The 42,697-nt window shown below is 67.2% G+C and carries 38 protein-coding genes and 1 pseudogene; 15 read left to right on the plus strand and 24 right to left on the minus strand.

What is annotated here, in order from left to right; all coding sequences use genetic code 11:
- From A5706_RS09240 to eccA (A5706_RS09250), 3 genes and pseudogenes are all read left to right on the plus strand, one after another.
- Positions 1 to 242, plus strand: a pseudogene (locus A5706_RS09240) (type VII secretion-associated serine protease); the annotation flags it as partial.
- On the plus strand, positions 239 to 1,819 hold the full coding sequence (eccE, locus tag A5706_RS09245; RefSeq protein WP_068129315.1) for a type VII secretion protein EccE: 1,581 nt from the start codon (positions 239 to 241) through the stop codon (positions 1,817 to 1,819). The pseudogene A5706_RS09240 and the gene eccE (A5706_RS09245), both read left to right, overlap by 4 nt.
- 17 nt (positions 1,820 to 1,836) lie before the next feature.
- Positions 1,837 to 3,675: a type VII secretion AAA-ATPase EccA gene (gene eccA / locus A5706_RS09250; RefSeq protein WP_068129317.1), complete on the plus strand. Its 1,839-nt coding sequence runs from the start codon at positions 1,837 to 1,839 to the stop codon at positions 3,673 to 3,675.
- Positions 3,676 to 3,690: 15 nt separating this feature from the next.
- Here the strand turns inward: eccA (A5706_RS09250) and A5706_RS09255 are convergent, their stop codons facing one another.
- On the minus strand, positions 3,691 to 4,041 hold the full coding sequence (locus A5706_RS09255) for a WhiB family transcriptional regulator (RefSeq protein WP_068129388.1): 351 nt from the start codon (positions 4,039 to 4,041) through the stop codon (positions 3,691 to 3,693).
- A gap of 424 nt (positions 4,042 to 4,465) precedes the next feature.
- Here A5706_RS09255 and mycP point away from each other — a divergent pair, with 424 nt between their 5' ends.
- The 6 genes from mycP to A5706_RS09285 are packed head-to-tail and all read left to right on the plus strand — an operon-like array spanning position 4,466 to position 11,014.
- On the plus strand, positions 4,466 to 5,779 hold the full coding sequence (mycP, locus tag A5706_RS09260; RefSeq protein ID WP_369831835.1) for a type VII secretion-associated serine protease mycosin: 1,314 nt from the start codon (positions 4,466 to 4,468) through the stop codon (positions 5,777 to 5,779).
- On the plus strand, positions 5,780 to 7,183 hold the full coding sequence (gene eccE / locus A5706_RS09265; RefSeq protein WP_068129322.1) for a type VII secretion protein EccE: 1,404 nt from the start codon (positions 5,780 to 5,782) through the stop codon (positions 7,181 to 7,183).
- 50 nt (positions 7,184 to 7,233) lie between these two features.
- The gene (locus A5706_RS09270) at positions 7,234 to 7,590 is read left to right on the plus strand and encodes a YbaB/EbfC family nucleoid-associated protein (RefSeq protein ID WP_068129324.1); all 357 of its coding nucleotides are present in this window, start codon (positions 7,234 to 7,236) and stop codon (positions 7,588 to 7,590) included.
- Between the two features lie 7 nt (positions 7,591 to 7,597).
- Entirely contained in the window at positions 7,598 to 8,383 is a 786-nt protein-coding gene (locus A5706_RS09275) for a sulfotransferase (RefSeq protein ID WP_068129328.1), read from the plus strand.
- A 20-nt stretch (positions 8,384 to 8,403) separates the two neighbouring features.
- Positions 8,404 to 9,411 carry a glycosyltransferase family 9 protein gene (locus A5706_RS09280; protein ID WP_197517795.1) on the plus strand — a complete coding sequence of 336 codons (1,008 nt, stop codon included), beginning with the start codon at positions 8,404 to 8,406 and terminating at the stop codon, positions 9,409 to 9,411.
- Positions 9,404 to 11,014 carry a DUF4254 domain-containing protein gene (locus A5706_RS09285; protein WP_068129330.1) on the plus strand — a complete coding sequence of 537 codons (1,611 nt, stop codon included), beginning with the start codon at positions 9,404 to 9,406 and terminating at the stop codon, positions 11,012 to 11,014. The genes A5706_RS09280 and A5706_RS09285 overlap by 8 nt, the downstream gene beginning before the upstream one ends.
- A gap of 6 nt (positions 11,015 to 11,020) precedes the next feature.
- On the opposite strand, the gene A5706_RS09290 is transcribed toward A5706_RS09285, so the two are convergent.
- On the minus strand, positions 11,021 to 11,794 hold the full coding sequence (locus A5706_RS09290) for a hypothetical protein (protein ID WP_156767031.1): 774 nt from the start codon (positions 11,792 to 11,794) through the stop codon (positions 11,021 to 11,023).
- Positions 11,795 to 11,847: 53 nt separating this feature from the next.
- Between A5706_RS09290 and A5706_RS09295 the strand changes: the two genes are divergently transcribed.
- The 3 genes from A5706_RS09295 to A5706_RS09305 all read left to right on the plus strand — a co-directional run bounded on the left by A5706_RS09295 (position 11,848) and on the right by A5706_RS09305 (position 16,675).
- Positions 11,848 to 12,576, plus strand: a complete 729-nt coding sequence (locus A5706_RS09295; protein WP_068129334.1) for an FkbM family methyltransferase — start codon at positions 11,848 to 11,850, stop codon at positions 12,574 to 12,576.
- Between the two features lie 285 nt (positions 12,577 to 12,861).
- Positions 12,862 to 14,388, plus strand: coding sequence for a hypothetical protein (locus A5706_RS09300; protein ID WP_068129336.1), 1,527 nt, complete (start codon positions 12,862 to 12,864; stop codon positions 14,386 to 14,388).
- Positions 14,389 to 14,476: 88 nt separating this feature from the next.
- Entirely contained in the window at positions 14,477 to 16,675 is a 2,199-nt protein-coding gene (locus A5706_RS09305; RefSeq protein WP_068129338.1) for a hypothetical protein, read from the plus strand.
- Between the two features lie 10 nt (positions 16,676 to 16,685).
- Here A5706_RS09305 and A5706_RS09310 read toward each other — a convergent pair whose 3' ends face one another.
- The 5 genes from A5706_RS09310 to A5706_RS09330 all read right to left on the minus strand — a co-directional run bounded on the left by A5706_RS09310 (position 16,686) and on the right by A5706_RS09330 (position 21,373).
- Entirely contained in the window at positions 16,686 to 17,048 is a 363-nt protein-coding gene (locus A5706_RS09310) for a YbaB/EbfC family nucleoid-associated protein (RefSeq protein ID WP_068129341.1), read from the minus strand.
- Between the two features lie 9 nt (positions 17,049 to 17,057).
- On the minus strand, positions 17,058 to 17,783 hold the full coding sequence (locus A5706_RS09315) for a hypothetical protein (protein ID WP_156767032.1): 726 nt from the start codon (positions 17,781 to 17,783) through the stop codon (positions 17,058 to 17,060).
- A gap of 75 nt (positions 17,784 to 17,858) precedes the next feature.
- Positions 17,859 to 18,173 (minus strand): type VII secretion target, encoded by a 315-nt coding sequence (locus A5706_RS09320; protein ID WP_068129344.1) that lies wholly within the window; start codon positions 18,171 to 18,173, stop codon positions 17,859 to 17,861.
- A gap of 67 nt (positions 18,174 to 18,240) precedes the next feature.
- Positions 18,241 to 19,566 carry an EspA/EspE family type VII secretion system effector gene (locus A5706_RS09325; RefSeq protein WP_156767033.1) on the minus strand — a complete coding sequence of 442 codons (1,326 nt, stop codon included), beginning with the start codon at positions 19,564 to 19,566 and terminating at the stop codon, positions 18,241 to 18,243.
- Between the two features lie 334 nt (positions 19,567 to 19,900).
- Positions 19,901 to 21,373, minus strand: coding sequence for a hypothetical protein (locus A5706_RS09330; protein WP_156767034.1), 1,473 nt, complete (start codon positions 21,371 to 21,373; stop codon positions 19,901 to 19,903).
- Positions 21,374 to 21,442: 69 nt separating this feature from the next.
- On the opposite strand from A5706_RS09330, the gene A5706_RS09335 reads away from it, so the two are divergent.
- The gene (locus A5706_RS09335) at positions 21,443 to 22,021 is read left to right on the plus strand and encodes a TetR/AcrR family transcriptional regulator (protein ID WP_082964268.1); all 579 of its coding nucleotides are present in this window, start codon (positions 21,443 to 21,445) and stop codon (positions 22,019 to 22,021) included.
- Between the two features lie 4 nt (positions 22,022 to 22,025).
- On the opposite strand, the gene A5706_RS09340 is transcribed toward A5706_RS09335, so the two are convergent.
- The 14 genes from A5706_RS09340 to A5706_RS09405 form a co-directional block, all read right to left on the minus strand.
- Positions 22,026 to 22,748 (minus strand): hypothetical protein, encoded by a 723-nt coding sequence (locus A5706_RS09340; protein WP_068129352.1) that lies wholly within the window; start codon positions 22,746 to 22,748, stop codon positions 22,026 to 22,028.
- A 27-nt stretch (positions 22,749 to 22,775) separates the two neighbouring features.
- Positions 22,776 to 24,317 carry a type VII secretion integral membrane protein EccD gene (eccD, locus tag A5706_RS09345; RefSeq protein ID WP_068129354.1) on the minus strand — a complete coding sequence of 514 codons (1,542 nt, stop codon included), beginning with the start codon at positions 24,315 to 24,317 and terminating at the stop codon, positions 22,776 to 22,778.
- Positions 24,314 to 25,909 carry a MinD/ParA family protein gene (locus A5706_RS09350; protein WP_068129356.1) on the minus strand — a complete coding sequence of 532 codons (1,596 nt, stop codon included), beginning with the start codon at positions 25,907 to 25,909 and terminating at the stop codon, positions 24,314 to 24,316. Before A5706_RS09350 ends, eccD begins: the two co-directional genes overlap by 4 nt.
- 104 nt (positions 25,910 to 26,013) lie before the next feature.
- Positions 26,014 to 26,301: a WXG100 family type VII secretion target gene (locus A5706_RS09355; protein ID WP_068129358.1), complete on the minus strand. Its 288-nt coding sequence runs from the start codon at positions 26,299 to 26,301 to the stop codon at positions 26,014 to 26,016.
- Positions 26,302 to 26,345: 44 nt separating this feature from the next.
- Positions 26,346 to 26,648, minus strand: coding sequence for a WXG100 family type VII secretion target (locus A5706_RS09360; protein WP_068129360.1), 303 nt, complete (start codon positions 26,646 to 26,648; stop codon positions 26,346 to 26,348).
- 89 nt (positions 26,649 to 26,737) lie between these two features.
- The gene (locus tag A5706_RS09365; protein ID WP_068129361.1) at positions 26,738 to 27,952 is read right to left on the minus strand and encodes a PPE family protein; all 1,215 of its coding nucleotides are present in this window, start codon (positions 27,950 to 27,952) and stop codon (positions 26,738 to 26,740) included.
- Positions 27,953 to 28,233: 281 nt separating this feature from the next.
- Positions 28,234 to 30,006, minus strand: coding sequence for a type VII secretion protein EccCb (gene eccCb, locus A5706_RS09370; protein WP_068129364.1), 1,773 nt, complete (start codon positions 30,004 to 30,006; stop codon positions 28,234 to 28,236).
- Positions 30,007 to 30,079: 73 nt separating this feature from the next.
- Positions 30,080 to 32,323: a type VII secretion protein EccCa gene (eccCa, locus tag A5706_RS09375; protein ID WP_068129366.1), complete on the minus strand. Its 2,244-nt coding sequence runs from the start codon at positions 32,321 to 32,323 to the stop codon at positions 30,080 to 30,082.
- Complete coding sequence (gene eccB, locus A5706_RS09380) at positions 32,323 to 33,765, minus strand: type VII secretion protein EccB (RefSeq protein ID WP_068129368.1); 1,443 nt, start codon at positions 33,763 to 33,765, stop codon at positions 32,323 to 32,325. Before eccB ends, eccCa begins: the two co-directional genes overlap by 1 nt.
- Before the next feature lie 3 nt (positions 33,766 to 33,768).
- Positions 33,769 to 35,490, minus strand: a complete 1,722-nt coding sequence (gene eccA / locus A5706_RS09385; protein ID WP_068129370.1) for a type VII secretion AAA-ATPase EccA — start codon at positions 35,488 to 35,490, stop codon at positions 33,769 to 33,771.
- Positions 35,483 to 36,094, minus strand: coding sequence for a hypothetical protein (locus tag A5706_RS09390; RefSeq protein ID WP_082964269.1), 612 nt, complete (start codon positions 36,092 to 36,094; stop codon positions 35,483 to 35,485). Before A5706_RS09390 ends, eccA (A5706_RS09385) begins: the two co-directional genes overlap by 8 nt.
- Positions 36,095 to 36,123: 29 nt before the next feature.
- Complete coding sequence (locus tag A5706_RS09395; protein ID WP_068129372.1) at positions 36,124 to 36,975, minus strand: ESX secretion-associated protein EspG; 852 nt, start codon at positions 36,973 to 36,975, stop codon at positions 36,124 to 36,126.
- A gap of 2 nt (positions 36,976 to 36,977) precedes the next feature.
- On the minus strand, positions 36,978 to 37,292 hold the full coding sequence (locus A5706_RS09400) for an ESX-1 secretion-associated protein (protein WP_068129374.1): 315 nt from the start codon (positions 37,290 to 37,292) through the stop codon (positions 36,978 to 36,980).
- Positions 37,293 to 37,367: 75 nt separating this feature from the next.
- Positions 37,368 to 38,666: an EspA/EspE family type VII secretion system effector gene (locus A5706_RS09405; RefSeq protein ID WP_156767035.1), complete on the minus strand. Its 1,299-nt coding sequence runs from the start codon at positions 38,664 to 38,666 to the stop codon at positions 37,368 to 37,370.
- 482 nt (positions 38,667 to 39,148) lie between these two features.
- Between A5706_RS09405 and A5706_RS09410 the strand changes: the two genes are divergently transcribed.
- Complete coding sequence (locus A5706_RS09410; protein ID WP_068129378.1) at positions 39,149 to 39,430, plus strand: WhiB family transcriptional regulator; 282 nt, start codon at positions 39,149 to 39,151, stop codon at positions 39,428 to 39,430.
- On the opposite strand, the gene A5706_RS09415 is transcribed toward A5706_RS09410, so the two are convergent.
- Positions 39,427 to 39,888, minus strand: coding sequence for a nitroreductase family deazaflavin-dependent oxidoreductase (locus A5706_RS09415; RefSeq protein ID WP_068129380.1), 462 nt, complete (start codon positions 39,886 to 39,888; stop codon positions 39,427 to 39,429). The two genes, A5706_RS09410 and A5706_RS09415, sit on opposite strands and share 4 nt — an antisense overlap.
- Position 39,889: 1 nt before the next feature.
- Positions 39,890 to 40,738, minus strand: a complete 849-nt coding sequence (locus tag A5706_RS09420; RefSeq protein ID WP_068129381.1) for an NAD(P)H-binding protein — start codon at positions 40,736 to 40,738, stop codon at positions 39,890 to 39,892.
- Between the two features lie 110 nt (positions 40,739 to 40,848).
- Here A5706_RS09420 and sigI point away from each other — a divergent pair, with 110 nt between their 5' ends.
- Positions 40,849 to 41,727 carry an RNA polymerase sigma factor SigI gene (gene sigI, locus A5706_RS09425; RefSeq protein WP_068129383.1) on the plus strand — a complete coding sequence of 293 codons (879 nt, stop codon included), beginning with the start codon at positions 40,849 to 40,851 and terminating at the stop codon, positions 41,725 to 41,727.
- Here sigI and A5706_RS09430 read toward each other — a convergent pair.
- The gene (locus tag A5706_RS09430; RefSeq protein WP_068129386.1) at positions 41,724 to 42,626 is read right to left on the minus strand and encodes a MinD/ParA family protein; all 903 of its coding nucleotides are present in this window, start codon (positions 42,624 to 42,626) and stop codon (positions 41,724 to 41,726) included. The genes sigI and A5706_RS09430 overlap by 4 nt on opposite strands.
- Positions 42,627 to 42,697 lie beyond the last annotated feature (71 nt).

Raw genomic sequence — 42,697 nt, forward strand, 5'->3', positions numbered from 1 at the left:
CGCCGGCCGGCGTCGACAACAAGGTGGGCTACGGCCTGGTGGACCCGGTGGCCGCGTTGACGTTCAACATCCCTCCCGGCGACAAGACTTCCCCGGGCTCGCAAACCCGCGTGATCACGCCGGCCGCACCCCCGCCGCCCCCGGATCATCGGGCGCGCAACATCGCGATCGGCTTCCTCGGTGTCGTCATCGCCGGTGTGTTGGTCGCGGCGATCAGCGCGCGACTGCGGAGGGCGCGATGAGGTCACGCTTGACGGGCTTCAACCCGGGGAGCAACCGGCGGGTCGTCGGGATACTGGTGGTGTTCCTTCTGGCGCTGGCCGGTTGGGCGGTCGGCGGTTACGTCGGCGCCGCGGTGGCCGCGGTGCTGGGCGTCGCGGTGGTGTTCGTGCCCTGGCGGGGGCAGCCGGCGTGGTCATGGGCGGTCCTGTGGCGGCGGGGTCGGCGGCCGATCTCCTGGAGTGAGCCAATCACGGTGGCCAGCAACCGATCCGGAGGCGCAGTGCGCGTCGAAGACGGCGTGGCCGTGGTGGCCGTGCAGCTGCTCGGCAGGGCACACCGGGCCACCACGGTGACAGGCTCGGTGAGCGTCGAGACCGAGAACGTGATCGATGTGGTCGACCTGGTGCCGCTGCTGCAGCACCCGCTGGGCTTGGAGCTCGACTCGATCAGCGTCGTCTCGATCGGGTCGCGGTGCGGCAACGTGGGCGACTACCCGCGGGTGTATGACGCGGAGATCGGCACGCCGCCGTACGCCGGCCGCCGCGAGACGTGGTTGATCCTGCGGTTGCCGGTGATCGACAACACCGATGCGTTGCGGTGGCGCACAACCCTTGGTGCTACGGCGATTTCGGCGGCCCAACGCATCGCCGGATTGCTGCGTTGCCAGGGTTTGCGCGCCAAGGTCGCCACCGCGACGGATCTGACCGAGCTCGATCGTCGGCTGGGCTGGGATGCGGTGTCCGGCGCGACGCAAAAGTGGAAGGCCATCCGCGGTGAGGCCGGATGGATGACGACGTACGCCTACCCGGCCGATGCGATCAACTCCCACGTGCTCGCGCAGGCGTGGACGCTGCGCGCCGATGAGGTCATCCAAAACGTGACGGTGTATCCGGACGGGGAGTGCACCGCCACGGTCACCGTGCGCACACCGACCCAGGCGCCGAGCCCGCCCAGCGTGGTCCTGCGCCGCCTCAACGGCGAGCAGGCCGCCGCGGCGGCGGCCAACATGTGCGGCCCGCGCCCGTTCCTGCGGGGTCTGCGACGAACTCCGTTGCCGCAGAGCCTGATCATGGAGATCGGGCCGTCGGGGGTGTTGGTGGGTAAGTTGAGCAACGGCGACCGACTGATGATCCCCGTCACCGATGCCGGGGAGCTGTCACGGGTGTTCGTCGCCGCCGACGACGCGATCGCCAAGCGGATCGTGATCCGCACCGCCGGCGCCGGCGAGCGGGTGTGCGTACATACCCGCGACATGAAGCGTTGGGCCAGCGTGCGGATGCCGGTCGTCAGCGTCGTCAGCACCTCGCGGCCGGCGCCGCGCACCACCGTCAGCGTCGTCGAACTCGCGCGGCCGGACGCCAGGGACGTCGCGATCTCGCCCGCGCCGCGGCCGGCCACCGTGATCACCGTCGCGCCGGCCGGCACCGCGCTACCCGACGGTCACGGGCACACGTTCGAGGTGGCCATCCAGCAGGTGAGTGGTGCGACGGTGCGAGTCACCGCGGCCGGTGAGACGTGGCTGGTGGACATGGACCTGTTCCGTGCGGAGAACCGCTACGTCAACCTCGAGTCGGTCGCGATGTCGTTCGCGACCTAACCAGGACGGTGCAGACAATGGGGGACTTGCTCACGGCGCGCAGGCATTTCGACCGCGCTATGGCGATCAGGGACCGGCAGGGGCCCGCCGCGGCCTTGCCTGAGTTCGTCGCCGCCACCGAAGCCGACCCGTCGATGGCCGACGCCTGGCTCGGCCGGATCGCCTGCGGCGACAACGATTTGGCCTCGCTGAAGCGGCTCAACCATCATCGCGAATGGCTGCACCGGGAGACCACCCGGATCGGCCGCACGCTCGCCGCCGAGATGCAGTTGGGCCCCTACATCGGCATCACGGTCACCGACGCGTCCCAGGTGGGGCTGGCGTTGTCCTCGGCGCTGACGATCGCCGGCGAATACGCCGAGGCGGACAAGCTTTTGGCCAACCGCGAGCTGCTCGACTCGTGGGGCAACTACCAATGGCATCAGCTGGCGCGGGCGTTCCTGATGTATGCGACGCAGCGCTGGTCGGACGTGTTGTTGACGGCCGCGGAAGAGCTGCCGCCGCAGGCGATCATCATGTCGGCGGTGACGGCGTCGATCTGCGCGCTGGCCGCGCATGCCGCCGCGCACCTCGGGCAGGGCCGGGTGGCGCTGGACTGGCTGGATCGCGTCGACGTGATCGGCCAGAACGCGTCGTCAAGTCGGTTCGGCGCCGACGTGTTGACCGCCTCGATCGGCCCGGCCGACATTCCGCTGCTCGTAGCGGATTTGGCGTACGTGCGCGGAATGGTGCACCGCCAACTGCACGAGGAGGACCGCGCCCAGATCTGGCTGTCCAAGGCAACCATCAACGGAGTGCTGACCGATGCGGCGAAGGCCGCGCTGGCCGACCCGAATCTGCAGCTGGTCGTGACCGACGAGCAGGCCATCGCCAGCCGCACCGACAAGTGGGACGCCTCGACGGCGAAAAGCCGCGAGCAGCTCGACGACGCCGAGGCGGCCGAGCGGCGCGCCGAGCTATTGGCCGAGGGCCGCCGGCTGTTGGCCAAACAGGTGGGCCTGGCGGCCGTCAAGCAGGCGGTGTCGGCGCTGGAGGACCAGCTCGAGGTGCGCATGATGCGTCTCGAACACGGGCTACCGGTGGAGGGCCAGACCAACCACATGCTGCTGGTGGGGCCGCCCGGAACCGGTAAGACGACCACCGCCGAGGCGCTGGGCAAGATCTACGCCGGGATGGGCATCGTGCGCCACCCCGAGATCCGCGAGGTCCGCCGGTCCGACTTCTGTGGCCACTACATCGGGGAATCCGGGCCCAAGACCAACGAGCTTATCGAAAAGTCGCTCGGCCGAATCATTTTCATGGACGAGTTCTACTCGCTGATCGAACGCCACCAGGACGGCACACCGGACATGATCGGCATGGAGGCCGTCAACCAACTCCTGGTCGCATTGGAAACCCACCGATTCGACTTCTGCTTCATCGGGGCGGGCTACGAAGACCAGGTAGACCAATTCCTCACGGTCAACCCGGGTTTGGCCGGCCGGTTCAACCGCAAGCTACGGTTCGAGTCATACTCTCCGGACGAGATCGTCGAGATCGGGCAACGCTACGCCACCCCGCGGGCCAGCCTGCTCGACGACGGCGCCCGGGAGGCGTTCTTGGCGGCGGCCACCACCATCCGTAACTACACCACTCCCGGCGGTCAGCACGGGATCGACGCCATGCAGAACGGCCGGTTCGCCCGCAACGTCATCGAGCGCGCCGAGGGGTTCCGTGATACCCGTGTCGTTGCCCAGAAGCGGTCGGGCCGGCCGGTCACCGTCGAGGACCTGCAGATCATCACCGCCGACGACATCGAGGCGGCCGTCCGCAGCGTGTGTTCGGACAACCGCGACATGGCCGCCATCGTTTGGTAGCCGAGCCCAAGCGGGTCAGCCGGCGCCGCGCTTTCGCTGTTCCCTCAGGAACCTCGACCAGGACTCCATCTCGGGGTGCCGCTGGAGCAGAGCCCGCCGCTGGCGCTCGGTCATCCCACCCCAGACACCGAATTCCACGCGATTATCCAACGCCTCTGCCCCGCACTCCTGCATAACCGGGCAGTGCCGGCAGACCAGCGCGGCTTCGCGCTGGGCGGCACCCCGGACAAAAAGTCTGTCGGGGTCGATCGTCCGGCAGAGGGCCTTAGCCACCCAACCGGCCGGGTCCTCCCCATCGGCGGCACGCACCACCGCCCGGACAAACGCACCGTGCCGTCTTTGACCGGCGTCCTGTGATCCTGACATCGGCTTTCTCCCCGGGTCTACATCCCCCGCCGCAGCACCGCAGCAGAACACCCTGCCCTGATTCCCGGCAGGTTACCGCCGAAAACGCGGCAATGCGGCGGTTCGTCTACTGGTAACGCAGCCGTTGCTTCCAGTTGATGTGCAGTTAGCGCGGCGGGATTGGCGATCTGTTTGTCTAAGGCCCGATACGAATGAATCAAATTACCAGACAAGGGATCAGGTCGCGCGCCTTGCTGACCGGGACACCCGCGCATCGGTGGCCTCCGGCTGAAACGCGCCGTTCGCGCGGCCCCACAGGTTCACGCTGCGCACCGGCCCGAAATCCGAGAAGATGCTTCCCATCAGGCGGCGCGTGGCCGGCCGCCCAGGCGGAACGAATGGAGCGTCGGCGGTGCACCGTGTCTTGCCCATCGCGCTGACGCTGATGTTGGTCGTGCTCACCGCCCCTCTTGCCTCGGCGGTCGCCCCGCCCTCGATAGACGCCGGCGCGGTGCCGTCCGACGTGACCGGACCCGACCAGCCCCTCGAACAGCGTCGCGTCTGCAAGGCGCCATTGACGTTGCCCGGCACCAACTTTCACGACCCGCCCTGGGCCAACGCCTACCTGGGGGTCGGTGAGGCCCACAAGTTCGCCACCGGGGCGGGCGTCACGGTTGCCGTGATCGACACGGGGGTGGATGCCTCGCCGCGCGTCCCCGCGGCGCCGGGTGGCGATTTCGTCGTCAAGGACGGCGACGGGCTCTCCGACTGCGACGCCCACGGAACACTCACCGCGTCCATCATCGCGGGCCGGCCCGCCCTCACCGACGGGTTCGTCGGCGTCGCGCCCGACGCGCAGCTGATCTCGGTGCGCCAGACGTCGGAGGCGTTCGAGCCGAAGGACAACCAAGCCAACCCGAACGACCCCAACGCCACGCCGGCGGCCGGGTCCATCCGCAGCCTGGCCCGCGCCGTCGTGCACGCCGCGAACCTAGGGGCGGGGGTCATCAACATCAGCGAGGCGGCGTGCTTCAAGGCGCGCAAGCCGGTCGACGAGTCCACATTGGGCGCGGCGCTCAACTACGCAGTGAACGTCAAGGGCGCCGTGGTGATCGCGGCCGCCGGCAACACCGGCGGCGATTGCGCGCAGAACCCACCCCCCGACCCGTCGATGCCCGCCGACCCGCGGGGGTGGCAACAGGTGCAGACGATCGTGACGCCGGCGTGGTACGCGCCGCTGGTGCTGGCCGTCGGCGGCGTCGGACAAAACGGGGCGCCCAGCCCGTTCTCCATGCACGGGCCGTGGGTGGGCGCGGCGGCGCCGGCGGAAAACATCACCGCGCTCGGCCCCGAGGGGGAGCCGGTGGACGCGTTGCCCGGTAAGGACGGCCCGGTGCCGATCGCCGGCACGTCGTTCGCCGCGGCATACGTCTCCGGCCTGGCGGCGTTACTGCGCCAGCGGTTCCCCGACCTGGCGCCCGCACAGATCCTGAACCGGATCACGGCCACCGCACGCCACCCCGGCGGGGGCGTCGACGACGCCGTCGGCGCCGGGATCGTCAACGCGGTCGCGGCGCTGACATGGGACATCCCGGCCGGCGCCCCGCCAAACCCGCCCCCGGTCAAGCGTATTCAACCGCCCGCACCGGTGCCGGGACCCGATCATGGGCCCATCGGGGCAGTGGCGCTGGGCGTCGGGGCCCTGTTCTTAACGCTGGCGCTCGCCGCGCTGGCCGGACGAGCCCTGCGACGGCGCTGAATGACATCACTACGGCTGCGATTCACCAGCGGGCACGCGTTGTGGCTGGCCGCGCTCGCGCCGCTGTGCATCCTGCTCTTCCTGGGCACGCGCTACGAGTGGGCGGGCCCAACGCTCGTGGGGGTCGGTGTTGTCTTGGCGCTGGTCACATTTCGCGGCCGGCGGCTGACCGGCTGGCTGGCGGCGACGCTCGCCTGGCTGGCCCGGCACCGCAGACCCCCGAAGGCCCCGTCGGAGCCGGTGGTGGGTGCCACCGTGAAGCCGGCCGACCACGTGGCCGTGCGCTGGCAGAACGAGTTCCTGGTCTCCGTCATCGAACTCATTCCCCGGCCCTTCACGCCGACGGTCATCGTCGACGGGCGGGCGCATACCGATGACGTGGTGGACACCCGACTGCTCGAGCGGCTGCTGTCGGTGCACTGCGCCGACCTGGAGGCCGACATCGTCTCGGCCGGCTACCGCGTCGGGCGGACGGCATCGGCCGAGGCAGCGAGCGTGTACGAGCAACTGATCGGGTCCGACCCGGCGCCCGCGTACCGCCGAACGTGGATCATGCTGCGCGCCGATCCGCAACGCACCCGCAGGTCGGCGCAGCGCCGCGATGCGGGCGTCGCGGGGCTGGCCCGCTACCTGGTCGCGTCGACGACGCGCATCGCGGACGGCCTGGCCAGCAGCGGCGTCGACGCGGTATGTGGCCGCAGCTTCGACGATTTCGACCATGCCACGGAGATCAGCTTCGAGCGCGAGAGGTGGTCGCGGATCCAGGGCCGGGGGAATTTCACCGCCGGCTACACCGCGCCGGGCGGTCCGGACGTCTGGTGGTCGGCGCCGGCGGACCACACGATCACCCGGATCCGGGTCGTGCCAGGGGAGGCGCCGCAGTCGACGGTCCTGCTGACCACGTCCGCCAAGGCGAAACGGCCCCGTGGCTTCTCCCGGGTGTCCGGTGGCCAGCGCGCCGCGTTGCAAGGGCAGCACCTCGTCGCCGACCGGCACTGTCAGGTGCCGATCGGGTCGGCGGGTGTGCTGGTCGGCCAGACGGCGAGCGGCTACCCGGTGTACCTGCCGTTCGACGACGTCGACGTCAGCATCAACCTCGGCGACGCGGAAACGTTCGTGCGGTTCGCGGCGCGCGCGGCGGCCGCGGGCGGGACCGTCACCCTCGGGCCGCAATTCCGCGAGTTCGCCGAGCTGATCGGCGCGCACACCGGGCCGGAAACCAAGGTGGCCTGGCCGACCGCGACGACTTACCTCGCCCCGCGACCCGGCACCGATCGGGTGACGCTGCGACACAACGTCATTGCTACCCCGCGGCACCGGCAGTTGCCGATCCGGGCCGTCACCGCGCCCGAGGAAACCCGCTACCTGCAGGCCCTGCCCGGGGCGGGCAGGACGGCGTCATGACGGCGCACCGCAGGTGGGCACGATTGAGTACACAAAGGTAAGGAGACCGGATGAGCATCGAGACCCAGGACCAGCACCCGCAGGTGGGTGAGGCACTGCAGCAGTTGAAGCACTTCAATGCGGTCCTCGAGGACCAGATGTACCAAACCAGCACCGAATCCTTCACGGGCAGGGACGAAGCCGAGACCGTCAACGTGACGGTCAACGGCCAGCATGCGGTGACCGGCGTGTTCATCGAGGATGGCCTCCTGCGACTGGGCGCACAAACGGTCGAAGAGCGCGTCAACGAGGCGCTGCGCAATGCGCAGGTCGCCGCGGCGGCGGCGATCACCGAGCAGCAACAGCAGGTCTTCGCATCGCTGTTGGACGCCACCGAACAATTGATGAAGGCCGCGGGACTGACGTAGGCAAGCGGTGCAGCTGTTCGTCGTGGGGCCGCCCAGGTCGGGGATGACCATCGTCGCCCAATTCCTCAATCATCACGACGACATCAAGCTCTTCGACGAGATCGACCTGATCCAAGTCGGTCGGTACGGCGAGTCGGTGATCGGTACGCTGCACGCCTTCCTCGTCGAACGCGGGGTCTACGACGGCTACCGGCGCCGCGCCCGGGAAACGGCCGACCCGGCGGCCGCGCTGCGGGCCGTGATCGGTGAGATCGTCCGGCCAGCCACGGTGTGGGGCGAGAAGAACCCGCGGTACGCGACTCAGCTGGGCGCCCTGTATCGAACCTTTCCGGAGGCCAAGGTACTGTTCGTCCTGCGCGACCCGCGACAGGTCGTGAATTCATGCTTGGCACACCGGGATTCGCCTCTGCGGGCGCCGACCGACTTTTGGATCAAGGACACGGTGGCCGACGCCCTGGCGCTGGTCGAGAGTTGCCTGGAACCACTCGATGCCGGCGACGCGAGGCCGGCCGTCGTGCGTTTCGAGGCCTTCGCGGCCCGGCCGATGGCGACACTCGAAGCCGCCCTGGGACGATGGGGCCTGGCCTTTTCCGGCGCCGCCGCATCACTCGTGCACGCGGCGCCGGAGACGGTCGGCGATCACCAGTTCGTCCGGGGCGGCGCGCTGCTGCCGTGGAAGGCCGGCAACCTGCGGCCTCTGCGCCATGGGCCATGCGCCCGCGATCGGATCGACGCGGCCGATCCGGCCTGGGCCGAGGTGGACGCCCTGGCACGGCGGTTCGATTACTCATGAGCGGTCTGGGGTCTGGCGTGATGACGGCAAGCGACGTGCTGCGGGCCGAAAGGCCCGCCGTATGTTTCGTGTCCAACATCGGCGACGCCGTCCTGACGTTGCCGACCATGAGGGCGTTGGGGGAGATGTTCACCGCCCCCCTCACGATGGTCTGCCCCAAGGTGGCGTTCGACCTGTGTTTCCGGGAGGTGAGCGACCGCCACGTCGACACCACGGGATTACCGCTGACGGGTCCGCGGCCGCTGCCGCCGTTACCGCACCGAAGCCGCGACTACGAAGCGCTGGCTTCGGAGATCGGTCCCGTTGACGTCTTCATCGACACCCTGACGTGGGATTCCCTGTCCAGCACCGTCATTCGTCCCCTCGTGCAGCGCCTGGCGCCGACGACGACCATCGGCTTCCCCACCGACTACGCCTACGACTTCGTGGTCGCCAGGGAGGATTGTCACGCGGCGGAGCTGGCTTTCAAGCTGGCGCACCTGTTCAATCCTTCGGCGCGGCTCGAGGCCTATGCCCAGCCGGTGCCGATCCCGCGGTCCGTGTCGGAGGAGGCGCGCTCGATCAGGGCCGCCCTGCCCGCGGGCACGAAGGTGCTCGTCGTGCACGCTGACACCGATTGGGCGGAGAAGCGCTGGCCCGTTACCAGGTTCATCGATCTGCTGGACCGGTTCTTATCGCGCCATCCCGAATTTGTCGCCTGGATCGTCGGGATGGGTCACGAGGAACTCAACGTGGGGCACGAGCGCGACCGCGTCTTTCCGCACCTCGGGCTACCGCTCGACCTCGCCATGGGGCTGGTCGCCAATGCCGACCTTTTCCTGGGGATCGACTCCTGCATGCTGCACGCCGCCGACCTGGCGCGCGTTCCGGGCGTCGGGCTGTTCGGCCCGACGCGTTCTGCGACATGGGGATTCAGGTTCGGACCCCACCGCCACGTGGACATGGGCACGATGGCGGACATCACCGTGGACCAGGCGCTCGGGGCGCTCGAGGACCTCGCCGACGAACAGGATCGTCGCGTTGAGTGAATTCACCGTCCTGCAGGACGGACATTCGGTACACGTCGAGCGCGGGCTCCTCGAGCATCTGCTGCGGGCGCGCCAACCCACGGTCTATTTCTCCACGCTCATCGGTGACTCCGTACTGACGCTGCCGACGCTGCGAGCGCTGGACGAAATGTTCGATGCCCCACTGACAATGGTGTGCCCCAAGGTCGCCTTCGACCTATGCTTCCGGCAGCTGGGCGGCCGCCTCGTCGACATCACCGGATCCCCGCCGGCGGGACCGACGCTCGGGCCACCCTCCAATCGAGTGCTCGACTACGACGCCCTGGCCGCCGAGATCGGCCCGGTCGATCTGTTCATCGATGCCGTTCCGTGGGACGTGCCGTCGAGCGCGTTCGCGCGCCCCCTTCGAAAACGCCTGGCGCCCAAGACGAGCGTCGGCTTCCCAACCGGTGACACCTACGACGTCGTGGTCCCCAGAGACGTGCCGCACGCGGCGGACCTGACCTTCAAGTTGGCGCGCCTGTTCGATCCCTCGGCGCGGATCGAAAACCACGCCCAGCCGGTGCCCACCTCGGCGGCCACCCGCGACGAGGTGCGATCGATCCGTTCCGCCCTGCCCGCGGGAGCCAAGGTGCTCGCCGTGCACGCGGACACGACCTGGGCTAAGAAACAGTGGCCGGTCACCCGGTTCATCGACCTGCTGGACCGGTTCTTGGCTCGTCATCGCGACTTTGTGGCCTGGATCGTCGGGATGGGAGACGAGAGGCTCAACGTCGGGCGGGAGCGGGACCGGATCTTTCCCTACCTCGGGGCGCCGCTCGACCTCGCGATGGGCATGGTCGCTGACGCGGACCTTTTCGTGGGGATCGATTCCTGCATGCTGCACGCCGCCGATCTGGCGCGGGTGCCGGGCGTCGGACTCTTCGGCCCGACGCAGCCCGCGACATGGGGCTTCCGTTTCGCACCGCACCGGCACGTTCAGATGAGCACGATGGCGGAAATCACCGTGGAAGAAGTGCTCGGTGCGCTGGAGGAACTCGCCGCCGAACATGTCGGGACGGCGCCGCGGCAGCCCAGCGGCGCGCCCAATGATCTGTTGTCGGCCGTGCGACAGTTCCACGACGTCGCGGCATGCTGGCACGAGGACGAGCCCACCCCTGGCGATAGCGACGGCATCGCCGCGAAGGCGCTGCACCTGCACGCGATGAACTTCGGCTTATGGCATCACGAAGACGCCGTCCGCCGGCCCGGCGTCAGCGACCACGAAGTGGCCCGCAGGAAGCGTTGCATCGACGGCCTCAACAGCCGGCGCAATGCGGCGATCGAGGACATCGACGCGACGTTGCTCGACCGCGTCAACCCAAACCGAAACGCGCCGCTACACACCGAAACGCCCGGCACGATCGTCGATCGGCTTTCCGTTCTCGCGCTGCGAATCTTGCACACCAACCGGCCGGCCCCACAGCTCGCGGTGCTCGACGAGCAATATGACGACCTCTGCCGCGGGCTCGAGCAGTTCCTCACGCGGATGCTGGACGGCGAAATCCGGTTCAAGCCGTACCGGCAGTTCAAGTCCGCGGACCAACGGAGCGAGTGCGGCCTGTTTGAGCGCCGCGATGCCTGAGCGTGCTTAATAGGCGGCGGAGTCCCACCACTTCTTCCAGTCCAGGTACGGGTCCTTGTGTTCCTCGTACTGAAGGTGCAGCGCCAGCGACGGTATGGGCGTGAAGAGTGAAACCTGTTCGCGCCAGATCTCGTTGATCGTCGAAGCCTCGAATATGTGGTGCGCGCGGCCGTACGGGGTGCTCGAATAGCGCGCGAGTCGCTCGAACCGCTCCCAATTTCTCGTTAACGTTCCCACTTCGATCCAACACGTATTCGTGGTGTGCGTATTCGTACGCCAATGCCTCTTGCCGCCGTACACGACCCGACAGTTCTCTTGGCTGAATATCACGCTCCAGTAGTTCTTCGGGTCGTCGTAGGGGTGCAGGGCCACTTCCTGCCCGCCGAGTTTCTCCTTGAACAACGCCTGCGCCTCCAGCATCTCCGGGATGGCGGAAGGGGTATGCAAGTAATCGTCCTCGACGAAATAGATGAGCTCGCGAGCGTCGTCGCGCGCCCGGGAAAACGAGGCGAGACAAGACGCGTTGTAGCCCGTGTCCTCGAGCGCCACGAATTCGACCGAGTGTTTGCACGTTGCGAGGATGCGCCGCAACGCCGTAACCGCTTCGGGCGATGAGTGATCGTCAAAGACGCGCAAGATGATGTTGGCGTCCGCCTGGTTAACCGACGTGACCAACGATCGCGTACAGCGAAGCATGACTTCGCTTTTGGCGGCTCCGACATAGCGATGTGCGCCGTGGACGCTCGTCTCGGAATGGGTCTGCAGGTGGATGTCGAGCAACATGGCGCTCGTCAGCTTAGCGGGTGCGCTCCAACGCGTGTTAGCGTGAGCGGGTGGATCTATATTGGTTCACGAATGGCGCCGAAATCGAAGTGACGCGTTATTATGCGGAGTCCGATTGGAAACGCAAATTCGTGGACGAACTCAAATCCCGCCGGGTAAATATCGTTCTCGATGTCGGCGCCAACTCGGGTCAATACGCTACCGGCCTGCGCCGCGCGGATTTCAAGGGTCGCATCGTTTCGTTCGAACCCCTGGCGGGGCCGTTCTCTCTTTTGGCAGGCAACGCTTCGGGGGACCCGCAGTGGGATTGCCTGCGGTGCGCGCTGGGTGATGATGAGGCAGAGGTCTCGATGAACGTGGCGGGCAACGCCGGCGCGAGCAGCTCCGTCCTGCCGATGCTGAAGAGCCATCGGGACGTCCTGCCCAGCGCGAATTATGTCGGCACCGAGGATGTTCCGATGTCCCGGCTAGATTCGCTGGCGTCGACGATCCTGGGTCCCGACGACGTGCCCTTCGTCAAGATCGACGTGCAAGGCTTCGAGAAGCAGGTGATCGCGGGCGGCGGGACGACCATCGGCGATCGTTGCATCGGCATGCAACTTGAACTGTCCTTCGTCCCCTTGTACGAAGGCGGCATGCTCGCAGAAGAGGCGCTTGAACTCGCCCGTTCATTGGGCTTCGTGCTGACGGGATTCGCGCCCTTCTTCGTCGATGTGCGGACCGGCCGACTCCTGCAGGCCGACGGCGTCTTCTTTCGCGCCGCGACCCAAAAGCGGTAGCGTCCAACGTTTCCCATCCGGACACCTCTGCGTTACCGGATGGACTTCGAGCCGCCAAGTCCCCAACGATCGGCCGCAAATCAGCGCCATCACCCCTGCGTTCGGTGGATTAGGATTGCACTCGGTCGGATGGCCCGGCACACGAAAGGGATGGTCGGTGGTTGCACCACATCGTCCGGCGGCCGGGTCGGCGGGTGCGCGTGACGCTGCCTCGGACGGGATCGTCTCTCGCGCAACGTGGTTGCCCCGTAGGCACGCGGCGCCACACAGGGAGAGGCGGCCGGTATGACCCAGACGCTGAACGTCGAATACAACGAGCTGATGCAGCGGGCCGACGAACTCGAGAAACCGCTCCCGGCCATCCCGTCCACAAATCCGCGCGGGCCGTGCGCGCTTTCTTTCGTCAATGACGCCGCCACCCAGATCGCGCTGTCCGCCGACTCGATGCGGCTCTACATCAAGGCGTGCGAACGCGAATGGAGGGCGCTGGCGAAATCCCTCAGGAACGCCGCCAAAGCCTACGAAGAGGTCGACGAGGAAGCCGGCGACGCCATCAGCGACGTGGACGGCGGTTCGTCAGCGTCCGCGGTGAGGCCGCTGGCCGGGAACGGAAGTGACCAGATGATGGTCAACTGCGACCCGGACGAGGATTGGGTTCCGCCACCGCCGCCTCCCCCGCCGCCGCCGTTCCAATACCCCTACTACGAGGTCAGGCAGGCGGCGACCGACATCGAATCCGGCGACCAGGGCGCGGCGTTCACCGCGTTCGCGGACGAATGGAACGCGTTCCAGCGCGAGTTCCAGCGGGAGTGGGTGCGGTTCCGGCCATTTCAGTCCTGGGAGGGCGAGGCCCGGCTGGCCGTCGAGCAAAACTTCGAAGCACACCGGCAATGGATAAACACGATGGTCTCGTTGTGTACCACCCTGAGCGGCCAGGCGCTTCGGGTCGTCCAGGCCCACAAGAAGGCGCGTGTCTACGGGCAGCACGTGTCGTATAACCCGGACGGGACGTATGCGGTCGCGGCGGAGCACCCCACGAGCTACGAAGTGTCCCAATGTGATTACTGGTACAAGTACTACACGCAGAACAACAGCTACTACCTATATATGGCGATCAGCTGGTACGAGAGCCTGCAGGCCAAGTCGGAGACGTCGCTGAGCCAATACGTCGCGAATGCATCTCTGCCCCTGGCGCCGGTGTATCCAAAAAGTCCCCCGAACAGCATGCGCATCGACCCGCCTCCCGAGCCCAAACCGGATCCAGACCCCAGCCCGGGTCCCGATCTCCCCGACGACGGAATCCCTAACCCCGACAACCCAATCGATAACCTGCCGACTGACGACTCGCTTCCGGACCCGACCGGCATGCCCATGCCCACCACGCCGTCGGCCGGGATGCCGGCGACGCCGCCGGTCCCCACGGGTGACCCCAAGCTGACCGAGGCCCTGAAGGACCTGAAAAAGGGCGCTGGCCTACCGGGGGGCGCGGGCGTCAAGCCGGCGTCGGTGGGGGGCGGGGCCGGTGTGCCGTCGATGCCATTGCAGCCGTCGGCAGAGGGGGAAGCCGGGTCACGGCCAGCCGGCGCGGCGGCCGGGGCCGCGGGTCTGGGCCGGGGCGTCCCGGGTCTGGGCGGCGCGATGGGCGGCGGCGGTCCCATGGGCGGCATGCCGATGGGCGGCCAGGGCGACAAGGGCGCCGGCAAGGGTAAGGCGCAAGGGGAACAGGAATCGCTGTACACCGAGGATCGGGAGTGGACCGAGGGCGTGATCGGCAACCGGCCACGCAAGGCGGCTCCGGACAACAAGGCTTGACCGAGGCGAAAATTGGTCAGCAGCAACGATTTCGATGAACTGAGGACGCCGTCAACAATGAAGTTCGGTGTCCGGCAGGGAGTAGGCGATGGGCCTGGCGCGTCCGACGGGTGAGTATGCCGAGCAAATGCTCGACCCCAGCGGATGGCCGGCGGTCGACGAGGACGCCTACTTCGAGCGGGCCCAGGAGTACACGCGGGTGCTGCGCCAGCTCACCGACGTGCTGGAGACCTGCCGGCACCAGCAGAGCGAGATCTTCGATGGCGGCATCTGGTCGGGCGGTGCCGCCGGTGCGGCCAACGGCGAGCTCGGCACCATCGTCGGCGAATTAGCAACGCTGCAAAGCAGTCTCGCCACCGTGATCACGTGGCACCGGTATGTCGCCGGGTCGATCATTCAAGCCAAGTCGGACATCACCGACAACGTGGAGGGCACCCAGAAGTACGTCGACGCGCTGGAGAGCGATTCCAGCCTCGACGCCGCCGAGCGAACCGCCGCGATCAACACCGTGCTCAGTGCGACGTACGGCGCAAACCTCAGCCTGGTCACCAACACCGCCGACCAGATTCTGGCGAGCAAGTCTTGGAAACCCCCCGACAATGCCTTGCAGGACCTGCTCGACCAGAAGACACCGCCCCCAATCTCGCTGCCCGACAAGCCATCTCCCGTCTCACCTCCCGTTGAGGAAGACCGGCCGCGGCCCAGTCCCGCGCAGCCGGCGCCGGTGAATCCGGCGATGCCGCCGCCGGTTTCGCCCGGAAGGCCGCCGCAGCCGACACCCGGCGGGCCCGTGACGGGGGTCCCCCCGGGAGCGACGCCGGGAACGCCGTCGTCGCCGGGGCAGCAACCGGCAGGGCCAGCCCCGACACCCGGCGCGCCCGGTCCCACGGTGCCGCGCGGTCCCACGGCGCCGGGCGGCGGCGCCCCCGGAGGCGCCCCGGCGGCCCCGCTCGCGCCGGCCGCCCCGGCGGCGCCGCTGATCCCGGCGGCGTCAGCGCCGGGAGCGGGTGGGGGCGGCAAGGGGATGGCACCGGCCTCGGTCGCCGGGCCATCGTCGGGCGCTCGCTCGGAGGACTCATCAACCTCGGTGGCGCCCGCCGGGGCGGCCGGCATGCCGGCCCCACCAATGGCACCCGGCGCATCGGGCGGAGGCGGCGGTTCGCGCGGAGGTTCGGGCGCGGCGTCGAACGCCCCGGTGGGACAGAAACAGTCGGGCAAGACGCCCGGCACACGACCGGCGGCGGCCACCCAGTCGGCGCGACGCGGGCCCGCTGCCCACTCGGAATCGCACGACCAGTCGCCGCCGGCGGACGCCCCGGCGATGGCACCGATTCCCGTTTCCGCGGCGCGCCTCGAACGCGACGCCATCGCCGACGCTGCCACCGCGGACGCGGCGCGCCGGGCCGGATCGGACCGGCTGCAACTGGCGCGGCGCATCGCGGCGGCGTTGAACGTCCCCCGCAGCGGCGGTGCGGGGGACCTCGGATTCTTCTGGGTGACCGCGGTGACCACCGACGGAGAGATCGTGGTGGCCAATAGCTATGGGCTCGCTTACATTCCGGAGGGAGTGCAGCTACCGGAGCAGGTACACATGGCCACCGCCGACGAGGCGATCCCGGCCTCCGAGCGGGCCCGTTGGGCCACGTACCCGGTAATGGCCGTGCAGGGCTGGGCGGAGCATCGCGACACCAAGCTGCGGGCGGTGATCGCCACCGAACAGCAGTTGGCCAATTCCGATCCGGGCGCGGCCAAGGTCTTGCTCGAACCCGACGACATCCCCGAAAGCGGCGACATGGTCGGCCGATCCCGGCTCGAGGTGGTGGACCCCGAGGCCGCGGACCGCCTGGCCGCTACGCCCGATCCGCGGTTGGTCAACCTATTGCCGCCGGCGCCGGCGGGCGCGACTTCCGCGGCCGAGGACCGACCCACCTCGGAAGTGCTCGATCCTGAAGCGGCGGCCCGGCTGACAGCGTCCATTACCGCAGGGAACGTGGATCCGAACTTTTCTGCCCAGTTAAGCGACCAGTCGGCCCGCACCGAGCCACCCGCCGACCGGCGCCCGATGTTGTGGTTCGGCGTGGTGAAACCGATGGCGAGCAAAGCTGCCGGCCGCGAGGCTGCCCACTTGCGCGCATTTCACGCCTACGCCGCGCACGCCCAAGAGGTCCTCCTCAACGAGGCGCACACCTCGGTCGACCTGGTTGCCCAGCGCGACGCCGTGGCCGACTGGCTGTACTGGAAACACCTCACCGGGCTACTCGACGCGGCGCTCGCCGGCGCGCCGTGAACTGTTGCGGTTACTCCTGTTTCGCTTGAACTAACCCTATTGCCGTGCTGAGCGAGCCAACAATGTCGGCCATCGACTCGGCGAGCCGCTGTTGCTCGGCTTCGCCGGCTGCGGTCGCGGCGGCCAGCGCGTTGCGTATCGCCTCGTTGACGCGCTGCGCCACCGTTTCAGTGCCCAGCCGCAGCAGGCCGTCTTCGATATACAGCCCGGTGAGCCAGCGGCGACCATTGAGAGTCGCCGCGACGGTCTTGGCTTCGTCTGTGCCCCTGAAGGATTCGGTGTCCAGCCGCCGGGTCAGCTCGTCCATGAGCGACTCCATCCGGCCCGTCTGCCGCAGCGCCTCATCCAGCTGGGCGTGCCCTGCCCTGTTCATATGTCGTCCTTACTGTCGGGGGTTTCTGCCAGGCGACGAGGCCTCATCGCTGGTGTATCGGGTGGCGAACACTTCTGCCTGTGCCCGGGTGGCCTGTTCCGGCGACGACAAGCGCAGGAAGCCATTTTCCAGGCGATCAGCGAGGGTCTCGCCGACGTCTCCCACGAGTGCTTTTAGCTTGTCGTCCGTCTCTACCGCGTTGAGCTCTTTCAGGGCTTCGGCGGTCCCTTCGAGCACGGCGGTGAGCAACTTCGACGATGCCTGCTGGCGGGCCAGGTCGGCGATGACGAGTATCTCGTCTGCAAGCTCCGATTCGGTCATGCGGGCCGCATCTGATGACAGCTCGACGTCGCGGATCGTCCCGTCCATGGACGCGGTCACCGACACGGTCTCGGGGGGGTTGGTCACCGTGGTCAGCTTGAGCGGGGCCTCGTCGCCCATGGCGTTGGTTTCCGCGGCATCGCCGGTGTCGTCGGGCAGGATGTCGGCGGCGCGCGGATCGGTTGCGGTGTCGGCCAACTCGGCCGATTCGTCGACGAGCACCATGTCCATCGCCGACTGCCCGGCGTTGTCGTCGCCGGACTCATCGCCGAAATCCAGGGCCGCACCGCTGTATTGGCCGGACTCGTCGCCGAAATTCAAGGGCGCGCCGCCGTCGTGGCCGGGTTCGTCGCCGAAATCCAGTGCATCGAAGTTGCTGCCGGCGTTGCCGGACCAGGGCTGTGTGGTGTCCACTTTGGGCATCCTTCTTTCTTAGCTTCTACAGGCAGTGGCCGGTGATTAAGAGCGTCGCGTCGATTACCGACGTGATCATCTGGGAAGCATCTGCTTGTCGAGGTTCTCAGCGATCACTGCGTCGGCTTTGCGGTACTCCTCGGCCGCTTTATTCAAGTTAGCGGCGAGAGCTATGGAGACCTGCCGCGTTAGCTCGGCCGCGTTATTGCGTGCATTTTCCATCTCGGTGTAGGCCACGTACGTGGCAGCACAGACCAGACCGTGTTCGTATAAGAACATCCCTCTGTCTTCGTTGGCTTTTGTTCTCGCAGTTGCCATTTCGCCGGCAGCGTCCTCCTGCGCGGTCGCCAACTCTTCTACGTGCGATGGGACTACATGGAACTCTGTCATGGTTTTTCCTCGACGCTCACTTTCTTACTTGGTCCTACTTGTCACGGGTTTGAATGCGCGAACGGCGTCACAAGACGCGCTCAACGGGGATCGGCTGCGGCTGTTCGGTGCCGCCCGCGGCGACATCGATGGGTGCACGCTCGGCCCCCTCGGCGCCCGCGGCCGCCCCATCCTCCGCGGTGGGGGCTTCCTCCGTCGCTGCCACCTCCTCGGCGGGTGCCGTCGCGGCCGTGCCCTGCGCGGGCGCTGCCGACTGTGCCATTGAGGTGATCTGATCAACGACGCCGACCGTGTCGCTGACAAGGCCTACGGTCACCGAGGCGTTCTCCGAGAACTGCGCGGCTTGCGCGGACGCTTGGGCGGCTTGTGCGGACGCTTGCGAGGCCCGGCTCGCCACCTGGCTCATGGTGGGCACCGGGTAGCCCGGGGTGGGTTCGGTTTCCGGCGCCTCGTCTTCCGGAACTGCCGCTGGTGAAGCGTCTGCTGAACGTCCCCCATCGCCGGTGCCGGTGGTGCTCGCAAGCAGGGGGGCGACTTGTTCGTCCGGACTGCCGGATGCCGTCGCCGTGCTGGGCGCAGTGCCTAACGGCGCACCGCCGGTGGGCCCGACGAACTCGCTAGTGAAGCTCGTTGGCGCAGCGGGTACCTCGATCTTGATCGGATTCTTGCGGAGCTGCTCCAACAGGGCGGCCGCATCATCAGCGATTTGCTCGTAATGTACCGTCTTTTTTGTAAGGCCCGGCCCAAATTCAATAGTCGAAAGGATCGCCATGTGCGAAAATTTGCCCGTGGCGGCAAGCGCGCCGGCATAAGCAGCGTAGGTTTGAATGGTTTTCGCGGCCACCGGGTTATACAGCTCAAGGACTGCAGTAGTAATGACAAGAGCCAGGAGGATTGCAATTTCATAGTTGTAATGCAGGTGCGTCGCCTCAAGCTCATCCAACTCATTCGCGATTACCGCTGCCGCCTGCTTGTCAAGATTCTCCAAGTCCGACACCCGAGCCATTTGCTCGGCATTCCGCGCGTCGTATTCGTCCGCGGCAGTGCTGCCTGACCAATCCCTGGTATCCACGACGGCGTTGGTGAGGAATATATTGGCTGTGCGCCATGATTCCGCAGCGTCTTTGTATTTCTTTCCGTCATTTGATTTTCCCGTTAGAAACGCCAGGAGCGTAATGTAAGCGATGGCCCACCAGAGCGGATCTTGATTCGTTTTGTTCAGGGGCTTGCCACTCTGGCGCTCATAGCCCGACTTCGACTTGACGCAATAGCCGATCCATCCAGCTGTCATTATGCTGCTGTATGCAACTTTGTTAGGATCACCGGTGGCGCCGCCGACGGCAATGTCGACAATTGCAAACGGGCCCTTGAGAAGATCTGTTTGAAAAGGCATCGTTGTGTATTCCTTCGCTAGTGCTATTAGCAGTTGAGAATTGCCGCAGGTGCGGTTTTTGGCAATTAGGAACGGGCTGATTACGGTAGAGCGTAACACCGCCCGACTCGGTCGGATATGCAATTTTTCTGTAGGGGGATAGGTTCACTGATTGATACGTGCACGCCACTGTGCAGATGCGGCAAGGTCACCTTTTGTTTGCATTTATTGCTGCCTCGGTCCGCCCGGCCGAATTACGTGCGACGGGACATTGCGCGTCGGGACACGAAGACCTCCGAGTGATTAGTGCATTCGTCAACGGCTCGCACTTCACTCGGGGGCCTTCGCCGGGTTGTCACGCCGCGTCGTGCTCGCCTTCGGGAAGGTCGTTGCGTCGACGATTCCCAATGACGGGGGCGGTCCAGGGCCGGTCCTCTTTGTAGAGGGCTTCGTCCTCCGTCGGGATGCGCTTTCCTTGCTTGCCGTTCTGGTTTTGACCCTGGCCGCCCATCGGCATGCCGCCCATGCCGCCACCCATGGCGGCACGCCCGCCCGGGGCCGCACCGACCAGGCCCGCGGAGGGCGCCGCACCGGTGGGTCGCGGCGCCGCTTCGGCTTCCACCGCGGGCTGCAGCGGCATCGACGGCATGCCGCCGCCCGCACCGCCCAACGAGGCCGGTTTGACTCCCGCCCCCTTCGACGGTGACGGGGCTGTCCACGGGTAGACGGGAGGGTCGGTCGGGGTCTGGTCGTTGGGTGTGTCCGCCGCGCCGGCCGACGAACCACCGGACCCACCGGTTGGGGCGTCGTAGGGCGACCCGTCCGAGGGGGTGTCGTCCGGGTTGTCGTCGGGTGGCTGCTCACCACCGGAGCCAGGTTCAGGTGCCGCTTTGACATAGGGAGGCCGTTGCGGATTGATCGGCGCCAAAGGCAAAGCCGCCCTACGCTCGTATTCGGCCATCACCCAATCCGACTTTGCCTGCATGTCCGCCCAGGCGTACCTCATATTGGTCTGTTGCTGTGGGGTGTAGGTGTCGTACTCCTTCTCGTACGCCACCAGAAGGTTGTAGTTGACCGGTCCCCATATGTATCCGTGCCCCGTCTTTTCATCCATCCAAATGTGTTCGCCCTGATATCCGTTCGGGTAGAGGCGGGCGGGGGCATAACACCAGCGCTGCGCCGACGCAACGGTTCGGGCCTGGGTAGCCATGTTGGCGCACAAATTGGCCATTTGGACCAACCACTGCCGCTGGGCATCCATGGCGTCCTCAAGGGCGGAAGCCGCATCGCCGTCGTAGTTTTCAAACGGCCGGAACCGGTCGGCGTTGCTCAGCAGCTTTTGCGAGTACGTAGTCCACGCCTCCGCAAAGTTGTCGAATGATACGCCCCTGTCACCGTTTTCGACGTCCCACGCTCGCTGTTTGAGGTCCTGGTACTGGTCGAAGGGACTCTCCGCCACCTGCGTCTCGGTCAGCACTACCTGGTCCAGGTCCTCATCCAAGGCCCGGGTCGACACCGACATCGACGTGCCGCTGTTGATCGCCGTCGCGGCGTTCTCGTCGACCTCCTCATAGGCTTTGGCCGCTTTCCTCATGTTCTCCGCCAGTTTCGGCCACTCCCGCTCGATGCCCGTGCGCAAGTACTGCCGAATGTTGCTGGCGGAGTAGCCAAGTTGGTTGTTCGCCGTGAGGACCATCGCAACCAGGCACGGCGGCTGGGGGTTGTCCATCGGCATGCCGGGTATCGGCGCCTCGATCTCGTCGGCACGCTTCATCAGTTCGTCGTAGTCGACGTTGAGGGTCTGCGGCCCGCTCATGGTCTGTGTCATGGCAGATCATCTCCTTGACTTGTGAACTGTAGTCATCTGTCTACAGCGCCTCGATGATAGTGTAGACACATGACTACAGCCGATGCAAGCCCCGACGGGAGAGAAGAATCCGCGCCCACCGGACGCGACGAGGTGGTCGCCGCGATCCTCGACAGCGCCGCGGAGCTGTTCGAGCAACGCGGCCCGGCGGCAACCTCGATTCGGGACATCGCGGCACGGGCGCACGTCAACCACGGCCTCGTCTTTCGACACTTCGGCAACAAGGAACAGGTAGTGGCAGCCGTGCTCAACCATCAGGCCGCCAAACTCAGTGAGCTGATCGACGCCGGCGCGGAATTGCCCGAGATCGCCATCGCCGGTACCCGCCAACTGCGGGTGCTCAGCCGTGCGCTACTCGACGGCTATCCGGTGGCCGAACTGCAGACGAGCTTCCCGGCCGCCGTCCGCCTGCTCGACGAAGTGCGGCCCCTACACGACAGTGAAGACGCCGCCCGGCTGGCAACCGGTCACGCCGTCGCGCTGCTGTTGGGCTGGCAGCTGTTCGAACCGTTCATACGATCCGCGATCGGCCTACACGACCTGCCTGAAGACGCCTTGCGGCAGACCATCTTCACCGAAATGGGGAGGCTTACCCTCCCGCATGATTGAGCCCTCAGAGGCGGATCTCTGAGGGTGCCGTCTCCGGGCGGATAGTCGGCTGGACGGGAACGGTCCCCGATGCCTGGTCGCCCGATGTGGCACCGTCGGAGAGCGATCCGGTTTGCGGGTCCTCTTCGGCGTCGGGCGTTTTCGTTTCGTCGACCAGCTGCGCGTCTTCGGACGGCGGGGCGGCGCCCGCGCTGCCCGCACTGCCGGCGGCGCCCTGGACGGTCGACATGACGGTCTGCATCTGCTGCGTGACGGGCGCCATCGCCCCCGCCATCGCGGCGAGCTGACCGACCTGGGTGGGCAGCTGATCGACTGCCGGCGTGGTGGGCTGGGGCGCGGGGTCGGGCGTGCCCGGCGTCTCACCGTCCGCCGGCTTGTCCGCGGTGGCGCCCACCGCTCCGTCCGCCGATGCGCCGCGCGCCGGATGCTCTCCGGCGGCAAGGAATCGGACGCCGCCGACGTGGTCGCCCAGCGTCCGATCGGTCTCCGCGTACATGTTGGCCGCGGTGACGATGTTGGATCCCGTCGCCGTAAGAGCGGCTTTGGCATCGCTCAGGGTGTCAAGCACCGGTGATTCGATAATCGGCAAGGTTTGATTGATGGCCGCCGACACCGCATCGGTTCCGCTCGCGAGGATTGGCGCCGGAGCTGCCGGAAAAACCAAGCCGCGCAACGTGTTCCCGGCGGCCTTCAGGCGAGGAGGATCAACCTCCAGGGGTTCAGTCATTCGCCGGATCCTCTTCGTCGTGCGGCATCAGAATTGGATGTTGCGGACGATGTCATAGACGCCGGTGATCCACAGCAGCATGGGAAGGATCGCAGCGACCATAACGCCGTCGAACAATTCCAGAATCCGCTTCATCACCGGCGACACGCGCCGCACTCCGACGGTGGCCGCCACCACCGCCAGCGCGATCAGGCTTGCCGCGAGGTAGATGGTCAGGAACAGCCACGCGCTGGGCGGATACCAGATGCACAGCCTGGCTGTCACGCCGAGCGGAATGACGACCGTGGCCGCCAGCATCGCCCATGCGCACCACCGTTCCGCGTAGAGGCGCGACCTGAACCCACACGCAATCGTGACCAAACCGGCCACCACCAAGCTGTGCACAAAGAAGTGCCCGCGCACCACCACCGCGATGGCACCGGCCGCCAGAACCAGGGTGCCGGCCGCCACGAACCCAATCAGCAGTTGCTTGGCCAGATTGCTGCGCTCCGTGAGCCGTACGGCGGACTGGGGTACCGATGCGATGATGGCCTGCCAGGTAGGCGTCTCCTCGCTGTCGGCCGCTTCGTGGCCCGCGACCGGATCAAGCAACTCCTCGTGTTCGACGGTCTCGCCGGGAGCCGGGATCGGCGGCAGGGCGATCCGCGCGACGGCGACGGTCAGTTTGGCCGCATTCGTGACGGTGAACAGCCCAAACACGATGGCCCCGGCCGGAACCCAGCGCTGCCATCCGTATCCGAACGCGACGGCGGCGGCGGTGACCGCGATCGCCGCGACGGCCGTGAACGCGGCAAGCTCGAAGCGCCGACGGGGTCCGCCGCGCGTCAGCAATGTCAAGAACAGAACCGCCGCGGCGGCCCCGGCGAGTTGCGGCGCTCCCAGCCAGCCGGCCCCGCGCGGCCGCGGGATCGCCAGCGCCACGGCGACGGTGATCAGGGGCAGCGCCGCCGCCAGGAGACTCTCCGAGAAGGTTGCACTCCGGTAAAACCTGTTTGCAGCCCAGCTGCCCACCAGCACGACGAGCCCGCCGATGCCCAGGGCCAGCGGCCACCACAGGCGGTGCCCGGTGTTCCACCAGGCCAGCATCGCAATCGCGCTGACGACCAGGGTTACCAGCGGGATCCCCACTCCGACAAAGCGATTCAGCGCCGTGCGGTCGAACTGTGGTGATTCGTCGAGCACCGCGATGGCGTCGATGACGTCCTCGACGAGCGGCCGGTACCGCTCGGTGCGACTCACCGGCACCAGGGTCAGCAGCGAGCCGTCGACGACGACGGCCTCGTCGAGCGATTGGGCGGGTTTCAGCGGCGGGGCACCCGGGCGGGCGAACGTCCAGGTGCCCTGGGCGGCAAAGTCGAAGCCGGCCAAGACATCCGCCGGGGTGTCTTCCAGGAGGTCGGCCAGCACCGCGACGGTGTCGTCGATATAGGTCTCAATCGGCGCGGTGGAGGGCAGCACCACATCGGTCAGGCGCCTGCCGGTGAGGATCGTCACCCGCGTGGTCGCGGGCTTGGCCGGGGTCGCCGCAGCGGCCGCCGGGGCGGCTGCACTAGCGGTGGGTGCGCTCAACGGACACCTCTGTCGAAATCGTCGGACAGTGCTGCGGCAAGCTCGGTAAGCCTACGCCCGTAGGCGTCCTCGAGCAGGTCGAGCCGGATCTCGGTCCCGGTCGCGACGTGCTTGTCCCACGGCAACACGATCACCCGGCCGGGTCGGATCGACTGCTCGAATCGGCGAACCCAGTCGTTGAGGGCGACATTGGGCTCGCCGGGGACAACGTGGTTGATCACCACACACGCGCGGTTCAGCAGGGGCCGGTATTCGCTGTGCTGCAACCAGTCGATCGCAACGGCGGCCTGCCGGACGCCGTCGATGGATGCGCTCGACACGATGACCAACCCGGACGCCGTCGAGAGCACGCCACGGGTGGCCGGGTCGAACAGGTCGGACCCGCAGTCGGCCAAGACCAGGTTGTAATACCTCGGCACGACGGCAATTGCGCGCCGCCACTCTTCTTCGCCGATCGTGCGCCGCGCGGCGCCGTACTTGGCGGCGGGGAGAACTTCGAGACTGACTGCGTTCATGCTGGTGTGCGCTCGGACATCGTTGTAATGCGATAGCGCATCGTTGGCCAACAGGTCCGCGATCGTCGCGGCCGACTGGCGACCCACCCGATCGGCGAGGTTCCCCGAGGCCTGGTCCGCGTCGACCGCGAGGATCCGGTCGCCCCGTATCTCGGCGAAAACGGAGCCCAATGCGGCCGTCACCGTCGTCTTGCCGGCGCCCCCCTTGAGACCCACCACCCCGATGGCGTAGGAGCCGCGAATCGTGCGGCGAATCCTGTTGCGCAGCTCGAGCTCATACTTCTCGTCGCGCGAGAGTCCCAGGTTGATGCGCGTCAAGGCATAGACCGCGCGCCGCCAACCTCGTTGCGGCAGCAATTTTGCAGCCGGCTTCTCGGGCACCGTTGCGACGCCAAGGTCGGAAATCGGTTTGACGGCGGCCGGCGGGTCGCGACGCCGGCGAGCGTCGCGGTCCGTAGGGGGCGCGGTGACACGTTGCGGCACTTCGGCTTTGGGATCCGAAACCGGCGGGTCGGTGCGCGGACGCGGCGGGACGGAGCGGCCGGTCGGCGGCTTTCCGGGTCCGCGTTGGGAGTTGGCGCGATGGCTGTTGGCACGGTGGCCGGGTTGGGGGTTCGCTGTGCGGACGTCGGAGGGGTCGCTGGCATCGCGGTGACCCCGGCGCGCATGCCGGCCCTGAGGTTGGGCCGGGGCTTGAGGCTGTGGCGCGGGTGGGGCCGGCGGGGGTTCCGTGGTGCGGTCGACCGGCATCGCGGGCGGTGGCTTGGGTCGTGCCGGCGGCTGCTCTGGCCAATCGACCGGCATCGGCGGCGGAACCTGGCCGTTGGTGGGCGCCGGGCGGTCGATCGGCATCGGTCGCGGCGGCGGTTCCGTGCGGGCCGGCGTGGCCGCTTCTGTCCGGTCGACTGGCATCGGGGGCGGGATGTGCCCGTTCGGCGCGAGAGGTTTCGGCGGCGCCGGCGCGGGCATCGGCAACGGTGAGGGCGCATTGACGTCAAAGCCGGTTTGCGCCGCGGCCTCCTCCGGAATCTCCATCCCTTCGGCGGGCTGAAAGAGCCGGTCGTAGTCGGCCGCCATGAGAACCCCTTACAAAGTCATCCACGCGACGAAGCACGAGAAAAGGCGAGACCTCCCGCGGAGCCGAATTCGCCAAATCTCGTGCTTTGCCGCACTCTTCCGTCCTAACTGAACATGCCGGTGACGCCAGATTCGGTGCTGGCCATCGCCTGGCTGGCTTCAGTGATCCTCGCCGCCAAGTTCTTCAGCGACTCGTTGAGCTCAGCGGAGGCCTCGTCCCACCGCTGTTGTACGGCCTGGTAGGCCTCCGAGCCGCTACCGCCCCACGCCGCGGCCAGCTTGGCGAGGGAACTCTTTCCCTCGTCGAGAAGTCCCTGGGTGGTTTGCACAGCGCCCTGGATTTGGCCCGCGCCGCCTTCGATTCCGGCGAAATTCCATGATTGTTCCGACATATTGCTGCTCCGTGTTCTTTCGAGGTTGAGGGTTTGGGTTGGGGTCAGAAATTCATCTGTGACGACAGCGTGCTGGCTTGCTCGTCGTCGGCCTTCGAGTACTCGATGCCGGCGCTGTGGATGTTGTTCGAGATCTCGCTGAGCGTCTTGATCTGCGCTTGGCCGGCTTCGTGGAAGCGCTGCAGCGCTTGCTGAGCGGCGGTGCCGGCCTGGCCACGCCAGTGGCTGGCTAGTTCGCCACCCGTGGACTCCACCGTCCCGATGACCTGCTGGAGTTCTCCGGAGATCCGGTCAAAGTTGCTAGCCTCCGCGCTGAGGGTAGCGGCATCGGTCCTCATCTCTGCCATGCTGGACTACTTTCTCTATTGCTGTCCTCGCCAAGGGGATGGCAAGTCTTCCGGCCCGGGGTGGCCGGGAAGTCTGTCGGCGGGGACGCTCACCAGTCGTCCCCGTCGTCGAAATCCTCGTGGTCGACGTCGTCTTGCGGCTCGGCGAGTAACGCGGGCGCCGCCATGCCCGATCGGGTGCTCGCACCGCCGGACTGTGCGCCGGCGCCCATCATGCCCATCGGCGCGGCGCCGCCCATCGCTGACGAACCCGCGCCGGCTCCCGCGCCGGCCGGCCCGACCGCCTGCGAAGGCTTGTCGATCAGTTGGCTCATCAGCGACGTGCGGGGGTCCGATCCGCCTGCGCCGGGCAGCGACTCGGCGTGCATCAGTCCGAGGCCCACGCTGGGACCAGATCCCCCGGCGAGTGGATGATTGGACAGCGGGCTGGCGCCGAGCAGTCCGAGTTGGCCCAAATCGTGGGCGCCGGGCGCGGCGGGGGAGCCACCCATGGCGTTGCCGCTCGGTCCGCCGCCCAGGCCGCCGGTCTGGCCGGCCAGCGAGGTCAGCTGCTGGAATGGCTGCATCAGCTGCTGCATCGGGCCGCTCAGCTGTCCTGACTGCGCCAACTGACTCAACAGCTGCATGGCCTGCTCTTCGAGTGGCACCCCCAAATGCGGTGCGGCCGTGGGGATGTCGTCCGCCATCTCGGCGAGCCGACGCAAAACCCCGGGCGCCGCATGGGCGGCCATCTCCGAGACCTGACCCAAAGCCCCCGTCACGGCCTCGCCCGCACCCGGCTGCAGGATCGGCTTCATCGGCTCGACCGGCGGGAAAACGGTGTTGGCCGTTGTCTCAGCCTGGTAGACGTCCATCGCGCCGGCGGCCTGATTCCACATCCGGACGAAGTAATCCACTTCGTTGAAGCCGATCGGTACGAGGTTGATCCCGAGGAAGTTGGTCGCCGTCAGTACCGCGTGGGTGATGTGGTTCGTCGCGATCTCGGGCAGTGAGGGCGTCACGCCCAAGGCCTTCATGTAGGCCGCGGCTTGCGCCGAAGCCCGTAGCCCGCGCTGCTGCGCCTGCAGGGCGGCCTCGTGCAGCCAGGCAACCGTGGGCGTCGCCGCGGCAATCGCGCGATCGCTGCTGGCGCCGGTCCATAATCCCTTGAGGGACAATAGGATTGCCGCCAATTCGACGGCCTGAGCCTCCAGGGCGCTACCCAGCGCCTCCCACCCGGCGGCGGCCTGCAGCATCGGCGCCGGTCCCGCTCCGGCCATGAGCCGCGCGGTGTTCAGCTCCGGTGGCATCGCGTGCCACAACATGACTATCGGTCCCCTTGGTTTGTGACGTGGGTTTCTTCGTTATTTATTGCGCCAGATTGTTACGTCGAAGTGCTCTCATTTTTGCGCCCAGGCAACAGCCGAATCATGCGAAAGGGTTGAATTCGCATAGCTCTCCTCTAAATGTGCGTGAACGCGAACCAAATTGCACGTGAACCCAAACCATTACGGCTACGGCGGGAAGGTAACCAGACGTTCACCGCGGTCCTCGACTCAGTAATGACGTTCGGGCCCAGCTTGTTTCGTGGGGCGATGGGATGATCCTAACCGCCCTCCGGGAGCCCTGGCTGCACTTCTTCTGGCGGATCGATGTAAGCGGCTTGGATAACCTCTTTGCCCTCCGGCGCGACAAGAAATGCCTGCCCCGGGGGACGGCGCTTGACCTGGATCTCCCGTGACGGAAATTCTTGCTTGTCGCCCGAAAGGAACATGGTCGGAGATCCCGCCCCGAATGCGGCGCCCACAAATTTATCCATGGTCGCCTTGTATGCGTAGCTCATTTGGCAGGTCACAATGATGTGCAGCCCGATATCCGGCGCCGCCGGCAATAAGGGCGCCAGCGGCCCCATTGGCGGCATCCCCCCGGCGGCCGCCACGATCATGTGCCAATCGTCGACGAGAAGCACGACATCGAATCCGCTCCACCACGACCGGGACCGCAGCTGCGAGGTGGTCAAGTCGGCCGGCGGCAACCTCTTCTGCAGGTTGATCGCGAGAGCTTTGATGGATTCGTCCAGGCTTGCGCTGTTGCGGTTGATCGCCCCCGCGTCGAGCAGATGGCTGTCCGGCACCGCATCCAGTAGTCCCGAGCGGTAGTCGGCCAGCATGAAGCGCACCTGCCGAGGACTGTTGCGGGCGCAGATCGCCCGTGCCACCGCGTGGGCGATGCGGGTCTTGCCCGACTTGGGCGCTCCGAAGATCAATAGGTGCGGTGTCGTATACATGTGGGTGTAGGCCACGGACAGGTCCGTTTCGCGCACCCCGATGGGAATCGTCCAGCGGGTGCGGTAATCGGAATCCGGGCCGGGTGGGTTCGGATCGAGTTCGTGAAGGTGGATGAGCTCCGGCAGGACCCGCACCCGGGGCGCCTGGTCGGTGTGCAGCGCCGCGACCTGGTTCACCGCAGCCGTGATCGCCTCCACCAGGTTGTCGGCGCTGTGGACGCCGTCGTACCGGGGCACGCCGATCATCAGGTGATGCTTCTCAACCGACATCGCCCGCCCCGGACGATTCGCCGGAATCTCGCGGGTGGCACGGTCGATCTGGGTGTCGTTGACGTCGCCGAGCCGGAACTCGATCTTGGTACCGAGGTAGTCGCGGACGCGCGATTTCAATTCCGTCCAACGCGGCGTGGTGATCACCGTGTGAATGCCGAACGACAGGCCCTGCGCGGCCAAATCCTGGACCTGAGACTCGAGATCGGGGAACTCGCTGACAAACGCCGGCCAGCCGTCGATCACCAGAAAGACGTCGCCGAACGGATCGGCCGCGACGGGTTGGTTGGGGTCCTCGCGCAGCTGCCGGTACATCGCGATGGAACCCACCCGATGCTCCTTGAACGTGGCTTCGCGTTGGCGCAGAACGGCTTGCACCTCCGCGACTACCCGCATGACCCGGTCGGGCTCCGAGCGGGTCGCCACCCCGCCGACGTGCGGCAGGTCATCGAGATAGATCAGCCCGCCGCCTCCGAGGTCGATGCAATAGAACTGGACTTGACGCGGTGTGTGAGTCGCGGCGGCCGACAGCATCATGGTCTGCAGCAACGTCGACTTCCCGGTCTGCGGCGCACCCCCGATGCCGATGTTGCCGCCCGCTCCGGAAACGTCGACTCCCCACACTCCCTGGAGATGCCGGCGCGGCTCGTCCATGATCCCGAGCGCGAAGCGCAACGGCTGTCGTTCATCGCGCTCGATGAGCTCGTTGAGTGGCGTCGGATCCTTCAGCGGCGGCAGCCACATCTTGTATGCCCGTGACTCCGTGGTGCTGAGTTGGTCCAGCACCACCTCGCTGAGCGCCCGTACCTTGGCGTCTGTCATGGGCGCCGTCCCCCGCAAGCGGGAGGTGCCCCCACCTCACCATCACTTCGTTCTGCATCGTCGCCGGCGCGGCTCATGACGTCATCGCTTCGTCAAAGACCGGAGCCGCGGTGAACCGGTGGATCCGGAGCGTCTTCGGGGCGGTGTGCGGGCCGGACCCGTTACCCTCGCCATCGGTCTCGGCGCGCTTCGGCGGAACGTAAGGTGCACCGGTGTAAAGGGTGCTGAACTTGACCGGATCCTCCATGCCGACTCTGAGGAACCCGACGCCGCTTTCTTTGTTGGTGATGTACTGCGCCTCAGGGGTTCCGATCACCGACTTCGACTCGTGGGAACTGGTGGTGCGCAAGGCGATGCGGTAGGTGAGATTCGGCTCCAGCTTGTCGATGCGCGCCCCGCCGGTCTGCAGCGACTGGGTGGCCAGCAGCAGGTGCACACGCAGGGACCGACCGACGCGGCAGATCCGGTCGAACAGCGCGATGAAGTCCGGATGACTTTGCAGCAGCTCGGCGAACTCGTCGACGACGACGAAAAGGGTTGGCAGCGGCTTCAGGTCGGCGCCACGCTCGCGGTACTTCTCGTATTCGGCCACTCCGGAGAGTGCTCCCGTCGCGCCCACCGCGATCCCGGCCTGCCGCAGGAGCGACTGGCGGCGGTCGAGTTCGCCGGTCAACACCTCGCCCATCCGGCTGACGAGTTCGGCCTCCTCGGCCATGTTGGTGATCACCGCGGCGGTGTGCGGGAGCTTCTCCATACCGAGAAACGTTGAGCCGCCCTTGAAGTCGGTCAGCAGGAGGTTCACCTGGTCGGGGTGGTGCATGGCCACCAGCGAGAGGATGAGGGTGCGCAGGAACTCGGACTTTCCCGAACCGGTGGTGCCGATGAGCATCCCGTGCGGCCCGCCGCCGAACTCGGCGCCCTCCTTGATGTCCAGGTACATGACGTTGCCGGTCTTGAGTTCATGCCCGAACGGAATCTTGAGGCGGTCACGGTCGGTGTCGGTGAACATTCGCCACCGGGCGGGTGTCACCTCCTCGACACTCTGGGCGCCCACCAGCTGGTGCCATTCGGTGGCCACCTTCTTCTGCTGCACCCGCGAGCTTTTGTCGAGGAGGGTACCGGTGATGGACCACCCGGCCAGCTTTCGCGCGATGCGGGTGGCCTGTTGCGCCGACATGCGATCGCTCGTGGCGGTCACCTGGCGGAACGACTGCCCGGGCAGCCGGTCGTCGGCGGTGCCGTCCTCGGCCACCCGGATGCGGTAGTTCGAGCCGCGGTGATTACCCAGCGTGATGACCGTGACGCCGGCCCTGCCGTCGGGCGGGAAGCCCGCCTTGCCCCCGGTCAGGTCGACCACCACTACGTAGGGTCCGCCGGGCGTCGAATCCGGTGAGTGTGGTCCGCGCGCCGCCAGATCGGACAGGCCGTCCGGGCGGGTGTAGATCATCCGGCTCGGGCCGGCGCCGTCGGTATCGGTCGGATGCTGAACGTGCGGCAGCCATTTCAACCACGACCACTCGGGATCCTCGGGGTTCTCGGTGAGCACCCGAAGCTGCAGCAGGTCGGGCGGATGGAAGACGGCGAGGTGGCAGATCATCGCGGTGAGCAACCCGGCCGCGCCCGCCTCGTCGCCGCCTACCGCGATCGTCGGAAAAGTGCGCAGCTGCAACAGTTTCGGGCAGTCGTGGATCAGGCCATGCGTGCGCAGGAACTTGACCACCCACATGTTGGCGACCGGCTCCAGGTACGGCTGGGGCGCAGCCGTGGGGCCCGCCAGCTCGCCGCCCACGGACGGCTTCATCAGCCGGTCTACCGCCGGCTGGTCACCGATTCCGATCCGGGTCGCGGCGTAGAAGTCCGCGTTGGCCGGGCGGGACCACTGCCGGGGAGTGCCGATGATCGATAGCAGATCGTCGGGATGCGGCGCGTGGTAACTGAAGAACGCGACCTGCGCGCTGGCCGAGGACGTCACCCGTGGCCGCAGCCCGGCGAGGTAGCGCAGGTACTCTTTGCGGTCGGCGTTGATCTCGGGCACCTTCTTGCCGCCGCCGCCTCCGCCGCCGGCCATCATGGAAATCGACATCATGATCATCATCAGCGGCATCATCAACATGTACGGCGAAAGTTGCCTGGTGCCAGTAAAAATCATGATCCCGATCATGCCGAGCATGCAGACGCCCATCACATAAGGAAGGGCCTTCTGGATGCCCGACGGCGGGATGTCGACGCCGAGGTCTTCGGGAGGGGTGACGCTGATTTCGCCCGGCGTCAATCGGGGCCCGCGAGCAACCGTCGGGGTGAACTTTCGCGTCGTCATCAGGGCGCTCCGGGTGCTGCGGGAAGTTTGCGAGGGCTCGGATCGGCGGGCAGCGTGTCGTGCTCCAGCAGGGCGGCGTCCTTTGACAGGACCGGACCGTCCACCAGCAGGCGAACGATCTCCCAGGGTGCGGTCTTGGGCGCCTTCAGGCCCAGCGCGGCGGCCGTCTGCGCGTCAGGCAAGCCGTAGCGCACCCCCTGCGGGTCCACGTAATAGAGGGATTCGCCGTACTTCGGATCGGGCGACTGCAGCTGCACGTACTTTCCGCCATCGGTGTAAACGGTTGTGGCTCCTTGGATCTGCTTGATACCCGTGCTCATCGCCGACGACGGTATGGGCAGGTGTCGACCGGTCAGCACCGCCGTCTTCGGTGTCTGCTCGCCGGGCTTGCGTTCCCACGACCAGCACAGCGTGGGGTCCTGCGGGCGGGCCACCAGCTTGATCGGTTCGTCGGGAAGGGGTGAGTTGTAGACCTTTTCGGGTATCCGGACGACCAGGCTCGGCACCAGCGCCGGCGGCGCTATCAGTCCGTGGGATTGGTTGGCGCGCAGCGCGACCGAGGTGTTGGAACTGATCGGCGCGACGCCGTCGGGCAGCACCACGAAGTATTGCGGTCCGGTGCGACCGGTGATCTGGAACACCGAACCGATGACGAGTTCGTCGGGCAGCCCGAGGGTGTTGGGGGCGCCGTCGCTGGGGATCGGGGGCAGCTGCCAGGATCCGGCGTCGGGCAGCGCGTTGAACATGGCCGGGGTGATGGGGCTCGGCTTGGCGTTGGCGGGTATCCCCACGGCGGTGGTGAGGGAGCGGTCGGTCAGATCGGTGGCGTGCCGCCCCTTCGGGGTGATGATCCAGTCCTTGCCCTGGAAGGACACCAGCAGCGCCTCGCTCGGCAGGAGCGGATCTATCGAGGAATCGATGGCCAGCGGCATCGCGACCACCGCGGTTTGAACGGTGGGGCTGACGGTGTCGGCCTTGCTGACCGTGTCGCACAGCGCCCACGCGGACGAGGAGTCCGACGAGACCGGCGTGGCATAGGGGGCGCCGGGGATGCCGACGGACTGGCCTTTCGGAAACCCGTTCAGCTCGGCGGATTTCACGGGCGTCGGCTCGACGGGGTTACCCAGCACCAGGCGCGCCGAGGTGAGGTTGTAGACGGGGTGCAACTGGCCCGCCACCATCAGGTACAGCTGGTTGGTCGTGCGGTCGACGAACAAATTGCCGCCGCCGAGCTTGCCCTGCGGCTTGAAATAGGCCATCGCGAGGGCGCCCACCACGATCAACACGGACACGACGACGCCGAGCGCGACCGAGCGGCTGTAGAACTGCAGCGGGTCGTCGAACATCCGGGTGTCGCGCCGCACGATGGCGTGCTCCAGGCGTCGGAGCAGAAAGCGCCAGCCGCTGACCTGTACCTTGGTGGTTAGCCGAAGACCCGCCATGTGTCACTCGGTGATGTTGAGCCGGCCGTGTACCGCGGTGATCGCCTCGGCCATGTCGTCGCCGTTGATCTCGCGGAGCCGATCGACGTCGAGTTCTTCGAAGTCGGGGGAGCGCGTCAGGCGGATGTCACGGTACTGCTCGCCGGCCTCCACCAGCTGGCGCGCATAGCGACCGTTGCCGGCGATGTCGAGCGCCGGCTTGCCGCGCACCGTTCGCTGGCTCAGCAGCTTCGCCGCCTGCAGCACGTTTTCGGAAGCCTCCAGGCTCAGTGCTGAGTCATTGCCCGCGGCAATGACTTTCGCGATCTCACCGATCTCCTCCGGAGAGTAGGTGTCGAATTCGATCCGGGTGGCGAAGCGCGACCGCAGGCCCTCGTTGGTCTCCAGCAACCGGTCGATGTCGGAGCTGTAGCCGGCGATGATCACCACCAGGCGGTCGCGGTCGTTTTCCATGCGGGCCAGCAGGGTATCCAGGGCCTCGGTACCGAACGGGTCGGCCCGACCGTCGCGTTCCTGCACCAGCGCGTAGGCCTCGTCGATGAACAGCACACCGCCCAGGGCGCGATCGATGGTCTTGGTGGTCTTGACCGCCGACTGGCCCTCGTATTCGGCGACGAAATCCTTGCGCGACGTCTCGACGAGTTTGGGTTCCGGGATGACGCCGAGGCCGGCGAGGATGTTGGCCACCACCCGCGCGATCGTCGTCTTGCCGGTGCCGGGGGGGCCGGTGAAGATCATGTGCTTGCTGGGCTGGGCGACCTTCATGCCGCGGGCGGCGCGAACCCTTGCCATCTGGGTCGCGGCGCGGTAGCGCTCGACCTGATCCTTGACCCGGGCGAGCCCGATCTGCCGCTCCAGTTCGGCCTCCGCCTCGGCGAGCAGCTTGTCTCGGCCGGAGGTATCGGCGACGACGGTGGAGGCATCCCAGGGGTCGGTGCGGGCGGAGATCTGTTCGGCACTGGTTGTCACCAGGCGGTACGACGAATCCTTGAGCGCCGCAGCAACTTTGGACTCGGGGTGGGTGGTCTGCAGCCATTCCAGGAGCGCGACGGCGGCCTCTTCGTTGCCCTGGCCGCGGCGCGTCATCGCCAGGTACCAGGCGATCGCCCGCGCGCAGGCTTCACCCGCCGGGGACGAGTTCGCCTCCGTAAGCCGGCGCTCGGCTTCGGTGAACAAACCGAGGTTGGCCGCGGCGACGCCGTGCGCGACGCCGGCGGCGGCCGCCAGGAACGCGTCGGGCCATCGTCCGGCGCCCCTCACTTCGTCAACCACGTCCGTCCACCGCCCCGCCTCGCCGTAGATCACGGCCTTCACCCACGACAACAGGTGCTCCGCACCGGCGGCGGGGCTTTCGTCCAGGGCCTCCATGGCGTCGGCGTAATTCCCGTGCGAGGCCTCGTTCGCCGCGAAGCCCAGGGTGATGGCCAGGGGAGAGTTGACCGGGTAGGTGATGTCGCCGTACGGGCCGCCGATCGCAATCCGGGCACCCAGGGCGTTCATCGAAACTTGGGCGGACCCCGCCAGCTGGCCGAACTGGGTGCGCGAATACCAGGCGCGGAACAGGGTCGCCCGGTCCGTGTCACCGCACCGGATGCGGCCGACCCATGCGTCGCAGGCCGATTCGTCGTAGTTCGTGATCTCGGTGAACAGGTCCAAGGCGCGCGACTCCGAGACGGGCAGCATCGCGACCGCGCTTTCGAACAGACCGGGCAGGTGATCACTCATGGTCGGCGGCGTATCGGGTGGCGAACACTTCCGCCTGTTCGGCGTCGGCGTCTTCGGGGGTCGGCAGACCGATGCCGTTCTCCATGAAGTCCCGGAGCACCTCGTTGCCGTCCAACCCGATCGCGCGCATGGTTTCCGACAGCGAGTCGTTCTCCAACAGATAAGTGTGCTCGCCGGCCAGTCCCTTTTGCCGCGCCAGGCCCGCGATGACGACGATCTCGTCGGCGAGCTCGGACTCGCTCATGCCGGTCACCTTCGGCGACAGGCTGATCTGGTGGACCCTGCCTCCGATGAGCGCCGACACCGACACCGTCTCGGGCGGGTTGGTCACCGTGAACAGCGGCCCGACTTCCTCTTCGTCCTCATCCGCGGCATCGGCGCTCGCCGAGTGGATGGCGGCCAGCTCGGTGTCGGTATCTTCGGGTTCCGCCGGTGCGTATGCGTCCAACGCAGCAACGGCCGACTCCTCGGCGACCTCGTCGACGGAGAAGTCCAGGGCGTCCGACTCCGAGACGCTTTGGGCCGCAACGTCTTGGTCGGTGGCGGAGAAATCCAGCGCGGCCAGGTCGTCGTGGCCGTCGTCATCCCCGAAGTGCTGCGTCATGGCGTCCTTCTTTCTTTGTTTGTGTCGGGTCAGGCTCGGTGAGCGGCTTGGGCTTGGTCGAAGGCGTGATCGAACCAGGCGCGCGCGGGGAGGAACTCCATAAGGCCGTCCAGGGAGCGCTGCAGATTTTCCTTGGTCCCGGACAGGAAGCTTCCGTACAACTCGCCGCCGACGCGCCGCGGCAGCGAAACCACCCTGCCGCGCGGCGAATCCAGGATGCCCGCGGCCACATCGGTATGCGTGGTGGTGCCGCCGGCGTGGCGTTGGCCGGCAATGATCTCCACCCAGCTGCTCGGGTCGGCGATGATCTCGGCGTAGCCCTTGGCCGAGGCGGCCCCGACACCGTGTGTCGCCAATTGGGCCGCGGTGGTACACGCGGCCAGCTCGGAAGCGACGCCGGTCAGCGGTTCGACGTCGGCGGGTTCGGCGGACCCCAGCACGGCGGTCACCATGCCGGCCAGGCCGACCTGCGGAGCCACCATTTGCAGCACCAGCAGGTCCCCGTCGCGCGCCGCGATGACGTGACGGTCGCCCTTGCGGCAGATGACAAATCGCACCATCACCCCGCCTGCATCGCGCCGCCACCACCGGCCCTCCAGCGTCCGGTCCGCGCGGCTGAGGGCGTCGGCCATCGCCGCCACCGCCGGATGCGGTTGACCGGAATGGTCCAGCACCCCTTGTGCGGTCAAGTCACGTCGCACCTGGTCCCAGACGAGGTTCCGCAGGTCCTCTTGCGGGATGTTCGGCCGGATCCCCAGCGCCGCAGGGAAATCCACCAGGTGCAGCAGGTCGGCGATCACCAACATGCCGTCGATGGTCACCTCGACCCCGACGACATCATCGACGAGGCCGTCGTGGCCGGCGCTGAGGGGACGGGACATGGTTATTGAGGAAGCACCTGCTTGTCGAGATTCCCGCTCAGCTCTTCGTCGACGGCCGCGTATGTCTTCCCGGCGGTGCGCAGCGCTGCGGCGAGGTCGGACGCGGCCGTTTTGATGTTGTTGCCGGCGCCTTGGCGGGCCTTCTCGGCGGCGGTGAACGCACTATTGGAGACGCCGCTGATCACGCCGTGCGTCACCCAGACCGCGACCTCGATTTTGGAGGTCGCCGTGGCAGCGTCCCCGGCCGTCGTCGACGCTTGATCCTGACTCTTCGCCAGTTTCTCCAGGTAGTCCGGGGTGACGGTCAGATTCGCCATGGTTTTGTCTCCTTTAACGCTTGCTTGATCGGGTGCTATGGATTTGGAGCGCAGCGGATTTGACGCGCTCGTTGCTCAGAGGATTCGTCCGGGTGTGCCGGGCTCCTCGGCGCGGGTCTCCGCGGCGCGGGTGTCATCGATGGGCGCGCGCTCCGCGCCTTCCGTGCCGGCGCCGGCGCCTTCGGTGTCGCCGGCGAGCGCGGCCTCGTCGGCGGGAGCCGCCGGCCCTTGGCCCTGCTGGCCCATCGAGGCGACCTGCTGCACCGAGCCCATCGTCTGGTTGACCAGGTTCATCTGCTGCGAGGCCTGGCCCGACATCTTCGCGGCCTGCGTCGACGCCGCGGACACCTGAGCCATGGTGGGCATGGTGAACGCCGGTGCGGTCGGAGCTGCGGGGGCGGCCGGCGTCTCCGGCGCTGCGGGGGTGTCGTCCACCGGGGTTTCCCCGTCGGTGAGGGCGCTCAATTTGGCGCTTGCGTCCGCGGCAGCGTCCTGGCCCGCCTCGTGTGCCATGCCGGCCAACCTGCCGACGCTCGGCGGGGCGGAGAAGGTCGACATGCTGTCGGAGATGGCCTTGAAGCTGGACACCGTGGTCTCTTCGGCCCCGGTGATCTCGATCGTGCCGAACGTGGCTGTCGACGTAGCCTCCGCGGCCACCTCACCGTACTGGAGGGCCACGGCGCTGATCTCGTTGCCGAGGGTCATCGAATTGGCCAGCGTGAACATCTCGAACGCCAACACGGTGGCGCCCGCCGCGAAGGCGGCGACTATCTGCCAGGCACATGAAATCTCCGGTCCCACAACGGGAATCAAATAGAGAGCCAGCGCAATGCCTTGGGCGACGACGAGCGCGAACAACGTCACGGAGATGGCCGTGTGCGCCTTCTGAACCTCGGAGCCCTGATTTGCCACCAGCGTTTGCATCTGTTTGTCGAGTTCCTGCATCTTCACGACCAGCGCCTGCAGCGCGGCGTTCTGGTCGGCGTAGGCCTTCGCCGCGGGACCGCTCCAGTCCCGGCTGTCGGGGACGGCGGCGTCCAGCTGAAGCTTGACGTTCGCCAATTTGTCTACACCGCTGGTGAATGCCCCCCCTTTGTCAGGTGGCCCAAATCCGTTGAAAAGGTCCACGATCGAGATTGCGACCATTGCGACATCGACAATGGCGGTCGGGGTCGGGAGCACCTTGGTGCCCGATTTGGCCAGCGCATCTTTGAGAACCTTGATCTGGCCGCGCCCGTACCACGCCGCTTTGCCCCCGAGCGCGCCGAGGTTCGCCGCGAGGCCGACCCAGTCCTCCGAGTAGCCGGCGCTGCCCGCGCCACCCAGCCGCTGGAAGCAGTACGCCAGATCATGAATGCCAGCCAACCGACTCACCGCGGTAACCCCTTCGCGTTCGCTTTTGTAGTGCACCGAAGCCGTGCACGGTGAGATGAGCCTAACGCGCTCCGACCAGGGTCGCCGCACGAGTTTTCCGGTACCCCAGTCGATTCCGTGATCGGAGAACCGACCGCGCAGTAACATTGCGCGCTGGTTGCCGCCCGGCGAACGAAGGAATAATTCGGGGGTTATCGCGCCCGCTCAGTCGATCGGGCTGATAAGCGGACACGGAAGCTCGCCGCCAGGTTGACAGGGTCACCGTAAGGCTCAGGCAGACATACGTTTCGGGATTGTTAGGCCCGCGTTTGCCCACGGTTCAGGGGGTGGAGGCCGGGTGGGCGTGGGATGTGCTCGAGCGCGGCGGGCAGCGCGATGCGGTAATGCGAGGGACGTGGAACTGTTGCATTGCGATGGTTGCGCTACGGCCTACGAAGCATTCGGCGCAGAGATGCAACGCTTTCCGGAGGAAACGTAGCGATATGACCGCGATGGCTTTGATCGACGCCCAACTCGGCGCGTGCACGCGCGACCCCGACCGCTGGACCACCACCCCCGACGACGAGGCCAAGGCCTTGTGCCGGGCGTGCCCGCTGAGGTGGCCGTGTGCCCGCGAGGCCGTGGAGTCGGCCGGCGCGGAAGGGCTGTGGGCGGGGGTCGTGATACCCGAAAGCGGTCGGCCGCGGGCGTTCGCGTTGGGGCAACTGCGGTCGCTGGCCGAGCGCCACGGCTACCCGATCCGCGTTGCCGTGAAGTCTGCCTAACCCGCCCCGCGCTGTTCGACGTTCGGCTCGAACCGGAATACGGCGACGCGGCCCGCCAGTGCCTCGAATTCGTCGGCGGTTCCGTCGCGCACCATCCCCGAGCGCTTCGCGAACGCCACCCCGACGGGCACCTCGGTGGCGAACGCCCGCAGCACCGGACGCGCCTCGTCGGCGTCGAGTTCGACAATCCTGACCTCGCGCGAGCGTCGGCCCCGGCTCAGTGTGCCGCTGCCCGCGGCGCGGGCGTTGGCCGCCCAGTCGGCGCCGGGGTAACCGGCCACCACGTAGAGGCCGCCGCGAAATTCGAAGGGCGTCATCGGTGTGCGGCGCGGCTGACCCGACTTGCGGCCGGGCACCGTCAGCACCATGGCGGGCCCGGTGGGGATCCCCAGCCGCTGGACCGCCATCATCACCTTGTTCATGGGCTTGAGGTAGCGCGGCGGGCGTGGTTCGGACACGTCAGGCTCCTTTCGCTTGGGCGAACAGGTCGCGATGCTCCGAAACCCAGTGCGCGATCGGCGTCGCCGGCCGGCCGAGGATCTTCTCCACGTCGTGGGTGACCAGCGCGGGTTTGTCGAGCGTCTCGGCGAGCATGGCCATGTAGGCGTCGGCGAACCCGGCGCCGAATCCGATGTCGATGAACCGCTGCCGCACCACTTCCGCCGGTGCTTCCTGGTAGCGCAGCGGCCGACCGAGGACGTCGCCGATCGCCGCGGCCAGCTCGGAGTTGGTGAACGCCTGCGGACCGGTCAGCGGGATCCGCTGGCCGACAAGGTCATCGGTGAGCAACGCGCGCGCCGCCACCGCCGAGATGTCGCTCTCGACGATCGGCGCCGTCGACGCCGCCGCGTAAGGTCCGGCCACCACATCCCCGGCGCGGATCTGTGCCCCCCACATGCCGGCGAAATTGGTCACGAAGACCGATGGCCGCAGGCTCACCCAATCCAGACCGGATTCGACGGCGAGCTGTTCGACCTCCTTGTTGCGGTCACCGCGAAAACGCGACGGCTGCCGCGAGAAGTCGTCGTCGGCGTTGATCGCCGACAGCGCAACCAGCTTGGTGACTCCGGCGCGCCCGCATTCCGCGACCACTCGGGACAGGTCGGTTCCCAGCGCGCGGGAATTGAGGAAGACGGCCGAGGCGCCCGGGAGCGCGTCGGAAGCCGAGCGGACCGCCTCGACGCCGGCCGGAAGCCCGGCGGCATCGGGTGTGCGGGTGACGGCGCGGACATGGGCGCCCGTGGCGAGGAGTTCGGCAACGAGCGGGCGCCCGACGTTGCCCGTCGCTCCGGTTACGACGATCGTCATGGGGAGGGTCCTTCCGTGAGTTTTCAGTGCTGCACCAAGGACGGCCCCCGAGGTGGGAAAGTTACAGTCGAAACACGTAACTTTTTGCGGGACCAAATCGTCGAAGGTTCATGAGCAAGTCGCAGTCATCCAGCGACCAGGTCGCCGAGGCCTGGCGCAGTAATCGCCCGTATCTGGTGAATCTCGCATATCAGATGCTCGGCGATGTCGGCGAGGCGGAAGACGTTGCGCAGGAAGCCTTTTTGCGCCTCTCGCGTGCCGATTTGAACGAGATCGACGACGTCCGCGGCTGGCTGACCGTGGTGGCGAGCCGGATCTGCCTGGACCAGGTGCGTTCGGCGCGCGCCCGCTACGAGCGACCGGGTGAGGTCGAGCCGCACCAGCCCGCGTCCCCGCGCCTGGACCCGGCCGACCGGGTCACCCTCGACGACGAGGTTCGTACCGCGTTGCTGGAGGTCTTGCGCAGGCTCAGCCCCGGTGAGCGGGTCGCGTTCGTCCTGCACGACGTGTTCGGCGTCCCCTTCGACAGCATCGCCGAGACGGTGGGCCGTCCCGTCGGCACCTGCCGTCAGCTGGCGCGGCGCGCACGCGCCAAATTCACTGTGGCGCAACCGAAATTGAACGAGGTGGCCCCGGCCGAGCACCAGCTCGTCACGGAGACGTTCATCACCGCGTGCGCCAACGGCGACATCGCCGCGTTGACCGCGGTGCTGGATCCGACGGTCTGGGGAGTGGGCACGGTCCTGGCCGAGCCGGCGCCGCCGCCGCAGATCAACCACGGGCCGGACGCGGTGGCCACCAACCTGCTGCGCTATCTGGGCCCGGAAGTGACCCTGGTCGTCGGGCCCGCGGGAGGACCCGCGGTGTTGGCCTTCGTCGACCGCCGCCTCTTCGCGTCGATCGTGCTGACGATTCGCGGTCGCCTGGTGACGAAGATCGAGGCCATCGCCGATCCGTGGGCGCGCCTGGGTGCCGGTCTACGGCCTTAGTGCGCCGCACTGTGTGGCCGGGCGGCGAAATATCCCGCGACCGTCGCCGTGACCTCGAGAAACCTGCGGCGGGCCGCCGGGGACATCTCCCGGTCCACATCGATGACGCCGCCCGGCCGTAGATGGGGATCGAATGGCACCTCGACCACCGGCTGCCCATGTTCGACGAATTCGCGCGCCAGCAGCTCCCGGGTGCGTTTGTCGGCGTGGCCGTCGGAGTCGTTGAGCACCACGATGGTGTGGCGCAGCAGCCCCGTCAGGCCCCTCTCCGACAGCCATTCCATGGTCCGCGCGGCTGCGGATGCCCCGTCCGCCCACGGCGAGGACACCACGATCAGCGCATCCAGGTCGCGCAGCACTTCCTGGGTCACCGGCGAGTCCATCGTCGAGCCGCAGTCGATGACCGAGATCGTGAAGTGGTGGTCTAACCGGAGCGCGGCCTCCCGGTAGATCGCGGGGTCGAGCACCCGGCGCGGCCCGGACGCCGGCTCGCCGCCGAGCACGTGCAGGCCGGCGGAGTTACGGCCAAGGCGCCCAACGACATCGGCGAACGACCGCAGGTTCTTGTCGGCGGTCAGTTCCCAAAAGGAGCCGGTCGATCGCGGATCGATTCGGCTGCTCAACCGGCCGAACGCGGTGTCGGCGTCGATCGCCACCACATGGTCCTGGCGCCGCAGCTCGGCGAAAAGCGATCCGACGCTGGCGGCCACCGATGTCTTGCCCACCCCGCCCTTGCCCAGCACGCCGACCTTGTAGTTGCCGTGCAGGGCGGTTCGGATGGCCGCCTCGTACTGAGCCTCCTGGCGCTGCGCGGGCGACGGGCCCAGTTTGACAAGGCCAAAGGTGGCCAGCCGCAGGGCGCGTCGCCAACCACGCTCGGGTAGTTCCGCTGGGGGCATGGGTGCGGGCTGCTCTGGCGCTGGCCGGTTGGGCGGTCGGCGGTTACGTCGGCGCCGCGGTGGCCGCAGCC

The organism is Mycobacterium sp. E796 (genome assembly GCF_001672815.1).
Lineage (GTDB): Bacteria > Actinomycetota > Actinomycetes > Mycobacteriales > Mycobacteriaceae > Mycobacterium.

Excerpts from the sequence above, each read along its gene's own strand:
- eccE (WP_068129315.1), top strand. The coding sequence starts at position 239 with ATGAGGTCACGCTTGACGGGCTTCAACCCGGGGAGCAACCGGCGGGTC.
- eccA (WP_068129317.1), top strand. The coding sequence starts at position 1,837 with ATGGGGGACTTGCTCACGGCGCGCAGGCATTTCGACCGCGCTATGGCG.
- A5706_RS09255 (WP_068129388.1), bottom strand. The coding sequence starts at position 4,041 with ATGTCAGGATCACAGGACGCCGGTCAAAGACGGCACGGTGCGTTTGTC.
- mycP (WP_369831835.1), top strand. The coding sequence starts at position 4,466 with ATGTTGGTCGTGCTCACCGCCCCTCTTGCCTCGGCGGTCGCCCCGCCC.
- eccE (WP_068129322.1), top strand. The coding sequence starts at position 5,780 with ATGACATCACTACGGCTGCGATTCACCAGCGGGCACGCGTTGTGGCTG.
- A5706_RS09270 (WP_068129324.1), top strand. The coding sequence starts at position 7,234 with ATGAGCATCGAGACCCAGGACCAGCACCCGCAGGTGGGTGAGGCACTG.
- A5706_RS09280 (WP_197517795.1), top strand. The coding sequence starts at position 8,404 with ATGACGGCAAGCGACGTGCTGCGGGCCGAAAGGCCCGCCGTATGTTTC.
- A5706_RS09300 (WP_068129336.1), top strand. The coding sequence starts at position 12,862 with ATGACCCAGACGCTGAACGTCGAATACAACGAGCTGATGCAGCGGGCC.
- A5706_RS09305 (WP_068129338.1), top strand. The coding sequence starts at position 14,477 with ATGGGCCTGGCGCGTCCGACGGGTGAGTATGCCGAGCAAATGCTCGAC.
- A5706_RS09310 (WP_068129341.1), bottom strand. The coding sequence starts at position 17,048 with ATGAACAGGGCAGGGCACGCCCAGCTGGATGAGGCGCTGCGGCAGACG.
- A5706_RS09320 (WP_068129344.1), bottom strand. The coding sequence starts at position 18,173 with ATGACAGAGTTCCATGTAGTCCCATCGCACGTAGAAGAGTTGGCGACC.
- A5706_RS09325 (WP_156767033.1), bottom strand. The coding sequence starts at position 19,566 with ATGCCTTTTCAAACAGATCTTCTCAAGGGCCCGTTTGCAATTGTCGAC.
- A5706_RS09330 (WP_156767034.1), bottom strand. The coding sequence starts at position 21,373 with ATGACACAGACCATGAGCGGGCCGCAGACCCTCAACGTCGACTACGAC.
- A5706_RS09335 (WP_082964268.1), top strand. The coding sequence starts at position 21,443 with ATGACTACAGCCGATGCAAGCCCCGACGGGAGAGAAGAATCCGCGCCC.
- A5706_RS09340 (WP_068129352.1), bottom strand. The coding sequence starts at position 22,748 with ATGACTGAACCCCTGGAGGTTGATCCTCCTCGCCTGAAGGCCGCCGGG.
- A5706_RS09350 (WP_068129356.1), bottom strand. The coding sequence starts at position 25,909 with ATGGCGGCCGACTACGACCGGCTCTTTCAGCCCGCCGAAGGGATGGAG.
- A5706_RS09355 (WP_068129358.1), bottom strand. The coding sequence starts at position 26,301 with ATGTCGGAACAATCATGGAATTTCGCCGGAATCGAAGGCGGCGCGGGC.
- A5706_RS09360 (WP_068129360.1), bottom strand. The coding sequence starts at position 26,648 with ATGGCAGAGATGAGGACCGATGCCGCTACCCTCAGCGCGGAGGCTAGC.
- A5706_RS09365 (WP_068129361.1), bottom strand. The coding sequence starts at position 27,952 with ATGTTGTGGCACGCGATGCCACCGGAGCTGAACACCGCGCGGCTCATG.
- eccCb (WP_068129364.1), bottom strand. The coding sequence starts at position 30,006 with ATGACAGACGCCAAGGTACGGGCGCTCAGCGAGGTGGTGCTGGACCAA.
- eccCa (WP_068129366.1), bottom strand. The coding sequence starts at position 32,323 with ATGACGACGCGAAAGTTCACCCCGACGGTTGCTCGCGGGCCCCGATTG.
- eccB (WP_068129368.1), bottom strand. The coding sequence starts at position 33,765 with ATGGCGGGTCTTCGGCTAACCACCAAGGTACAGGTCAGCGGCTGGCGC.
- eccA (WP_068129370.1), bottom strand. The coding sequence starts at position 35,490 with ATGAGTGATCACCTGCCCGGTCTGTTCGAAAGCGCGGTCGCGATGCTG.
- A5706_RS09390 (WP_082964269.1), bottom strand. The coding sequence starts at position 36,094 with ATGACGCAGCACTTCGGGGATGACGACGGCCACGACGACCTGGCCGCG.
- A5706_RS09395 (WP_068129372.1), bottom strand. The coding sequence starts at position 36,975 with ATGTCCCGTCCCCTCAGCGCCGGCCACGACGGCCTCGTCGATGATGTC.
- A5706_RS09400 (WP_068129374.1), bottom strand. The coding sequence starts at position 37,292 with ATGGCGAATCTGACCGTCACCCCGGACTACCTGGAGAAACTGGCGAAG.
- A5706_RS09410 (WP_068129378.1), top strand. The coding sequence starts at position 39,149 with ATGACCGCGATGGCTTTGATCGACGCCCAACTCGGCGCGTGCACGCGC.
- A5706_RS09420 (WP_068129381.1), bottom strand. The coding sequence starts at position 40,738 with ATGACGATCGTCGTAACCGGAGCGACGGGCAACGTCGGGCGCCCGCTC.
- sigI (WP_068129383.1), top strand. The coding sequence starts at position 40,849 with ATGAGCAAGTCGCAGTCATCCAGCGACCAGGTCGCCGAGGCCTGGCGC.
- A5706_RS09430 (WP_068129386.1), bottom strand. The coding sequence starts at position 42,626 with ATGCCCCCAGCGGAACTACCCGAGCGTGGTTGGCGACGCGCCCTGCGG.